Source organism: Streptomyces sp. NRRL F-525 (genome assembly GCF_000716605.1).
In the GTDB taxonomy this organism is placed as follows: Bacteria; Actinomycetota; Actinomycetes; order Streptomycetales; family Streptomycetaceae; genus Streptomyces.
In genome coordinates this window covers 55,326-111,249 of sequence record NZ_JNXE01000030.1, presented here as the reverse complement: position 1 = coordinate 111,249, position 55,924 = coordinate 55,326, and the positions used below count along the sequence as shown (strand labels likewise).

At 69.2% G+C, this 55,924-nt stretch carries 52 protein-coding genes, 3 tRNA genes and 2 pseudogenes (2 of these 57 only partly in view); 27 read left to right on the top strand and 30 right to left on the bottom strand.

What is annotated here, in order from left to right:
- The 3 genes from OO69_RS33975 to OO69_RS33965 all read left to right on the top strand — a co-directional run.
- Positions 1–1,037, top strand: the 3' portion of a protein-coding gene (locus OO69_RS33975; protein WP_033284722.1) for a GAF domain-containing protein. Its footprint begins 691 nt before the window's first position; 1,037 of the gene's 1,728 nt are visible here — the last part of the coding sequence; its start codon lies beyond the left edge, outside the window; its stop codon occupies positions 1,035–1,037.
- Positions 1,038–1,135: 98 nt separating this feature from the next.
- Entirely contained in the window at positions 1,136–2,029 is an 894-nt protein-coding gene (locus OO69_RS33970) for a universal stress protein (protein WP_234444599.1), read from the top strand.
- 194 nt (positions 2,030–2,223) lie between these two features.
- Entirely contained in the window at positions 2,224–4,335 is a 2,112-nt protein-coding gene (locus tag OO69_RS33965; protein ID WP_033284721.1) for a LamG domain-containing protein, read from the top strand.
- 645 nt (positions 4,336–4,980) lie between these two features.
- Here the strand turns inward: OO69_RS33965 and OO69_RS33960 are convergent.
- Positions 4,981–5,643 (bottom strand): hypothetical protein, encoded by a 663-nt coding sequence (locus tag OO69_RS33960; protein ID WP_234444598.1) that lies wholly within the window; start codon positions 5,641–5,643, stop codon positions 4,981–4,983.
- A 367-nt stretch (positions 5,644–6,010) separates the two neighbouring features.
- Here OO69_RS33960 and OO69_RS53975 point away from each other — a divergent pair, with 367 nt between their 5' ends.
- A complete protein-coding gene (locus OO69_RS53975) occupies positions 6,011–6,700 on the top strand; it encodes a transposase family protein (protein ID WP_199811084.1) in 690 nt (229 codons plus the stop codon).
- 17 nt (positions 6,701–6,717) lie between these two features.
- On the opposite strand, the gene OO69_RS33950 is transcribed toward OO69_RS53975, so the two are convergent.
- Complete coding sequence (locus OO69_RS33950) at positions 6,718–7,386, bottom strand: hypothetical protein (RefSeq protein ID WP_033284718.1); 669 nt, start codon at positions 7,384–7,386, stop codon at positions 6,718–6,720.
- Positions 7,387–7,494: 108 nt separating this feature from the next.
- A complete protein-coding gene (locus tag OO69_RS33945; protein WP_033284717.1) occupies positions 7,495–8,181 on the bottom strand; it encodes a hypothetical protein in 687 nt (228 codons plus the stop codon).
- A gap of 129 nt (positions 8,182–8,310) precedes the next feature.
- On the opposite strand from OO69_RS33945, the pseudogene OO69_RS53970 reads away from it, so the two are divergent.
- Both OO69_RS53970 and OO69_RS33935 read left to right on the top strand, forming a co-directional pair.
- Positions 8,311–8,762: pseudogene (locus tag OO69_RS53970) on the top strand (polymorphic toxin-type HINT domain-containing protein); the annotation flags it as partial.
- Between the two features lie 345 nt (positions 8,763–9,107).
- A complete protein-coding gene (locus OO69_RS33935) occupies positions 9,108–9,614 on the top strand; it encodes a hypothetical protein (RefSeq protein ID WP_158713453.1) in 507 nt (168 codons plus the stop codon).
- Between the two features lie 116 nt (positions 9,615–9,730).
- Here the strand turns inward: OO69_RS33935 and OO69_RS50595 are convergent.
- The 4 genes and pseudogenes from OO69_RS50595 to OO69_RS33910 all read right to left on the bottom strand — a co-directional run.
- A pseudogene (locus tag OO69_RS50595) lies at positions 9,731–10,427 on the bottom strand (site-specific integrase); the annotation flags it as partial.
- A gap of 460 nt (positions 10,428–10,887) precedes the next feature.
- Positions 10,888–10,961, bottom strand: a tRNA-Ile gene (locus OO69_RS33920).
- Between the two features lie 178 nt (positions 10,962–11,139).
- Positions 11,140–11,212 (bottom strand) — tRNA-Asn (locus OO69_RS33915).
- Positions 11,213–11,218: 6 nt separating this feature from the next.
- A tRNA-Asn gene (locus OO69_RS33910) sits at positions 11,219–11,291 on the bottom strand.
- A gap of 157 nt (positions 11,292–11,448) precedes the next feature.
- On the opposite strand from OO69_RS33910, the gene OO69_RS33905 reads away from it, so the two are divergent.
- From OO69_RS33905 to OO69_RS33890, 4 genes are all read left to right on the top strand, one after another.
- Entirely contained in the window at positions 11,449–11,754 is a 306-nt protein-coding gene (locus tag OO69_RS33905) for a hypothetical protein (RefSeq protein WP_033284747.1), read from the top strand.
- 173 nt (positions 11,755–11,927) lie between these two features.
- Positions 11,928–13,385 (top strand): xylulokinase, encoded by a 1,458-nt coding sequence (locus OO69_RS33900; RefSeq protein ID WP_033284712.1) that lies wholly within the window; start codon positions 11,928–11,930, stop codon positions 13,383–13,385.
- Between the two features lie 163 nt (positions 13,386–13,548).
- Positions 13,549–15,282 carry an ABC transporter ATP-binding protein gene (locus tag OO69_RS33895; protein ID WP_033284711.1) on the top strand — a complete coding sequence of 578 codons (1,734 nt, stop codon included), beginning with the start codon at positions 13,549–13,551 and terminating at the stop codon, positions 15,280–15,282.
- A complete protein-coding gene (locus OO69_RS33890; protein ID WP_033284710.1) occupies positions 15,282–17,210 on the top strand; it encodes an ABC transporter ATP-binding protein in 1,929 nt (642 codons plus the stop codon). The genes OO69_RS33895 and OO69_RS33890 overlap by 1 nt, the downstream gene beginning before the upstream one ends.
- A 373-nt stretch (positions 17,211–17,583) precedes the next feature.
- On the opposite strand, the gene OO69_RS33885 is transcribed toward OO69_RS33890, so the two are convergent.
- The 5 genes from OO69_RS33885 to OO69_RS33865 all read right to left on the bottom strand — a co-directional run bounded on the left by OO69_RS33885 (position 17,584) and on the right by OO69_RS33865 (position 24,506).
- A complete protein-coding gene (locus OO69_RS33885; protein ID WP_033284709.1) occupies positions 17,584–18,894 on the bottom strand; it encodes an RNA polymerase sigma factor in 1,311 nt (436 codons plus the stop codon).
- A gap of 81 nt (positions 18,895–18,975) precedes the next feature.
- Positions 18,976–20,880, bottom strand: coding sequence for a DNA primase (dnaG, locus tag OO69_RS33880; protein WP_033284708.1), 1,905 nt, complete (start codon positions 20,878–20,880; stop codon positions 18,976–18,978).
- A gap of 38 nt (positions 20,881–20,918) precedes the next feature.
- Entirely contained in the window at positions 20,919–22,193 is a 1,275-nt protein-coding gene (locus tag OO69_RS33875) for an NAD(P)/FAD-dependent oxidoreductase (RefSeq protein ID WP_033284707.1), read from the bottom strand.
- Between the two features lie 93 nt (positions 22,194–22,286).
- Complete coding sequence (locus OO69_RS33870; RefSeq protein ID WP_033284706.1) at positions 22,287–23,630, bottom strand: deoxyguanosinetriphosphate triphosphohydrolase; 1,344 nt, start codon at positions 23,628–23,630, stop codon at positions 22,287–22,289.
- Between the two features lie 48 nt (positions 23,631–23,678).
- Complete coding sequence (locus OO69_RS33865; RefSeq protein ID WP_051801365.1) at positions 23,679–24,506, bottom strand: sirohydrochlorin chelatase; 828 nt, start codon at positions 24,504–24,506, stop codon at positions 23,679–23,681.
- A 163-nt stretch (positions 24,507–24,669) separates the two neighbouring features.
- Between OO69_RS33865 and OO69_RS33860 the strand changes: the two genes are divergently transcribed.
- Positions 24,670–25,356, top strand: coding sequence for a SanA/YdcF family protein (locus tag OO69_RS33860; RefSeq protein WP_033284705.1), 687 nt, complete (start codon positions 24,670–24,672; stop codon positions 25,354–25,356).
- A 7-nt stretch (positions 25,357–25,363) separates the two neighbouring features.
- On the opposite strand, the gene OO69_RS33855 is transcribed toward OO69_RS33860, so the two are convergent.
- The gene (locus OO69_RS33855) at positions 25,364–25,780 is read right to left on the bottom strand and encodes a gamma-glutamylcyclotransferase family protein (protein ID WP_033284704.1); all 417 of its coding nucleotides are present in this window, start codon (positions 25,778–25,780) and stop codon (positions 25,364–25,366) included.
- Between the two features lie 123 nt (positions 25,781–25,903).
- Here OO69_RS33855 and OO69_RS33850 point away from each other — a divergent pair, with 123 nt between their 5' ends.
- Positions 25,904–27,547 carry a M4 family metallopeptidase gene (locus tag OO69_RS33850; RefSeq protein WP_033284703.1) on the top strand — a complete coding sequence of 548 codons (1,644 nt, stop codon included), beginning with the start codon at positions 25,904–25,906 and terminating at the stop codon, positions 27,545–27,547.
- Positions 27,548–27,651: 104 nt separating this feature from the next.
- Complete coding sequence (locus OO69_RS33845; protein WP_033284702.1) at positions 27,652–28,557, top strand: aminoglycoside phosphotransferase family protein; 906 nt, start codon at positions 27,652–27,654, stop codon at positions 28,555–28,557.
- A gap of 7 nt (positions 28,558–28,564) precedes the next feature.
- Here the strand turns inward: OO69_RS33845 and OO69_RS33840 are convergent, their stop codons facing one another.
- Positions 28,565–28,861 (bottom strand): hypothetical protein, encoded by a 297-nt coding sequence (locus OO69_RS33840; protein WP_033284701.1) that lies wholly within the window; start codon positions 28,859–28,861, stop codon positions 28,565–28,567.
- A complete protein-coding gene (locus OO69_RS33835) occupies positions 28,861–29,040 on the bottom strand; it encodes a hypothetical protein (RefSeq protein ID WP_033284700.1) in 180 nt (59 codons plus the stop codon). The genes OO69_RS33840 and OO69_RS33835 overlap by 1 nt, the downstream gene beginning before the upstream one ends.
- Before the next feature lie 137 nt (positions 29,041–29,177).
- Between OO69_RS33835 and OO69_RS33830 the strand changes: the two genes are divergently transcribed.
- On the top strand, positions 29,178–29,678 hold the full coding sequence (locus OO69_RS33830; RefSeq protein ID WP_033284699.1) for a GNAT family N-acetyltransferase: 501 nt from the start codon (positions 29,178–29,180) through the stop codon (positions 29,676–29,678).
- On the opposite strand, the gene OO69_RS33825 is transcribed toward OO69_RS33830, so the two are convergent.
- Entirely contained in the window at positions 29,631–30,089 is a 459-nt protein-coding gene (locus OO69_RS33825; protein WP_051801362.1) for an ATP-binding protein, read from the bottom strand. The genes OO69_RS33830 and OO69_RS33825 overlap by 48 nt on opposite strands.
- 197 nt (positions 30,090–30,286) lie before the next feature.
- On the opposite strand from OO69_RS33825, the gene OO69_RS33820 reads away from it, so the two are divergent.
- Together OO69_RS33820 and OO69_RS50590 are read left to right on the top strand one after the other, a co-directional pair.
- A complete protein-coding gene (locus tag OO69_RS33820) occupies positions 30,287–31,171 on the top strand; it encodes a helix-turn-helix domain-containing protein (RefSeq protein WP_033284698.1) in 885 nt (294 codons plus the stop codon).
- A gap of 3 nt (positions 31,172–31,174) precedes the next feature.
- Positions 31,175–31,372: a DUF397 domain-containing protein gene (locus tag OO69_RS50590; protein ID WP_078652675.1), complete on the top strand. Its 198-nt coding sequence runs from the start codon at positions 31,175–31,177 to the stop codon at positions 31,370–31,372.
- 47 nt (positions 31,373–31,419) lie between these two features.
- Here the strand turns inward: OO69_RS50590 and OO69_RS33815 are convergent, their stop codons facing one another.
- Positions 31,420–31,677, bottom strand: a complete 258-nt coding sequence (locus OO69_RS33815; RefSeq protein WP_158713452.1) for a hypothetical protein — start codon at positions 31,675–31,677, stop codon at positions 31,420–31,422.
- A 203-nt stretch (positions 31,678–31,880) separates the two neighbouring features.
- Here OO69_RS33815 and OO69_RS33810 point away from each other — a divergent pair, with 203 nt between their 5' ends.
- Positions 31,881–32,351, top strand: a complete 471-nt coding sequence (locus OO69_RS33810; protein ID WP_033284696.1) for a sigma factor-like helix-turn-helix DNA-binding protein — start codon at positions 31,881–31,883, stop codon at positions 32,349–32,351.
- Positions 32,341–32,949 carry a hypothetical protein gene (locus tag OO69_RS33805; protein ID WP_033284695.1) on the top strand — a complete coding sequence of 203 codons (609 nt, stop codon included), beginning with the start codon at positions 32,341–32,343 and terminating at the stop codon, positions 32,947–32,949. The genes OO69_RS33810 and OO69_RS33805 overlap by 11 nt, the downstream gene beginning before the upstream one ends.
- Before the next feature lie 83 nt (positions 32,950–33,032).
- On the opposite strand, the gene OO69_RS33800 is transcribed toward OO69_RS33805, so the two are convergent.
- Positions 33,033–34,559, bottom strand: a complete 1,527-nt coding sequence (locus OO69_RS33800; protein WP_033284694.1) for an MFS transporter — start codon at positions 34,557–34,559, stop codon at positions 33,033–33,035.
- 149 nt (positions 34,560–34,708) lie between these two features.
- Here OO69_RS33800 and OO69_RS33795 point away from each other — a divergent pair, with 149 nt between their 5' ends.
- Positions 34,709–35,440 (top strand): TetR/AcrR family transcriptional regulator, encoded by a 732-nt coding sequence (locus OO69_RS33795; RefSeq protein WP_033284693.1) that lies wholly within the window; start codon positions 34,709–34,711, stop codon positions 35,438–35,440.
- Here OO69_RS33795 and OO69_RS33790 read toward each other — a convergent pair.
- The 5 genes from OO69_RS33790 to OO69_RS33775 all read right to left on the bottom strand — a co-directional run bounded on the left by OO69_RS33790 (position 35,437) and on the right by OO69_RS33775 (position 40,339).
- Entirely contained in the window at positions 35,437–36,069 is a 633-nt protein-coding gene (locus OO69_RS33790) for a hypothetical protein (protein WP_033284692.1), read from the bottom strand. The two genes, OO69_RS33795 and OO69_RS33790, sit on opposite strands and share 4 nt — an antisense overlap.
- Complete coding sequence (locus OO69_RS33785; RefSeq protein WP_158713451.1) at positions 36,063–37,631, bottom strand: hypothetical protein; 1,569 nt, start codon at positions 37,629–37,631, stop codon at positions 36,063–36,065. The genes OO69_RS33790 and OO69_RS33785 overlap by 7 nt, the downstream gene beginning before the upstream one ends.
- A 14-nt stretch (positions 37,632–37,645) precedes the next feature.
- On the bottom strand, positions 37,646–38,539 hold the full coding sequence (locus OO69_RS53165; RefSeq protein ID WP_234444595.1) for a hypothetical protein: 894 nt from the start codon (positions 38,537–38,539) through the stop codon (positions 37,646–37,648).
- Between the two features lie 57 nt (positions 38,540–38,596).
- Positions 38,597–39,109, bottom strand: coding sequence for a hypothetical protein (locus OO69_RS53160; protein WP_234444594.1), 513 nt, complete (start codon positions 39,107–39,109; stop codon positions 38,597–38,599).
- Between the two features lie 99 nt (positions 39,110–39,208).
- Complete coding sequence (locus OO69_RS33775; protein WP_033284690.1) at positions 39,209–40,339, bottom strand: hemopexin repeat-containing protein; 1,131 nt, start codon at positions 40,337–40,339, stop codon at positions 39,209–39,211.
- 183 nt (positions 40,340–40,522) lie between these two features.
- On the opposite strand from OO69_RS33775, the gene OO69_RS33770 reads away from it, so the two are divergent.
- Complete coding sequence (locus OO69_RS33770; RefSeq protein ID WP_033284689.1) at positions 40,523–40,789, top strand: hypothetical protein; 267 nt, start codon at positions 40,523–40,525, stop codon at positions 40,787–40,789.
- A gap of 74 nt (positions 40,790–40,863) precedes the next feature.
- Here the strand turns inward: OO69_RS33770 and OO69_RS33765 are convergent, their stop codons facing one another.
- Complete coding sequence (locus OO69_RS33765; RefSeq protein WP_033284688.1) at positions 40,864–41,457, bottom strand: NADPH-dependent FMN reductase; 594 nt, start codon at positions 41,455–41,457, stop codon at positions 40,864–40,866.
- A 297-nt stretch (positions 41,458–41,754) separates the two neighbouring features.
- Here OO69_RS33765 and OO69_RS33760 point away from each other — a divergent pair, with 297 nt between their 5' ends.
- Positions 41,755–42,273, top strand: coding sequence for a hypothetical protein (locus tag OO69_RS33760; RefSeq protein WP_033284687.1), 519 nt, complete (start codon positions 41,755–41,757; stop codon positions 42,271–42,273).
- A 113-nt stretch (positions 42,274–42,386) separates the two neighbouring features.
- Positions 42,387–43,004 (top strand): class F sortase, encoded by a 618-nt coding sequence (locus OO69_RS33755; RefSeq protein ID WP_033284686.1) that lies wholly within the window; start codon positions 42,387–42,389, stop codon positions 43,002–43,004.
- Between the two features lie 83 nt (positions 43,005–43,087).
- Here OO69_RS33755 and OO69_RS33750 read toward each other — a convergent pair whose 3' ends face one another.
- The 4 genes from OO69_RS33750 to OO69_RS33730 form a co-directional block, all read right to left on the bottom strand.
- Positions 43,088–44,605 (bottom strand): hypothetical protein, encoded by a 1,518-nt coding sequence (locus OO69_RS33750; RefSeq protein WP_033284685.1) that lies wholly within the window; start codon positions 44,603–44,605, stop codon positions 43,088–43,090.
- Between the two features lie 321 nt (positions 44,606–44,926).
- Positions 44,927–45,574, bottom strand: coding sequence for a LuxR C-terminal-related transcriptional regulator (locus OO69_RS33740; RefSeq protein WP_033284683.1), 648 nt, complete (start codon positions 45,572–45,574; stop codon positions 44,927–44,929).
- 25 nt (positions 45,575–45,599) lie between these two features.
- Positions 45,600–46,895 carry a sensor histidine kinase gene (locus tag OO69_RS33735; protein ID WP_033284682.1) on the bottom strand — a complete coding sequence of 432 codons (1,296 nt, stop codon included), beginning with the start codon at positions 46,893–46,895 and terminating at the stop codon, positions 45,600–45,602.
- A 9-nt stretch (positions 46,896–46,904) separates the two neighbouring features.
- Positions 46,905–47,420 (bottom strand): hypothetical protein, encoded by a 516-nt coding sequence (locus tag OO69_RS33730; RefSeq protein WP_033284681.1) that lies wholly within the window; start codon positions 47,418–47,420, stop codon positions 46,905–46,907.
- Positions 47,421–47,706: 286 nt separating this feature from the next.
- On the opposite strand from OO69_RS33730, the gene nirB reads away from it, so the two are divergent.
- Positions 47,707–50,322: a nitrite reductase large subunit NirB gene (gene nirB, locus OO69_RS33725; protein ID WP_033284680.1), complete on the top strand. Its 2,616-nt coding sequence runs from the start codon at positions 47,707–47,709 to the stop codon at positions 50,320–50,322.
- Positions 50,319–50,669, top strand: coding sequence for a nitrite reductase small subunit NirD (gene nirD / locus OO69_RS33720; RefSeq protein WP_033284679.1), 351 nt, complete (start codon positions 50,319–50,321; stop codon positions 50,667–50,669). Before nirB ends, nirD begins: the two co-directional genes overlap by 4 nt.
- A gap of 25 nt (positions 50,670–50,694) precedes the next feature.
- Here the strand turns inward: nirD and OO69_RS33715 are convergent, their stop codons facing one another.
- Together OO69_RS33715 and OO69_RS33710 are read right to left on the bottom strand one after the other, a co-directional pair.
- Positions 50,695–52,011, bottom strand: coding sequence for an MFS transporter (locus tag OO69_RS33715; RefSeq protein WP_033284678.1), 1,317 nt, complete (start codon positions 52,009–52,011; stop codon positions 50,695–50,697).
- Between the two features lie 71 nt (positions 52,012–52,082).
- Positions 52,083–53,483: a M20 family metallopeptidase gene (locus OO69_RS33710; RefSeq protein WP_033284677.1), complete on the bottom strand. Its 1,401-nt coding sequence runs from the start codon at positions 53,481–53,483 to the stop codon at positions 52,083–52,085.
- A gap of 153 nt (positions 53,484–53,636) precedes the next feature.
- Here OO69_RS33710 and OO69_RS33705 point away from each other — a divergent pair, with 153 nt between their 5' ends.
- From OO69_RS33705 to OO69_RS33695, 3 genes are all read left to right on the top strand, one after another.
- Positions 53,637–54,557 (top strand): LysR family transcriptional regulator, encoded by a 921-nt coding sequence (locus OO69_RS33705; RefSeq protein WP_033284676.1) that lies wholly within the window; start codon positions 53,637–53,639, stop codon positions 54,555–54,557.
- Between the two features lie 127 nt (positions 54,558–54,684).
- Positions 54,685–55,824, top strand: a complete 1,140-nt coding sequence (locus tag OO69_RS33700) for an LLM class flavin-dependent oxidoreductase (protein WP_033284675.1) — start codon at positions 54,685–54,687, stop codon at positions 55,822–55,824.
- Between the two features lie 70 nt (positions 55,825–55,894).
- Positions 55,895–55,924, top strand: the 5' end (the start) of a protein-coding gene (locus OO69_RS33695; protein WP_033284674.1) for a TetR/AcrR family transcriptional regulator. 555 nt of this gene lie beyond the right edge of the window; only the first 30 of its 585 coding nucleotides appear in the window; it begins with the start codon at positions 55,895–55,897; the stop codon falls past the right edge of the window.

The window sequence follows — 55,924 nt, the reverse complement described above, 5'->3', positions numbered from 1 at the left end:
TGATCGCCGAGCGGGCCGGGGAGATCACGGGCTCCGCGCTGACGGCGGTCGCGCTGCCGATGGAGGACACCGGGTCGCTCGTCGTGGAGATCGCCGTCGGGCTGGACGCCGAAGCACACCAGGGGCTCGTCCTGTCCATGGACCGCAGCCTGATGGGGCTGGCCTTCGCCGCCGCGGCCCCGGTCACCAGCGCGGACGTCGGGCAGGACGGCCGTATCTCCCTGGACCCACCGCGCTTCGGCGGACTCGGCCCGGCCGTGGCCGTGCCCATCGGCACCGGTGAGGCGGGGGTGCGCGGCGTGGTCCTGCTGGTGCGGGACGCCGGGCGGCAGCCCTTCTCCGCGATGGAGACCGAGACCCTGCAGACCTTCGCCGCCCAGGCCGCCATCGCGATGGAACTGGCCGAACGCCGTCGGGACGCCGAGCGGATCGCGGTGCTCCAGGACCGCGACCGCATCGCCCGCGACCTGCACGACCTCGCCATCCAACGGCTGTTCGCCACCGGCATGACCCTCCAGAGCGCGGGCCGCTTCATCGAGCACCCCGAGGCCGCCGAACGCGTCGCACGCGCGGTGGACGACCTCGACGAGACGATCAAGATCATCAGGTCCACGATCTTCGGACTCCGCTCACGCGAGGGCACCGGCGGGGACGGCCTACGGGCGCGCGTGGTGCGGATCGTGGGCGAGGCGGCACCGGTGCTGGGCTTCGCGCCCAGCGTGCGGATGGAAGGGCTGGTGGAGACCCGGGGGCCGCGCGAGATCGCCGACCACCTGATCGCCGTACTCTCCGAGTCCCTCACCAACATCGCCCGGCACGCTCACGCCGGCCGTGGCGATGTCTCCCTCACCGCCGACTCCCACCAGGTCCGGCTGACGGTCAGGGACAACGGCGTCGGGATCCCGGCCGACGGCCGCCGCAGCGGGCTGCGGAACATGGCGGAACGGGCCCAGCAGCTCGGCGGGGAGCTGGAGTTGAGCAGTCCGTCCGACGGCGGGACCACGCTGGTGTGGTGGGTACCGGTGCCGACGGAGTAGCGGACCGCCCCCGCCGCGCCCGAAGCAGGGCCGGACGGCGTGCGCCGGGGACCCACCCGGCCCTGTCGGGCCCGCGGCGCCGAGGGAGAACCTGAGGCATGGAAAGCACAGTGCGCGCCGCCGAGCGGCGCACCCAGGTTCTGAAGTCCGCGCGAGGGCAAGGGGGATCCGTCATGAGCGGCCCGGTCGTGGTGGGAGTCGACGGCTCGCAGTCGGGCATGGCCGCGGTGGAGGCCGCCGCGCAGGAGGCCGACCGGATCGGAGCGGAACTCCGGTTGACGCACGCCTTCGCGTGGTCGTCGGACCAGGTCTCACCTGGCGTTCCGCCCTGGGACCGGGGCGGGTCCGGAGCACGCCGTGTGGTGAAGGGCGCGATGGCCGAGGCCAGGCGATGGGCCCTCCGCGCCGCGCCCGACGTCCGTGTCACGCAGGAGGTCCTCCTGGGTTCCCCCGTGGCGGTACTGGAGTCCGGATCCCGTGACGCGTGCCTCGTCGTGGTCGGCAACCACCCGACGGGCAGGGCCGGTTCTCTGCGGTCCGACTCGGTCGCCGGGCAGTTGGCGGCCCACGGGCGTTCCCCGGTGCTGGTGGTACGCGGCAGGCCCGACCCCAGCGGTCCCGTCGTGCTGGTGGGCGGCCACGGCCAGGAGGTCCCCGCCGCGGTGGAGTTCGCCTACGCGCAGGCATCGGCCCGGGGCGCGGACCTGGTCGTGCTGGACAGCACGGCCGTCCGCGACGGCCGGGCGCGCAAAGGCTTCGCCGACACCCTGTCCGCGCAGAGGGAGAAGTACCCGGACGTCATCACGCACCACGCCCGCGTCCGAGGCGGACTCCGCAGGGCGGTCATGGAGACGAGCACCCGAGCCCAGCTCATCGTGATCGGCTCACGAAGCCACGGCCGCGTTCCCGCCGCGCTGCTGAGCCCGGTCGGCCGAGCGGCACGGCGGCACGCGGACTGCCCTGTTGCCGTGATCCCCGTGAACAAGGGGTGACCGAGTCCTTCGAGGATCTTGGCGGGCCTGCTTCGACGACACCGAAGTTCTGGAACAGGTCGGCCAGGAAACCCTTTCCGCGTTGTCAGTGGTCTCTGTTAGCTTCAGGCGCTCGTGTGATCCACGAGCATCAAGTACTCACAGGGGAGGGCCACTTGAGCAGGTTCACAAGGACAGGCAGACGCAGACGCACGGTGGTGGGGAGCTGTGCGGCGGCGCTGTTGGCCGCGGCTGCCGGGACGGCGTACGCGGTGGACAACCTGCCGCCGAATCAGCCGCTCGTCCAAGACCTCCAGTCGGGAGGCAAGCCATGCGCGACCGGTGACGACACGCCATACGTTTCGGCGCCGCCCAGGCTCAGTGCGGTGCTGTACGACCCGGAGGAGGACAACCAGCCCTCCGAATCCAGCCCGCTCAGTGGCGAGTTCGAAGCCTGGTGGACGGACGCGGCCGGAGTGAAACAGCAGCGGACCTACACCACCATCACTCTTTCCTCGGGGTCGCGCCAGTACTGGACGATGCCGAACGACATCCCGGCGAACACCGTCGTCTCCTGGCATGTCCGCGCGAACGACGGCAAGGCGACCTCCCCGTGGAGCGACGAGGGCGACGGCTCGGTCTGCTCGTTCGTGTACGACGACGTGAGCCCGGAGAAGGCGACGATCACCTCTCCCGAATACCCCAACCCGGAGGACGTGTTCTGGGTGGACGGCGTGGGCGTCTACGGCCACTTCACGATGGACTCGCCTTCCGACGACGTGGTGTCGTACACGTACGGCTTCCTGGGCGGCCCATACGGCACCGTCTCCGCGGAGCGGCCGGGCGCGGCCGTGACCATTCCGTACCTGCCGCTCTCCGAGGGACCCAAGGCGCTGACGGTCCGCGCGATCGACCGGTCGGGCCGAAGCAGCGGGGAGTCGCGTTACGCCTTCAACGTGCAGGCCGGCCGTGCCCCCGTCGCCCGCTGGAAGCTGGACGACCCGGCGGGCTCCGGCTCGGCCGCCGCCGAGACCGGCACGCCGGCCCGCGCCGGGACCGGCGTGACCTTCGGCGGCCCGGTGCCCACCGGCACCACAGCCACCGCCACGGTCGCCCTCGACGGCAGCGACCAAGGCTTCCTCACCCCGGACGCCCCGGCGACCGACCTCCGTAAATCCTTCGCGGTGAGCGCCTGGGTACGGCCCGCGGAAACCGGCCGGGACATGACCGTCCTCAGCCAGGATGCCGACGGGGCACCCGGCTTCGACCTCGGGCTGCGCCACCAGGACTCCGGGACCGCCTGGTCGTTCGCGGTCGGCGGCGCGCAGGTGTCCGGCGGCGCCCCCGAGACCGGCGAGTGGGCCCATCTGCTGGGGCTGTACGACGCCGAGACCGGAAAGGCGCGGCTGTACGTCAACGGCCAGGAGACCGGGACCGCGGCCGACGCGACTCCCGCCGAGGCGGCCGGCGCCTTCCAGATCGGGCGTGCCCTCGGGACTGCCGGCTACGGGGACCAGTGGCACGGCGACATCGGTGACGTACAGGTTCACGACCGGGTCGTGGTGCCGGACGAGGTGGCCGAACTGGCTTACCGCAAGCCGAAGTTGCTCGGCCACTGGTCGCTGGAGAACGCGACGGACGGTGCGAGCCCCGAACAGTCGGGCGGCGCACCGCTGCGGCTCGGCACGGGTGCTTCGATCTACCAGGGCTCCGACGATTCCTGCATCCCGGACATCGACCCGGACTGCACCTACGTGCCGCCGCCGCTCGTCGGTGACGGGCATCTGCGGCTGGACGGCGAGAGCGGGTACGCCGCCGCCGACGGGCCCGTCGTGGACACCGGGGACAGCTTCACGCTCGGCGTCGTCGTACGCCTCGCGGACTCCGAGCCCGCCCACCCGATGACCGTGCTCTCCCAGGCCGGCGAGCACACCGACGCCTTCAAGGTGCGCTACGAGCCGTCCACGTACACCTGGCAACTGGTGATGCCGGAGAAGGACGAGGCCGGAGCCCCCGAGAAGGTGGTGTCCCAGATCGTGAGCCCGGACGGAGGCGAGGGCCAGGGCCATCGCCTCGCGGTGGTCTACGACGACGCCACCGACACGATCAAGCTCTACCTGGACGGCTACACCAACGCCCAGGCGACCGCGAGCCTCCCCGACGGCTGGCACAGCACCGGTGCCCTCCAGATCGGCAGAGCCAGGTCCGGTGACGGCTGGGGCGAGTACCTGCATGGCGACGTGGACGAGGTACAGGCCTACTCCGGCGCGCTGCGGGACCGCGACATCATCGGCCTCGGGACGGGTATGGACCCTTGCCTGTGCTGATCCCTGATCCCTGATCCCTGATCCCTGATCCCTGATCCCTGATTTCCCCAACGGTCCGCCGGAACCCGGGTTCTGGCGGACCGTCCTGCTCCGGTCGACCGCCGGTACCTGAGAGCAGGGCCCCCAACAGGCGCCGGAAGGCAGCCTGATGAGCCTGAGTCCCCTGATCCGGCCCCGCGTCCACTACACGTCCACTGGATCTTGGTCTGAACAGCCGAACGGCTGTCACCACGTTCGAGTGACGTCACCCGTTCCGACGTTTCCACAGGTGGAAACGGTTCTCCTGGGAGAGGCGAAGGTGGGGCGGGTGGGACTCGAACCTATCCGGGTGAGGCTTCTCACCTGCAGGTTTGCCAAAGTGCCCGATTTATACCCTCGGTTCGGTCCCGTTGAGCCCTGCTCGATCCGGCTCAATCGAGAGTCGTGCAGCGTTCGCTGCACCAACCCACCACACTCAGGTGAAGGCCAGCAGCCTTTCAAGACCTACCGTACGGTTCCCCACGACGACAGCTCCTGCTTAGGCGAGCATCGAATCGTGCGGCCGGCTTCTCTCCACCAGAGCGGCGGGAATCATGGTCACCTTCAGTGAGTTTTTCAGCCCGGCGGGGCTGTCCGGCAAGCAAGGACTCAAGACCTCTACGGAGGTCACTCGTCCGCTAGCTGGACGACGATGTCGCTCGCCAGCGGGGCCCATCCCTCACCAAGGGGGGCCAGCGCATCGGCGGGAGCGGGCGTTCCGAGCGGCGCACTGTATACCCGTCCGGTGTGTTCCCACGACGTCGAGGTCAGCACGACTTCTTGATCGAACAGCTCAGGCTGGAGCGCGAGGACTTCGGCGGACTGCAGAGCCCGGACATAGTTGAGCAGTTCGATCGCGCTGATCATCACCCAGGCGACCAGGGGCACTGCGGCGCGGAACCGTTCGGACAGGCCGAATGGGTCAGTCTCCCTGAGCCGTTCCACGTCGTGGTGAACGACATCACCGTAGATCCATGCCATCGCCAACGTCTGGTCGTCCAGACCTGCGACCTGACCAGTGCCAGCGTTGCCGATCATGACCTGGTAGCCACTCTCACGCGTGGTGGTGGACCCAGTCCTCCCTCTCCACTCAGTCCGGGCTTCCCTCACCCAGATCGACTCGTCCGGCAAGGACCGGCAGAAGTACCCCATGCCTGCCAGAGCCTTGAGGTATGAACAGGCGTCAGTCTCCAGCAGGAGGGGCCTGACCCTCGCAGCAGCCGATTCGACCAGCTCTTCAGCCGGAAAGTCCTGCCGAAAAGTCGCCTCACCGTCGTCCTGGACGGTCACCGAATAGGGCGCCCCAGCGAGAGTGACCAGAGCGTCCCAGTCGGCCGCGAGGGAGTGCGCCTCCACTCGGCGAGCGCGCAGTACGAACGCCTCAAGGTTGGCTCGGTGCCGTCTCGGTACATCTGCGTCCGACGGCCCACCCGCTGTCATGGGCCACTCCAGCCGTGTCAATCGTGTGATCCAGCGCTTCACGCTGGAAGCAAGCATGACGTGCCCCGGACACGAACAGCAACGCGTTTCAGTACAAGCCAAAGGAACGCAGGGTGGTTGCAAGTTCCAGGATCGCGTAGATCGTCCTCGTGAGGCGGGAGTTGACGCGGCAACAGCACAGGCACGGGACCGGTGATCATCAGGGTGTTTACGCCAGTTGATCACATCGAGGTCCCGCGCCTGCCGTTCCATCCTTCCCGATCCCTGCCGTCCTCGTGAAACCGGGCCCCCTCCGCCCTCACGGCACCGGCCGCCTGCAGGGGCTCAACTCCAGCGCGTACCCGACCCGTGGTCGCGTCGCGGGCGGTGGTGTCCGCTGATCGGCCTGCTGCTGATCTGTGCCTGCGCAGTCGTCTCCGGCGCCCGGACCGTCACCGAGATCACCGAATGGGGACAACGTGCCACCACCGTGCTAGAACAGCTCGGCATCCGGCACCATCTGCCCGGACGTCGCCGCGCCCCGTCCCATGCCACCCTCACCCGGAACCTGGCTGCCCTCGACGGCAATGTCCTGGACGCCGTGATCGGCGCCTACCTGGCCGAACGCAACCACGCCGACGTCGCCACCACCGGCCCCACTGCGGCTGCCGGCGATCGCGGTGGACGGCAAGGCGCTGTCCGGCTCCGGGCACCGGCACCTGCTGTCAGCCGTCACCCCGGCCCAGCGGGCGGTGGGGGCCAAGACCAACGAGACGGCCGCCTTCCGCACGGCCGCCTTCCGCCCGCTGCTTCAACCCCTCGACCTGGCCGGCACCGTGGTCACCTTCCACACACTGCACTACAACGCGGTGATCAAGGGAAACCAGCCGGCTGCGTCAACCGAGGGCTCGCCTCCACCGGGGCGTAGGGCTCCGAGCGTCCGAGTCACCAGCCTTGCTGGGGTTCGCCCAGCGAAAGTCCGCAGTCGCGGCGCCAGTTCTCGCCTTCGGTCGTCCAGGCGATGCGGTTGCCGAGGGAAATCCAGACGCCGAACTCGCCGGGCGACGGCACGGCGATCTGCCGCGTCCAGACACTGTTCAGGCAGAGTTGCACACCGCAGTCCTTGGACTCGGACAGTCCGCGCCAGCCGCAGTCCCAGTCCACGTTCAGAGACAGCGGTCCGAGAACGGAAACCATGTCATCCAGTTCCTCCTCGGTGCAGTCGGGGTCAGGCTCGCTGTAGGGATCGCCGAAGGGCGAGGTCGAATCCAGAGTGAGAGTCAGCTTCTCGGGCAGCGGCCAGAGGTCGATCAGGTCGGGGCGGAGTATCGCGTAGCCGGCGAACGAGGAGTTCGGCTCTTCGTTGTCGAACGTGACGACGGTGCGGCGCCGCAGTTCGTCCAGGCAGGGTCCGACGCCGGGTTCTGCCTGGTTCCCGTAGATGCGGGCGGTGTCGAAGGCGGAGAGGGCGTAGGCGTATTGCTCGGCTGTGGTCACCGGCTCCATTCGGGGCGTGGGGCAGGAGGTCCAGTCGGCCAGTTCGCGCGAGATCCCCCGCGCCCGTGCCAGCGCATTCTGCGCGTCAGGGAAGGACTCGCGCAGTTGGTAAAGCATCGAGGACAAGAAAGGCGCCTTTCGGACAGTGGCGGGGCGGACGCGCCCTCGCGGTACGCGTCCGCCCCGCCCCGGATTACGGTCTGAGGTCATTCAGCGCTGGGCGGTTCAGTAGGAGTACCCGTTCGGCGAATGGTAGGTGTGGTCCTCGACATAGCCTTCGTCGGCATTGTCGCCCAGGTCGAAGGTCCCCAGACTGTTGCCGCTTTCGCTGAAGACCCGCAGACGGTACCCGCTGATCGACTTCACTCCGCCCCTGCGAGCACTCCGGTAGCTCTTGACCCAGCTCTTGACCTCCGGAGGATCGGCCAGGTCGGGGACCTGGATGAAGATCTCGTTGACCTCCGTGCCGCCTTTCCAGTCCTGCCGCCAGCGCAACTGCTTGACGGCACTGTCAAGTTGCCCGTCGAACTTCCCCTCGTCGGCCTCTCCGATGGTCTTGACCTCGCCGTAGCCGACGATGTCACCCTGCTGGTCGAGATATTCGAGGTCAGCGTTCTTGACCTTGTCTTTCCCCTTGGCTCCTGGCTTGCTCGATAGCTCGTTCTCCTTGGGCATCACCCGGGCACGAGTCCCCTCCGGAGCGCCGTCCAACGCGCGGTAGGCATTGTCCAGGGTGAGCTGCGGCTCACCGTCCTCGCCTTTGTGTTCCTGCCGCAGAGACTGCGCATCCCTGTCCCGGTCCGAACCCTCGGAGGACGAGCCGTCGGACCCACCCCCGTCGTCGCCTCCTCCGCCGCCATCACCGTTCTGCACGGCGAAGGCGATGTTGGGCGCTGCGACGGCGGTGGCCACCGTGGCGGAGCCTGAGACGGCAAGTGCGGAGCCAGCGACAAAGCCGCGGCCGTCGCCCGTGGAAAATTCTTCGGCGAGGTCATCAGTACGACCGCGCTGGCCTATCTGGGCGGGGCTGCTGGAGCCGAAAGGCCCTGCAACAGCTTCATTCCCGGCACCCAGGTCCTGATGGCGGACGGCACGACCAAGCCCATCGAGGACGTGAAGACCAGGGACAAGGTCCTCACCACGGACCCCAAAACCGGCCGAACCGAAGTCAAAACGGTAACTGCCGAGATCATCGGCAACGGTCTGAAGAACCTGGTCAGAATCACCCTTTCCATCGAAGTCGACGGCAAAAGAAGACAGCCTCGGTCACCGCCACAGCCGGACATCCCTTCTGGGTACCCGAACTCGGCGACTGGGTCAACGCAGCCCAGCTCATCGACGGCGAACGACTCAGCACTTCCGCCCGCGCCGTCATCCAAATCACCAACGTCGACCAATGGACCCAGCCAGCCACTGTTTACAACCTCACCGTGGCCGACATCCACACGTACTATGTACTCGCTGGTCAGACGCCGGTCCTGGTTCCCAACAGCAATGGGTGTGTGAACTGGGCGTCTAACAGCGTGAAAACGTGGGGTCACACATTCAAGACTCATGGCGCTGGGGCGAAGAACACGAAGGCTCTGACTGATCATGCTCGCAGCACTGGGAACCAGCAAGGTCAATGGTTGGACAACGACGCTGCTGCAGATTTCCTCAAGGGGCTCCATGTCGAAGGGGCCGGTCCTAGGTCGGTGCAGATCCCGGAGGGAATGGGGCAGGTGATCATGCCGGATGGGAGCATTGTCCAGGCGCGCGCAGCTACCGTCGTACCAAGTCCAAATGGTCTGCACAAGACGGGATTTCCGATCATTGGCCCGAACTAGGAGGCTGGAGAGATGAGCTTCTCTGTGTCGTTCAATCTGGCCGTGCCGTCAGGTGCTCCAACTCCTGATTCAGCGAGTATGGAGCCGGGTGGAGAGTATGAAACTCTCGTCATGGAGGCGTGTAGCGCCCTCTCCGATGCCGGAGGCGGAATATTCCGCATTGGCGGCTTCGGGAATAATGAGTGGCCGCTCGATGTCGCGTATGACTTGTCTGCCTTCATGGAGCAACTCCCGTCGCTTCTGGCGAGTGTGCGTGAACGCCGCGAAGTCGAGGTGGATCTTTACTCGCAAGGCATCGAGAGGACTTTGACCTTCCGCCCAAGCGGAGATCTCGTGATGATTCACTGTGATTCGCGAACCAATTGGGTTCCAGACCCGGAGCGCGAGAGTATTGCGCAGAGTGAGCTAGTCGCGATGCTCTCAAAATTGTCCCGGGACTTTGCTGGAGGGCTGAAGGCGATCAATTCCGAGCTGTCGGAGGTCGCACCATTCGAACGTTGGCTGGAGGGTGAGGTGTAGCCTCACTGCCTGATCCTGCAACCCTCGCGCTGGATAGCAACAGCAAAGTTGAAGCCCCGTCAGGTATGTCCTGGCGGGGCTTCTGGGGTGGTTGACGGCAGTAGTTGACGGCAACGTCAGCGGACGGCGGCTCCGAGGAGGGGTGGTTCGTCACTGTCGTCGGGCTTGCCGGAGATCTCAGCGGGGTTGCGGAGCGCGTTACCAAGAAGGTCGATGGCGTCGCGTTGGAGGCGGAGCCGGACGTGGGCGTAGACGGTGGCGATGACGCCGATGTGGGCGTGACCCAACAGCTCCTTGATCACGACGAGGTCGACGCCCTGTTCCAGGAGTAGCGTCGCCGTCGAGTGGCGGAGGTCGTGGAAGCGGATGCGTCGGAGCCCGGCTCGGTCGAGGAAGGTGCGGAAGCGGCGGGTGAGGTTGGCCGGGTCGAGGGGCCGTCCGGTCGGTGTGGTGAAGACGAGGCCGCTCTCTCCAGGTTGCCCCTGCGGTCTCTCGCTCCTTGTCCTGTCGCTCGTTGTGCCCCTTGAGGGAGTGGAGACACTCGGCGGGAAGGGCGATACGGCGTTCGGACGCGCGGGTCTTGGTGGGTAGGTGGGTGAGGCCGCTGGTGCGGGTGCGCTGGAGGGAGTGGCGGATGGTGGCGGTGCCGCTGTTGAGGTCGAGATCTTCCCAGTGAAGGCCGAGGAGTTCGCCTTTGCGGAGGCTGGTGCGCACGGCGAGTTCGTACAACGCGTGGAGCCGGTCGGCCCGGGCAGCGTCGAGGAACTGACAGGCCTCAGCCGCCGTGAGGGGCCGGAAGCGCTTGGGCCGGGGTGGGGTCATTGAGCGCGGCCGCCACCGGATGCAGGTGCCCCAGCCGTGTGGGGACAGGCACAAGAACCTACTCTTCCTTCGGCCGCTGACTCCGTGCGTCGGGGTGCGGGCCCTCTGTAAGGATCGGCTCCAGCCCCGGCCCGCCGTACGGGACCTTCTCGATACGGTAGGAACCTACGATCCCGCAAGGCATCCACCGAGCGCCATTCGCCCGACGCCAAGTTCCAGCACCACAGCGACTGCCCCAGTTGGTGACAAGTCACTCACCAGCCGTGGGACCGCGCCACGACACTCCCACACCACACCGAGGGAAAACCCGCAGGTCACAGCCACGCAAGCATCTTCTTGCCCGTACACGAAGCAGGATTCGCTGCACCACGCGCAGCGTTCGCTGCACGCCACACACCCTAGGAAAACCACGTTCTCGCAGGTCAGAAGGTTTCTGCCCGCGTAGCGAAGGTGGGGCGGGTGGGACTCGAACCCACGGCCGACGGATTATGAGTCCGCTGCTCTAACCGGCTGAGCTACCGCCCCATTACGGCGCGTCGCGCACATTTGTACGCGCCGTCTGCCGCAGCATAGCCGCTCATACGATCTCCTGCTTCGGATGGTCGACTTCGCACGACCATGAGGACTGCGGCCTGCCGCGAGCGGTTCCGGGGGACATGAAAAAGGACCCCAACGGGGTCCTCATCACTGCTTCCTCACTGCGCTCTCCCGACTGGACTCGAACCAGTAACCTGCCGGTTAACAGCCGGCTGCTCTGCCAATTGAGCTACGGAAGACCGAAGCTCCCCCGACTGGACTCGAACCAGTAACCTGCCGGTTAACAGCCGGCTGCTCTGCCAATTGAGCTACAGGGGAATGCCTCGTTGCATCGAACGTACCTCCCTGGGTATTCGCCAGGGGGCGTGTGCTCGCTGCGACACATACATTAGCGCAAGCAGGGGGGTGCTCCGCCAATCGGTTCCCCCGGCCCCGGTGCCGCGCCGGAGATCTACGCAAGGGAAGGATGGCCGTCATGCGCTACAAGCTCACGTTCGTCGTCGGACTGGCTCTGGGTTACGTGCTGGGCACGCGGGCCGGACGCGAGCGCTACGAGCAGCTGAAGAAGTCGGCACGTCAGGTCGCGCAGAACCCCGCCGTCCGCAACACCGCCGAGACGGCGGCGCAGCAGGGCCGCCAGTACGCGGGCAAGGCGTACCACGCGGTCAGCGAGAAGGTCGGCGACCGCATGCCCGACTCCGTCGCGGACCGGGTCCGCTCGCTCCGCGACCGCAACACCAACGGCACGAGCGGGGACGACTGGGGGACGAGCAATACGTAACGGCGCATGTCTCCAGTAGGGCGAGTGCACGCCCTGAGGGGCGCGGGGCTGTGTTCATTTGCGGCTCCGCCGCGCGGTGCGACCAGCCACAACGGACCCGCACCCGCCCCACGGCACGCACCCCTGCGGCTCGACGGCCAAACCCGGCGGAGCGATGCGGCAGAATTTCCGCCATGGGGATAGTCGCCGGGTTGGACAGTTCGCCCGATTTCACTCGTATCGTCGTCTGCGACACGGACACGGGGTCCGTGCTCAGGCAGGGATATGCGCCGCATCCGGTCGAATCCGAGACCGAGGGCGGCGGGCGGCCCTCCGATGTCGATCCACAGGCCTGGCTGTTGTCGCTGGGCGAGGCGGCCGGCGGGGGGCTGCTCGAAGGCGTGCAGGCCATCGGTGTGTCCGCGCAGCAGAACGCGCTCGTGCCGCTGGACTCGCAGGGCAACACCGTGCGGCCCGCGATGGTCGGCGGTGACAAGCGGGCGCAGGTCGCGGCGGCCGATCTGATCGACGCGCTCGGCGGGCGCGAGGCGTGGGCGCAGGCGGTGGGTTCCGTACCGCAGGCCGCGCAGCCCGTCACCAAGCTCCGCTGGCTGAACAGGACCGAGCCCGACAACGCCCGGCGTACCGCCGCGCTGCTGCAGGCTCATGACTGGCTCGTGTGGCAGTTGCTCGGGCGGCCGGTGCGGAGGACGACCGACCGGGGTGGGGCTTCCGGGACGGGTTATTGGTCCGCCGCCAGCGGCGGTTACCGGCCCGATCTCGTCGAACTCGCCCTCGGCCACCAGGCCATGCTCCCCGAGGTGATCGGACCCTCCGACGCGGCCGGTACGACCCCGGAGGGGCTGCTGATCTCCGCCGGTACCGGCGAGACCATGGCCGCCGCCTTCGGGCTCGGGATCGGATTCGGGGACGCGGTCGTGTCGCTCGGGGCCTCCGGGTCCGTGATGGCCGTGCACCACGAGGCGCTCGTCGACCAGAGCGGGATGATCACCTCGCTCGCCGACGCGACCGGGATGCATCTGCCGGTCGTCACCACACTCAACGCCGTACGGACCCTGCGGGGCGCCGCCGAGCTGCTCGGGCTGCCCGATCTGGAGAGTCTGTCCGAGCTGGCGATGAAGTCGACGCCCGGGGCGCACGGGCTGGTGTTCCTGCCGTATCTGGAGGGTGAGCGGACGCCCAATCTGCCGCACACCGCCGGGACGTTGGCCGGGCTGCGGCGGGAGTCGATGAAGGCGGAGCATCTGGCGCGGGCCGCCTTCGAGGGCATGCTGTGCGGGCTCGCCGACGCGCTGGACGTGCTGCGCGGACGCGGTGTGGCCGTACGACGGCTCTTCCTGCTCGGGTCGGCCGCCGAGCTGCCCGCCGTGCAGGCCGCGGCGCCCGCGCTCTTCGGGACCCAGATCGTCGTACCGCAGCCCGCCGACTACGCCGCGCTCGGCGCCGCCCGGCAGGCCGCGTGGGCGCTCGGTGTCTCGCAGGGCACCCTCGACCCGCGCAACCCGCCGCCCTGGCAGGGTCCGGTCGCCCAGGTCTTCGAGCCCGGTGACGAACTGGCCGTAGGACAGGCCGTGCGGCAGCAGTACGTGTCCGTACGGGAACAGACCCATCCGGGCGCGTTCCGCTCGTAGGTACGCACCAACGTCGGCCCGAATAAGGCACTCAAGGGTGCATAAGGGGCCGTAGCGCACTGCTGTTGGCTTAATCGGTTGAGGTAACGCGGGTGGAGTGTTCCACGATAGGGGCGAGGGGCACACCGCCCGCCCTCCACCCGCCGACTCCGAGAGACCCAGCGTGCTCATACGACTTCTGCGGACCTATCTCAGGCCCTACAGGAAACCCATCCTCCTGCTGGTGCTGCTGCAGTTTCTGCAGACCTGCGCCACCCTCTACCTGCCCACCCTGAACGCACACATCATCGACAACGGTGTGGTGAAGGGGGACACCGGCTACATCCTGTCGTTCGGCGCCCTGATGATCGGGATCTCGCTGGTCCAGGTCGTGTGCAACACGGGTGCCGTCTACTACGGCGCGCGCACCGCGGCGGCCGTCGGACGGGACATCCGGGGTGCCATCTTCGACCGGGTGCAGTCGTTCTCGGCCCGCGAGGTCGGCCAGTTCGGCGCGCCCTCGCTGATCACCCGGACGACCAACGACGTCCAGCAGGTCCAGATGCTGGCCCTGATGACGTTCACCCTGCTGGTGTCGGCGCCGATCATGTGCGTCGGCGGGATCATCCTGGCGCTCGGTCTGGACGTGCCGCTGTCCGGGGTGCTGATCGCGGTGGTGCCGACGCTGACGATCTGCGTGACGATCATCGTGCGGCGGCTGCGGCCGCTGTTCCGGTCGATGCAGGTGCGCCTCGACGCGGTGAACCGGGTGCTGCGCGAGCAGATCACCGGCAACCGTGTCATTCGTGCCTTCGTGCGGGACGAGTACGAGAAGGACCGGTTCCGTAAGGCCAACTCCGACCTCACCGAGATGCAGCTGAAGACCGGCAACCTGCTCGCGCTGATGTTCCCCGTGGTCATGACGACCGTGAACCTGTCGTCGATCGCCGTCGTGTGGTTCGGCGCGCACCGGATCGCCAGCGGCGGGATGCAGATCGGTGATCTGACCGCGTTCCTCGCCTATCTGATGCAGATCGTGATGTCCGTGATGATGGCCACCTTCATGTTCATGATGGTGCCGCGCGCGGAGGTCTGTGCCGAGCGCATCGAGGAGGTCCTCGACACGGAGAGCAGTGTCGTGCCGCCGGTGGCTCCCGTCTTCGAGCTGCGCCGGCACGGGCACCTCGAGGTCCGCGGGGTCGGCTTCTGCTACCCGGGCGCCGAGGAACCCGTACTGAAGTCCATCGACCTGGTGGCCCGCCCGGGCGAGACGACGGCCGTGATCGGCTCGACCGGCAGCGGAAAGTCCACCCTTCTGAGTCTGGTCCCGCGCCTGGTTGACGCGACCGACGGCGAGGTTCTCGTCGACGGTGTCGACGTGTCGACCATCGACCCGGTGCTGCTCGCCAAGACGGTCGGCCTGGTCCCGCAGAAGCCGTACCTCTTCGCGGGCACGGTCGCGACCAACCTTCGCTACGGCAATCCCGACGCGACCGACGAGGAGCTGTGGCACGCGCTGGAGGTGGCGCAGGCCAAGGGCTTCGTCGAGGGGCTGGAGAACGGGCTGGACTCCCCCATCGCACAGGGCGGCACGAACGTCTCCGGCGGTCAGCGGCAGCGGCTCGCGATCGCCCGGACGCTGGTGCAGCGGCCGGAGATCTACCTCTTCGACGACTCCTTCTCCGCCCTCGACTACGCGACCGACGCGGCGCTGCGGGCGGCGCTCTCGCAGGAGACCGCCGAGGCGACCGTGGTGATCGTGGCGCAGCGGGTGGCGACGATCAGGGACGCGGACCGGATCGTCGTACTCGACGAAGGTCGGGTCGTGGGGACGGGCCGCCATCACGAACTGATGGCGGACAACGAGACGTACCGGGAGATCGTTCTCTCCCAGCTCACGGAAGCGGAGGCTGCCTGATGGCCGGGCCCATGGGGCGGATGATGGCCGGGACGGGCCCCGACGCCCGTTCGATGGACTTCAAGGTGTCCGGCAAGCGGCTGATCGGCCAGTTCAGGCCGGAGCGGCTGACCATCGGCATCCTGCTGATGTGCGTGGTGGTGAGCGTCGGGCTGAACGTGGTCGGGCCGAAGATCCTCGGCAACGCCACCGACCTCGTCTTCGCGGGCATCATCGGGCGGCAGATGCCCGCCGGGACGACCAAGGCGCAGGCCCTCCAGGCGATGCGCGATCGCGGCCAGGGTTCGGTCGCGGACATGCTCAAGAGCACGGACTTCACACCGGGCAAGGGCATCGACTTCACCTCGGTGGGTCATGTGCTGCTGCTCGCGCTGGGCACGTTCATGGTGGCCGGGCTGCTGATGGCGGTGGCGACCCGGATGGTCAACCGGGCGGTCAACCGGACCATGTTCCGGCTGCGCGAGAGCGTGCAGACGAAGATGTCGCGCCTCCCGCTGTCGTACTTCGACAAGCGCCAGCGCGGTGAGGTCCTCTCCCGCGCGACCAACGACATCGACAACATCGGCCAGACGCTGCAACAGTCGATGGGCCAGCTGATCAACTCGCTGCTCACGATCATCGGTGTCCTCGCGATGATGTTCTGGGTGTCCTGGCTGCTGGCGCTCGTCGCGCTGGTGACCGTGCCGCTGTCGTTCCTCGTCGCGACGCGCATCGGCAAGCGCTCGCAGCCGCACTTCGTGCAGCAGTGGCGCTCGACGGGCAAGCTCAACGCGCACGTCGAGGAGATGTACACCGGGCACACCCTGGTGAAGGTGTTCGGCCGCCAGGACGAGTCGGCGCAGCTGTTCGCGGAGCAGAACGACGCGCTGTACGAGGCGGGCTTCAAGGCGCAGTTCAACAGCGGGGTCATGCAGCCGCTGATGATGTTCGTGTCGAACCTCAACTACGTGCTGGTGGCGGTAGTCGGCGGCCTACGGGTCGCGTCGGGCTCGCTCTCGATCGGTGACGTACAGGCCTTCGTGCAGTACTCGCGCCAGTTCTCGATGCCGCTGACGCAGGTGGCGTCGATGGCGAACCTGGTGCAGTCGGGCGTCGCCTCGGCGGAGCGGATCTTCGAACTCCTCGACGCGGAGGAGCAGGCGCCTGACCCGATGCCGGCCGAACGCCCCGCCGAACTCCGCGGCCTGGTCGCCCTGGAGCACGTCTCCTTCCGCTACGACCCCGACAAGCCGCTCATCGAGGACCTCTCGCTGACGGTGGAACCGGGTCACACGGTCGCGATCGTCGGCCCGACGGGTGCGGGCAAGACGACTCTCGTGAACCTCCTCATGCGGTTCTACGAGGTCTCCGGCGGGCGTATCACCCTGGACGGCGTCGACATCGCGCGGATGTCCCGGGACGAACTCCGGTCCGGGATCGGCATGGTGCTCCAGGACACGTGGCTGTTCGGCGGTTCCATCGCGGACAACATCGCCTACGGCGCCTCCCGCGAGGTCACCCGGGGCGAGATCGAGGAGGCGGCGCGGGCGGCGCACGCCGACCGGTTCGTCCGTACGCTGCCCGACGGCTACGACACGGTGATCGACGACGAGGGTACGGGCGTCAGCGCGGGTGAGAAGCAGCTCATCACCATCGCGCGGGCGTTCCTGTCCGACCCGACGATCCTGGTCCTGGACGAGGCGACGTCGTCGGTTGACACCCGTACGGAGGTGTTGATCCAGAAGGCCATGGCCAAACTCGCCCATGGCCGCACCTCGTTCGTGATCGCGCACCGGCTCTCCACGATCCGGGACGCGGACACGATCCTGGTCATGGAGAACGGTTCGATCGTCGAACAGGGCGCGCACGCGGATCTGTTGGCGGCGGACGGGGCGTATGCGCGGCTGTACAAGGCGCAGTTCGCGCAGGCGGTGGCGGAAGTGGACTAGCACCGAGGAGGACGGGCCGTCGTTCGTCTGACGGCCCGTCGTGGCTGGTCGCGCAGTTCCCCGCGCCCCTAAAAGCCCCTCGGCTGAGGTCCTTTGCAGGAGCGCGGCGAGCCCCTGAAAGCACCGGGCAGGCCCGGGTTTTCAGGGACACGGGGGCTCTGAAAAAACAGGGCACGCCCGGCGTTTCCAGGGACGCGGGGGCTCTGGAAGAACAGGGCAAGCCCGGCGTTTTCAGGGGCACGGGGGCTCTGCGAGAACAGGCCAAGCCCGGCGTTTCCAGGGACGCGGGGCCTCTGGAAGAACAGGCCAAGCCCGGCGTTTTTAGGGGCGCGGGGAACTGCGCGACCAGCCCCCACCGGGCCCGCACCCGGCATCAGTCCAGATAACCCCTCAGCTGATCCGCAAAAGCGTGATCCCGCAGTTTGTTCAGCGTCTTCGACTCGATCTGCCGTATCCGCTCCCGCGTCACGCCGAAGATCCGCCCGATCTCCTCCAACGTGCGCGGGCGGCCGTCCGCCAGGCCATACCTCAGCTGTACGACCTTCCGCTCCCGCTCCCCCAGCGTCGACAGCACAGCCTCAAGGTGCTGCCTCAGCAACAGGAACGCCGCCGACTCCACGGGACTCGTCGCGTCGCCGTCCTCGATCAGGTCACCGAGCGCAACGTCGTCCTCCTCCCCCACCGGCGCGTGCAACGACACCGGCTCCTGGGCAAGGCGCAGCACCTCGCTGACGCGCTCGGGCGCGAGGTCGAGATGGTCGGCCACCTCCTCCGGCGTCGGCTCGTAGCCGCGCTCCTGGAGCATCCGGCGCTGAACCCGGACGACCCGGTTGATGAGTTCGACGACATGCACCGGGACGCGAATCGTGCGGGCCTGGTCGGCGAGGGCGCGGGACATGGCCTGGCGGATCCACCAGGTCGCGTACGTCGAGAACTTGTACCCGCGGGCGTAGTCGAATTTCTCAACTGCCCTGATCAGCCCGAGGTTTCCCTCCTGGACGAGGTCGAGCATGGTCAGCCCGCGCCCCACGTACCTCTTCGCGACGGACACGACCAGCCGCAGGTTCGCCTCGATGAGGCGGCGCTTGGCCATGCGGCCCATGACGACCAACTTGTCCAGGTCGAGGGCGAGTTGGCTGTCCAGATCGGTCGCGCCGCCGAGCTTCTCCTCGGCGAACAGACCGGCCTCGACACGGCGGGCGAGATCGACCTCCTCGGCCGCGGTGAGTAGCGGAATGCGGCCGATCTCGCGCAGGTACTGCCGGAACAGGTCCGAGGAGGGCGCGCCGTTGTCGGCGGCGACCCGGCCGCGGGGCCGTGCCTCGGGCTCGGGGGCCTCGGCGGTCTCCACCGCTTCGGCCGTCGGTTCTTCGAGCTCGGGCGGGCTCTCCGGGTCCGCGGTCTCGGGGTGGTGCGCGGCACGGCTCTGCGGAGGGACGGTCGCGAGGACATCGGTCTCCGCTTCCGCTTCCGCGCCGTCCGTCGTGCTGGTCTCGGTCTGGTCGAGGGTCTGGGTCTGCACGGGGGCGACCTCCAGGATGATCGCTGCCAGGGGGTACGGCAGCGGTACTTCAGGGGCGGAGACGACGGCCTCGCCGCTGTCCGTCCCGTACTCGATGAGCGGAACCGCGGGGGTGAAGGACCCGCTGGGGACGGATCGGCCGCGCTCCGAGGACTCAGGCACCGGAACCCAGTGTGGAGTACGACACATCGCCGCCACGAGGGGCGTGCGGTGACTTTTTGAGTCCGTTCCGTGACTACGTGCTCAGAGCGCTGTGGCGCCGTGCACCTTAAGGGCCTGGTCGTACTGCTGAAGCACCCAAAGTTCGTTCTTCGCCGCAGCCAACTGAGCAGGATCGCCGCCTGCTTCCAATCGCCTGACAGTGATCTGGACCTCCTGAATACGGCGATCCACGGCTCTTCGGCGGACGGTGACGAGCTGCTCGCCCGCGTAGTTCTCGTCGACCGTGCGGCGCATGATCGCCTCGACGGCCAGCTCGGTGACCATCGCGCGGACCGCGTCGTCCGGTGCCGCCTCGCGGACCCGGACCAGATAGTCCTGCGCGTCCTGAAGGCCGTACTCGGCGCCGCCCGCCTCGATGATCGCCTCGCGTACGGCGGCGTAGGGCGGGGCGGTGAACTCGTCCACGCCGTACGCGTCGAAGGCCGGGGAGACCAAGTCGGGGCGCTGGAGGGCGAGTTTGAGCAGTTCGCGCTCGGTGGCGAAGACCGGGTTGCGCAGGGTGAGGGCGGGGCCGCCGGTGGGGGTGCGGGGGGTGGTGTCGTACGGCTGCTGGGCGGCGCCCCTCGCCGGTGCCGGGCCCTTGCCGCCGCGGTCGCGGGCCCAACGGGCCAGCTGGGCAACGCGCTTGACCACGAACTGGGTGTCGAGGATGCCGAGCATGCCGGCGAGCTGGACGGCGACCTCGTGCTGGGCGCCGCTGTTCTTGATGCGGGCGACGATCGGGGCGGCCTCGTCCAGGGCGGCGGCGCGGCCCGCGGGGGTGTCGAGGTCGTAGCGGACGACGATCTGGCGGAGCGCGAACTCGAAGAGCGGGGTGCGGGGTTCGGCCAGGTCGGCGACCGCCTGGTCGCCCTTGGCGAGGCGCAGCTCGCAGGGGTCCATGTTGTCCGGGGCAATCGCGATGTACGTCTCGGCGGCGAACTTCTGGTCGTCCTCGAAGGCGCGCAGGGCCGCTTTCTGGCCGGCCGCGTCGCCGTCGAAGGTGAAGATCACGCGCGCGCTTCCGTTGTCCATCAGCAGCCGGCGGAGGATCTTGATGTGGTCGGTGCCGAAGGCCGTGCCGCAGGTGGCGATCGCCGTCGTCACCCCTGCCAGGTGGCAGGCCATGACGTCCGTGTAGCCCTCGACGACGACCGCGCGGCTGGACTTGGCGATGTCCTTCTTGGCGAGGTCGATGCCGTAGAGGACCTGCGACTTCTTGTAGATCGCGGTGTCGGGCGTGTTGAGGTACTTCGGGCCGTTGTCCGACTCGTAGAGCTTCCTCGCGCCGAAGCCGACGACCTCGCCGCCGATGTCGCGGATCGGCCACATCAGGCGGCCGCGGAAGCGGTCGATGGGGCCGCGGCGGCCCTCCTGGGCGAGGCCGGAGAGGAGGATCTCCTTGTCGGTGAAGCCCTTGCCGCGGAGGAAGCGGGTGAGGTGGTCCCAGCCCTGCGGGCTGTAGCCGACGGAGAAGTGCTCGGCGGCGGACTGGTCGAAGCCGCGCTCGGCGAGGAACTTGCGGCCGGTCTCCGCCTCGGGGCTGACGGCGAGCTGCTCCACGTAGTAGTCGGCGGCGACCTTGTGGGCCTCGACCAGGCGGATGCGCTCGCCGCGCTGGTGGGCGGGGTTGTACCCGCCCTCCTCGTACCGCAGGGTGATGCCGGCCTGGGCGGCCAGCCGCTCGACCGACTCGGAGAACGTGAGGTGGTCGACCTTCATCACGAACGTGATGGTGTCGCCGCCCTCCTGGCAGCCGAAGCAGTGGAAGAGACCCTTGCTGGGGCTGACCTGGAAGGACGGCGACTTCTCGTCGTGGAAGGGGCAGAGACCCTTGAGGTTGCCTCCGCCCGCGTTCCGCAGCTGGAGGTACTCGGACACCACGGCGTCGATCGGGACCGCGTCCCGAACCGCCTTCACGTCCTCGTCGTTGATCCGTCCTGCCACGCGTGAATTCTACGGGGCCGGACTGACAGCAGTGACGACTAGGAGCTCTTGGCGCCCAGGCTGTCCAGCGGAACGTGTGGGTCCGCGAGGGCCTCGGTGTCCACCTGGGCCCGGGAGCGGATGAGCTGCTGGATGGGCTCTGTGACGTCCCACACATTCACGTTCATCCCGGCCAGCACGCGGCCCTCCTTCAGCCAGAAGGCGATGAACTCCCGCTTGCCCGCGTCTCCCCGGATCACCACTTCGTCGTAGGAGCCCGGGGGCGCCCAGCCGGAGTACTCCATACCCAAGTCGTACTGGTCGGAGAAGAAATAGGGCACGCGGTCGTAGGTGACGTCCTTGCCGAGCATCGCGCGGGCCGCCGCCGGGCCGCCGTTGAGGGCGTTCGCCCAGTGCTCCACCCGGAGGCGGGTGTCGAACAGGGCGTGGTGGAAGGCGGCCACGTCGCCGGCCGCGTAGATGTCGGGGTCGGAGGTGCGCAGCCGTTCGTCGACCGCGATGCCCCCGCCGTGCGCGCGGTCGGCCAGCTCCAGGCCCGCCGCCTCGGCGAGCGCGGTGCGCGGGGCCGCGCCGATCGCCGCGAGGACGTCGTGCGCGGGGTGCTCCTCGCCGTCGTCGGTACGGGCGGCCAGCACCATGCCGTCCTGGCCGACGATCTCGGTGAGCCGGGCGCCGAAGTGGAACCGCACGCCGTGCTCGGCGTGCAGGTCGGCGAAGAGCTGGCCCAGTTCGGGTCCGAGGACGCCGTGCAGCGGCGTCTGGGACGGTTCCACGACGGTGACCTCGGCGCCGTACTCCCGGGCCGCCGCGGCGACCTCCAGGCCGATCCAGCCGCCGCCGGCGATCACCAGATGGCCGTTGTCCCGGCCGAGCGACGCCAGCACGTTCTTCAGGCGCTCGGCGTGCGAGAGGCGGCGCAGGTGGTGGACGCCCGCTAGGTCCGTGCCCGGGATGTCGAGGCGGCGGGGCTCGGAGCCGGTGGCGATGAGCAACTTGTCGTAGCGGACCAGGGTGCCGTCGTCCCCGAAGCGCACCGTCTTCGCCGTACGGTCGATGGCGTCGACGGTCTGGCCGAGGTGCAGCTCGATGTCGTTCTGCGCGTACCAGGCGGGTTCGTGCACGAAGACGCTGTCGCGCTCCTCCTTACCGAGGAGGTAGCCCTTGGACAGCGGCGGGCGCTCGTACGGGTGGTCGCGTTCGTCGCAGATCAGTATCACGCGGCCGGTGAAGCCCTCCGCTCGGAGCGTCTCGGCCGCCTTGGCGCCGGCCAGGCCTCCTCCGATGATGACGAACGTCTGATCCGCGTCGACCACTTGATGCCTCCTCGTAAGGGTGCCGCCATATGCGAGCGTCCCGCACGCAGTGTGATGCGGGAAGGGGGTGTGGCCCGATCAGGCCACGGAGGGTCACATTCGGGCTTGTTTCGCGTCACTGTGCCCCAGCGACGTGAGATGCGCGTGAAGAGAACGCGCCGACGCGTCCGTCAGCGAGGCGATCTGATCCACGATCACCCGCTTGCGGGCGCGGTCGTCGGCCGCCTCCTCGAACTGCGCGCGGAACTGCGGCTCCAGCCCGTCGGGCGCGCGCGTGGTGAGCACCTCGGCGAGTTCGGCGACGACGATCCGCTCGTCGGCGCGGATGCGCTCCTGCTCCGCGCGCTGCATCACGTACCGGTCGGCGACCGCCTTGAGGACCGCGCACTCCAGCCGTGCCTCGTGCGGTACGACGAGTTCGGCGTCGTAGCGGGTGAGGCGGCCGGTGCCGTACGCCGCGCGCGTGGCGGTCTCGGCGGCCAGGCAGAAGCGGCCGATGAGCTGGCTGGTGGCGTCCTTGAGGCGGGCCTGCGCCACGGCCGAGCCGTCGTAGCCGTGCGGCCACCACTCCTGGTCCTGGAGCCGGTCCAGCGCCTCGGCGAGTTCGTCGGGGGCCGTGTCCGCGGGGACGTAGCGGCCGATGGCGACCTTGAAGATCTCCTGGCGTTCCGGTTCGGCGTGCAGGCAGTTGGGGTCGATGTGGCCCGCGTGCAGGCCGTCCTCGACGTCGTGCACCGAGTACGCCACGTCGTCAGACCAGTCCATCACCTGGGCCTCGAAGCACGTGCGCGTGCCGGGGGCGCCCTTGCGGACCCAGTCGAAGACGGGTCTGTCGTCCTCGTAGACGCCGAACTTCGGGGACGTGGGGTCGGTGGGGTGCGCTCCTCGCGGCCAGGGGTACTTGGTGGCGGCGTCGAGGGCGGCGCGGGTGAGGTTGAGGCCGACGCTCACCATCTCGCCTGTCGTGTCGCTTCTTACGAAGCGCTTCGGTTCGATGCGGGTGAGGAGTCTCAGGGATTGCGCGTTGCCCTCGAAGCCGCCGCAGTCGTCGGCGAATTCGTTGAGTGCCTGTTCGCCGTTGTGGCCGAAGGGGGGGTGCCCCAGGTCGTGGGAGAGGCAGGCGGCTTCGACGAGGTCGGGGTCGCAGCCGAGGGCTGCGCCCAGCTCTCGGCCTACCTGGGCGCACTCCAGGGAGTGGGTCAGGCGGGTGCGGGGGCTGGCGTCCCAGGCCTGGCTTCGGGTTCCTGGGGTGACCACCTGGGTTTTGCCCGCGAGGCGGCGCAGGGCGGCGGAGTGGAGGATTCGGGCGCGGTCGCGTTGGAAGGCGGTGCGGCCGGGGCGTTTGTCGGGCTCCGGTGCCCAGCGGGCGACTGACGTCGGGTCGTAGGGGTGGGGGGCTGCTGTGCGTGTACCTGCGGTGCCTGCTGTGCCTTCCATGCTTCGACAGTAAGCGGCGGTAGTGACAATTCGGGAGTTGCGGGGCGCCTATGCGTTTGCCGGGGTGCGGTTCGGTTGCGTCTGCGGGCTCGTTGTGGCTGGTCGCGCAGTTCCCCGCGCCCCTGGGTGGGGTGCCCCTGGCCAGGTGCCAAGCGTCTGGTCGTAGCGGTGGAGGATCAGCCTTGCCATCCCGGGGTGGGCTCCCAAGGGGGCCGACGCGATCCAGGGGGCCGTCTCCGCGCACTGGGTCGCGAAGCGGCCCGGGGCCGTGAAGCAGGAGGCGATCGCCACCCTGTGGTGGCCTTGGGCCGTGAGGGTGTGGATCGCCTCGGGGACCGTGGGGGTCGCTGCGGAGGCGTAGGCCGGGATCACGGGGACGCCCAGGCGGGCGGCCAGGAGGTGGGCCGTGCGGAGGGTGTCCAGCTTCGACTCCGGATCCCGGGAGCCCGCTGCGGCCAGGACCACCGCGCTCGCCCCACGGGGCCCTGTGTGCCAACCCGCCTCCACCAGGCGGTCGTAGAGGGTCTCCACCAGGAGGGGGTGCGGGCCCAAAGGGGGTGCCACGCGCGTGTGTGCCTGTGCGTTGGCCGCCAGCTCCGGGATGTCCCGCTTCACGTGGTAGCCGCGGGTCAGGAGGAGGGGGACCAAGACCGCTTCCGGGGTGGGGAGTTGGGTGAGGGTGTCCGGGAGGCGGGGCTCGTTCAGTTCGATGTGGCCCAGGTGGACGGGGACGTCGGGGCGCAGGGCGCGGACGCGGGACTGGAGGGCTCGTACGGTGTCCAGGGCTCTTGGGTCGCGGCTGCCGTGGGCCACCAGGACCAGGGCAGGCGTACTGCCGAAGGTGGGCTCCTCGCGAGGTGGAATCGACGCCGTCATGGAGTGATCGTGGCAGGGGGAGGTTGCCACCCCGTTGCGCTGGAGACATGGGTCTTTTCCAGGGGTTCACGGTGGGGTGCCGGGGGGTGTGAGAACCGGAGCGGGTCGCGGCGCGTCTGTGACTGTCGGAACCGAACGCGGAGGGGCCCCCTTGATACGTCTGATGCGCCGCCTGAGGCCCCGTCGGCCGCGACTGCCACGCACGCGTGCGGGATGGCGGCAGCTCGTGCAGGTGGTGGCCGCCGGGTGTGTCCTCGCGCTGCTTCCGGCGACCTGGCTGTGGGTCGTGACGGCGGACCGGCTCGGGAGCGTTCAGGACGCGCCGCGCACCGATGTCGCCGTGGTGTTCGGTGCCGGGCTGTGGGACGGCGAGCCGTCGCCGTATCTCGCGCACCGGCTGGACGCGGCGGCGACGCTGTACCGGGAGGGGCGGGTGAAGGTCGTCCTGGTGACCGGTGACAACAGCCGCAAGGACTACGACGAGCCGGACGCGATGCGCGTCTACCTGGCGAAGCACGGGGTGCCACGCTCGCGCGTGGTGACCGACTACGCCGGTTTCGACACCTGGGACTCCTGCGTCCGCGCCAAGAAGATCTTCGGCGTCGACAAGGCCGTCCTCATCAGCCAGAACTTCCACATCCGGCGGGCGGTCGCGCTGTGCGACGCGGCGGGGGTCGACTCGTACGGCGTCGGTGTCGACGAATCGCACAACGTGACCTGGTACTACGGCGGCTCCCGCGAGGTGTTCGCGGCGGGCAAGGCGGCGCTGGACCTGGTGTTCCATCCCGATCCGCACTTCCTCGGGCCGAAGGAGAAGGGCGTCACGCGGGCGCTGGCCTCCGGCAACTGACGCCTCTTCAGCGGCGGTTGAGCCAGTCGCCGCCCTCGATCAGCTTGCCGTGGGTGCGGAGGCGGGCGGTGACGGTGGGGGCGGCGAGGTACACCCAGGCACGGACGGACGTGCCGTCGGCGTCGCGGGTCACCCGGCGTTCGACGCGTTCGTAGAGGCTGGCCGGGTCGCCGGGGGCGTAGTCCTCAAGTCGGTCCAGTTCCCGGAGGAGTTGGGGGTGGGACTCGGGGCGTGCGGTGACGAGTTCGCCGACGATCACCGAGCCGGCGGCCTCGACGGCGTACGGGTAGCCGGGGCCGTCGTAGAGGGCGGCGCCGTGGAGTCGGGCCCGTTCCTCGGAGGCCGTGCGGCCGCGCAGGAAGAGGTCGTGGTTGGGCTCGCCGGGGCGGAGGGTGCCGTAGACGAAGAAGGGGAGGGGTGTCACTCGGTCTCCTTCAGCCCGGAAGTCTGTGCATGCGCTATGGACATGACATGTCATGGGCCCTTTAAATCTCATTCAACATCAACGCAGCCCCCACGCCCCCCACTTGCGTTCTTGAGGAGACCCATGAGTCGGACACGGCACATTCGAGGTTCCCGTCTCGCCACGGCCGGTGTCGCCGCCGGCGCCGCGACCCTGCTGGCCGCCACCCTCGCCCCCACCGCCCACGCGGCCGACCGGCCGTCCCGGACCACCGCGATCGCGAACGCCGCGTCGGCGCTGGTCGCCCATGCCGCGGGCCTGGGTCTTACGGCCGCGGAGGACACGTCGGTTCGTGACGTGATCGTCGACGCGGACGGCACCCAGCATGTCCGCTACGACCGGACGTACCGTCAACTCCCGGTCCTCGGAGGTGACTTCGTCGTCCACCTGGCCCCGAACGGCAGTTACCGGAGCGCCGACCGCGCGACCCGGAGTTCCATATCCCTGTCGTCCGTGGCACCGAAGGTGGCCGCTCCGAAGGCGGCGGACCTGGCGGTGAACGCGCTGCGGGCGGCGAATCTCGGTGAGGTGCTGAAAGGGGTAACGTCCAAGCCCCAGCTGATAGTTGACGCCCTGCACGGCGCGCCGAAGCTCGCCTGGCGGACGAACGTGGTCGCCAAGGACTCGCTCGGAAACCCGGTCGCCCGCACGGTGCTGACCGACGCCCGTACCGGCGCCCAGATCGACGCCTGGGACAGCGTGGAGACGGCGACGGGTGACGGGCAGTCGCTGTACAGCGGGACGGTGCCGCTGGAGACGACGCTGTCGGGGTCGACGTATCAGCTCAAGGACGCGACGCGCGGCGGGACTTACACCGGTGACGCGGCGAACAAGACCGACCTGTGCATCCTCGGCATCTGCATCAGCCGCGCCCCGTCCACGGTGTTCACGGACGCCGACAACCACTGGGGAACGGGGGCGAGTTCGGACCGCTCGACGGCGGCGGTGGACGCGCAGTACGGCACGGACGAGACCTGGGACTACTACAAGAACGTCCACGGCCGGAACGGCATCGCGGGCGACGGCAAGGGTTCGTACAACCGCGTCCACTACGGCAACAGCTACAACAACGCCTTCTGGGACGACAGTTGCTTCTGCATGACGTACGGCGACGGTGACGGGACACAGCTCGGTCCGCTGGTGGCGCTGGATGTCGCCGGGCACGAGATGACGCACGGCGTGACGTCCAAGACGGCCGCGCTGACGTACTCGGGCGAGTCCGGCGGGCTCAACGAAGCCACCTCGGACATCATGGGCACGCTGGTGGAGTGGTACGCCAACAACTCCTCCGATCTCGGTGACTACTTGATCGGCGAGAAGATCGTCCGGTCGGGATTCGGCAAGGCGGCGCTGCGGTTCATGGACCAGCCGTCCAAGGACGGGAATTCCGCGGACTGCTGGAGTTCGTCGGTGGGGAATCTCGACGTGCACTACTCCTCGGGCGTCGCCAACCACTTCGCGTATCTCCTCGCGGAGGGCAGCGGCGCGAAGACCATCAACGGCGTCAGCTACAACTCGCCCACGTGCAACGGCTCTTCGGTGAGCGGAATCGGCCGGGACAAGCTCGGGGCCATCTGGTACCGGGCGTTGACGGTCTACATGACGTCCTCGACGAACTACGCGGGGGCGCGGACGGCGACGCTCAACGCGGCGAAGGACCTTTACGGGGTGGGGAGTTCGGAGTACGCCGCGGTGGCGGCGGCGTGGAGTGCGGTGAGCGTGGGGTGAGTTGAGGCTGGGGCCCGGGGTCGGCTGTTCGGCGGGGTTATGCCGTGGCGACGGCGGGGCGGCGCTGGCTAGGCTCCGGTGCCGCCTCACAGACCCGGAGACCCATGTCCGCCAGCGCCAGGATGCACGCTGACGAACTCGACATCGACGCGGAGCTGGTGCGTCGGCTGGTCACCGAACAGTTCCCGGAATGGGCGGGGTTGGCCGTCACGCGGGTCGCCTCGGCCGGGACCGACAACGCGATGTGCCTGCTGGGCGAGGACATGGTCGTACGGCTGCCCCGACTACCGGGCGGGGCACGGCAGATCGAGACGGAACAGCGCTGGTTGCCGCGTCTGGCACCGCACTTGCCGCTGTCCGTACCGGTGCCGCTGGCGATGGGTGAGCCGGGGCAGGGGTACGGGCTGCGGTGGGGTGTGTACGGCTGGCTGGACGGGGGCGACGCGTACGATTCGCCGCTGGCCGAACCCGCCGACGCGGCAGCCGAGTTGGGGCGTTTCGTCGCCGCGTTGCGGCAGGTGGACGCGGTGGGCGGTCCGGTGTCCTTCCGGGGCGGCCCGCTCGGTCCGCAGGACGCGGACGTCCGCAAGGCGATCGAGGACCTGGGCGCCGACGGCACCCACGACCCGGCCCTAGCGACTGCGGCCTGGGAGCACACCCTCGCCCTCCCCCAGTGGGAGGCCGCCCCCGTCTGGCTCCACGGCGACCTCCTCCCCGGCAACCTGCTCACCACGGCCGGCCGCCTCACCGCGGTCATCGACTTCGGCGGCCTCGGGGTCGGCGACCCCGCGGCGGACGCGCTGCCCGCGTGGGCCCTGTTCTCCGCCGGAACGCGTGAAGTGTTCCGCGAGACGGGCGAGTTCGAGGATGAGGTCTGGGCCCGGGGGCGGGGGTGGGCCTTGTGCTTCGGACTGGTGGCGGAGCACTACTACCGGGGCGGGCGGAATCCCGTGTTGGCGAGGGTGGGGCATCGGGCCGTGCGGGAAGTGCTGGAGGAATTCGGGGCCTGATCCGCGTTCACTCCACTGGTACCGGGTGCCGTTTCCGCCACGCGATGCGCGGTTTCTCCAGGAGGCCCGCGGCTTCGGCGACCGCTCGAACAACGGAGGTGAATACGGCCGTTTCGAAGAATTCCGCGATATGGAATTTCGAGAAAAATGACCCGCTGCCGAACACCACTCCGACGGCGCAACAGTAGAGGGCCGCCCACAGCCCACGCCATCGGTTCATCGGGTAGATGACCAGCGGGATCACCGGCCATGCGTAAGCGGCGCACAGGAATACGAACGTCAGCGTGGCGATGAGGATCTCCACTACAGCGCACCGAACTCATGCATGCCGACAATCACGAAGAAGGCAGTGGGCAGGAATATGAGGGGCACCGCGAACAGTAACCCCGTTTTCCAGGAGTTCTTATCCGCGATTTTCACGCACAGCAGTGCGCACAGTGTCACATAGAAGAACAGCGGGATGACTATGTATCCGGCGCCCATACGTTTCCTCCGTAGCCGCACCCGAGGGGCCGATCCCCTTCGGGAACACTCGCCGGGCATGCGTTGACCCGTCGTCAGGACGTCAGATTATCGAGGCGCGACGATCGACATGACAGATCACGACAGATACTGGCGTCATGACTGATCAGCGCGAGGTCTCCATCGTTCGTCGGCCCGGCCGGACCCTCTCCGCCGAGGACGGGCTGGGCGCGTTGCTGGCGGCCTACCACCTGCGGACGGAGACCGAGAAGGGGAAGCCCGTCGCCGACGTGGACGCGCTGCCGGGCCGGTACCGGGCGGAGATCTCGGACCCGCGGACCGCGTTCGTCGACGATGTCGTGCTGGTGGCAGTGAGCGGGGACGCCGCCGTGGGCTGCCTGGTGGTTACCGCTCCCGTCGACGGGCGGTCGGAGATCAAGAGGCTCTGGGCGGAACCGGCGTTCCGGGGCCGGGGCGTTGCCTCGGCTCTGCTCGGTGACGCGCTCGCGCAGGCTGCGGAAAGCGGCGCGGGCGCCGTGCGGTTGTCGGTGTGGAGTTGGCGGACCGGGGCGATCGCGTTGTACGAACGGCTCGGCTTCACGGTCACCGAGTCATGGGACGAGCGGGATCAACTGGTCTGCATGGAGCGGGTCTTGTGAGTCCCGCCGTACGACGTCCAACTCGCACCACACCGACTTGCCCACGGTGAGCTCGCGCACGCCCCAACGGTCCGCGATCTGACCGACGATCAGCAGGCCACGCCCGAACATGTCGTCCTCGGTGGGCTCGCGGAGGCTCGGCCGTAACTCGCCCCTCGGGTCGGACACCGCGATGCGTACGGCGCGTTCGGTGAGGGTGAGTTCGACGCGGAAGAGTCGGTCGCGCAGGCACCCGTGCAGTACGGCGTTGCCGCCCAGCTCCGAGACCAACAGGGCGGTGTCCGCGGCGAGTTCGAGGTGACCCCACTCGGTGAGCAGCCGGTGGGCTCGGCGGCGGGCGAGGGTGACGCTCTTGGGGAGCGGGGTGCAGTCGAGGCGGTCGTGATGGAGGGGGGCTTCGGGGGCGACCATGTCGCTCACCTCCGGGCAGGGGCGAGCTGCGCCATGCATCAACTGGCGCCGCTCTGCGATCGGTTCGTGACCGACGGTAGAGGCGGCTCGGCATTTCACGCAAGTAACTCTCGGAGGAATTCCCCCGAAGGGTGTTTGCGATGCCGCGTGGCACCGCGCCAGACTGATCACACGCACACGTCTGAGGGGGTACCTACGTGACATCGCCGACGCAGGGCCACAGCACATCGACCGTCCTGGGACGCCGACTCGGCGGTGAACTCACCAAGTTGCGCACGGCGGCCGGCCTCAACCAGACCCAGGCGGGCAAGGCACTCACCGCATCCACGACCAAGGTCGCGAAGATGGAGGGCGGTTGGGTTCCCATGCGCGACCCCGACCTCCGGGCGCTGTGCGAGTTGTACGGCGTTCGCGATCCCAGCGTTGTCGGCGGGCTTCTCGAACTGGCCAGGATCGACCGCGAGCGCCGCAAGGCCAAAGGCTGGTGGGACGACTTCGACATCCCAGGCGTCATGCAGGAGTACGTCGCGCTGGAGAGCGCGGCGACGGCCATCAAGGCGTGGCAACCCGCGTTCATCCCCGGACTCCTCCAAACACCCGAGTACGTAAGGGCGTTGAGGACTGAACCGCCGGCCACGGTGACCATCAGAGGCTCCCAGGCCGACGAAAAGTTCATCGCGGCGCGGCTCACCCGACAAGGCCGCCTGTCCGACGACCCTCCGTTGTCGCTCCGAACGGTGATCTACGAGGCGACCCTCCGCAACTTTCCCGGCGGCGCGGCCACAGCCATCAGCCAACTCGACGGGCTGATCAAGGCGGCCGATCAGTCGAACATCAGCCTCCGGGTCTTCCCGTTCGACGCCGGTACACACCCAGGTCTGACCGGTTCGTTCAACATCATGTCGTTTGCCGAGCCCGGCGCCATGGATGTCGTCTACGTGGAGGCGCCGTTCGTCGAGCGCTGGGTGGAGGGCGGCGAATTCGCAGCCGCCTACGATGAGTTGTTCGAGACGATCACCGAACGCTCCCTCAGCGAACGGGAATCCATTTCCTTCCTCCACGAGCTGCGCAAGAGACTGTGAACCATGCCCACATTCGAGTACCGCAAGTCCAGCTACAGCAACGACAAGTCCGAGTGTGTCGAGGTAGCCACCAACATCCCCACCACCGTTTCCATACGCGACTCCAAGAACCCCAACGGCCCCTCCCTCCAGCTCCACCCCACCACCTGGAGAGCCTTCCAATCCTCCCTCCCCGCAGCCACCCACATCGAAAAAGTGTGACACTTCCCGCAAAAGTGTCACACTTTCTCAGAACGACACGCGGCTGATCAGCCCTTCGGCGCGTGAGCCATCGCGATCGTCTTCATCTTGAGGATGCGCACCGCTTCGGGGTCCGTCACCGGCCGGGAAACCTGCCCCTTGGCCGCGTCGGCGACCGCCTCGGCCTTCTGCTTCTGTGTGCGCGCGGAGTGGTCCGTCGTGGAGTGCGAGGTCGCCGTGGCCGCGTGGACCTGCGACCCCGCCGCCACCGTCAGACCGCCGAGCGCCAACGCGCTGACCGCTGCGGTCCTGAACGTCGTTCCCATCCTGCCCGGCTTACGGGGTGCTGCATGGCGCATGAGAGTTCCTCTGCTGTCGGTGCGACTTGGACAGGTGGACTACGCAGCACGGGGGCCCGGACGCGACACCCGGATGCGGTGACCCAGATCACGGAGAGTCGCTGTAGCGGAGGATCAGCGCCCGTTCGTACTTCCCCCATAGAGGACCCCTGGCCGTTCTGTGGACGGAAATGAATGGCGGACGAGTGGCGAGAGGCGCGGCGGAAGAGGAGTTCGATGAGTTCTACGCACTGGCCTACCCCAGGCTCGTTCGGCAGCTCTGCGCGATGACCGGCGATCTGCCGGAGGCTCAGGATGTCGTGCAGGAGGCGTGGATCCGCACCACGGCCTGGCGGCTCGCCGTATCCGGCTTCCGGCGGGTGCGGCGCGGTGTGCAGCTCATGCAGCGTCATCACGAACAGCGCTCCGTCGAAGGCCCGTCCCCCGAACGTGTCGCTCTCGTCGACGCACTTCGCACGCTTCCGCAGAAGCACAGAAGTGTCGTTGTGCTCCACCACTTGTGCGATCTCAGCGTCGAGCAGATAAGCGCCGAGACGGGCTGGCCGGCCGGGAGCATCAGGGTGTGGCTGGTCCGTGGGCGCCTGTCGCTCGCCCGTCATTTCTCCTCCCTGCCGGACCAGGAGGTGGACCATGTCGGATGAGTCGGATGAGTACCAGCGTCCTGTCTGGCTCGCCGAGAGCATCGCCCAGTTGGAGAGCGTTCGGGTCGACCGGCCGCTGTCCGCACCGGGGTTGCGTCGCAGAAGCGTCCGACGCCGTCAACGCCGTACCCGTTCCGCCGCCGTCGCGGCGATTGCCGTGACAGCGATCGGTGCGGGCGCCTTCTGGAATTCCGTGGGCACGGACCGATCGGCGGAGAATCCCTCCCACCACGAGGAGGACTCCAGAACATCGGCGGCCCAGGAGAAACTGCTGACTTACTATTCGGCTCTGCCGGATGCCCTTGCCGCACGGGACGCGACGTCGAAGTCGAAGCTGTGGAAGCTGATGACCGCACATTTCACGCAGCCGGCGCTGAAGCGGGAAGTCGTTCTCGAAGGCAACGGAGCCGACGACCTGGCGGCCACGTGTGGGCAGGTGGAAGCCACCACCGTCTTCACCGTCGGCGCCGCCCGCAGCGCCGGGGCCCACACCGTCCGCGTACGCGTGACGAGCGACAGCCCGGCGGAATCGATCGAGGTCGACTTCGATCTGCGCACCATGAGAATCTCGAACTGGTCCTGCCCCGACGGGTCTTGAGACCTCTGCCGGGAGTCCACACGACGGCGACACGACAAGGCCGCCGCCCTCAAGGGCAGCGGCCTTGCATCCCCGTTCCCGACTCAGGCGGCCAACTCCCTCTCCTCCAGAACTTCCTGATCCTCAGTCACCGAATCCCGCATCACCACCGCCGCCAGCACTCCCGCCGCCACGACCCCAACCGCGCTGACCATGAAGGTCGTTGACATGGCGTGCGTGAACGCCTCCCGGGCCGCCCGGACCAACCCCGCGTCCCCGTGCGCCGCCGCCAGCGCCCCGCCGATCGAGTGGCGGGCCTCGTCGGACGTACCGGAGGGCATCTCGTCGGCGAAGCCGCTCGACAGGAGGGAGCCGAGGATCGCGATACCCAGGGCCGTACCCGCCTGCTGGATGGTGTCGTTGAGGGCCGAGCCGACGCCCGCCTTGTCCTCGGGGATCGTGCCCATCAGCGCGCCCACCGCCGCCGGCATCGCGAGGCCCGCGCCCAGGCCGAGGAGGCCCAGCGCCACCGCCGGGACGGTGAAGCCGGTGGCGGCCGTGACCGTCGTAAGCAGGACGAAGGAGGAGGCCATCACCAGCATGCCCGCCAGGATCAGATACCGATGGCCGTACCTCGCCGTGAACTTGGCGCCCGCCGCGTTGCCGACCAGCGCGGTGACCGCCAGCGGCACGAAGGCCAGGCCCGCCTTCACCGGTGAGTAGCCGAGGACGAACTGCAGGTACTGGGTGAGGACCAGGAGCAGGCCGCCGTTGCCTATCTGGACCAGGGTCAGGGAGAGCGAACCGCCGCTGAAATTACGGTGCTTGAAGAGGACCAGGGGGACCATCGGGGTCGGGGTCACGTTCTCCCAGACCACGAATCCGGCCAGCCCCGCCACCGCCACCGCGAGGGTGACCAGGCCCCGGCCCGCGAACGCACCGTGCTGCGGGATCTCGATGATCCACCAGATCAGGGCCGTCATACCGACCGCCGACAGCACCGCGCCCAGCGGATCCGGCTTCTGCCAGGGGTTTTTGGACTCCGGCATCAGCGTCACACCGGCCACCAACGCGAGCGCTACGACCGGCACGTTGAGGAAGAAGATGGAGTGCCACGAGAAGTGGTCGATCAGGACGCCACCGAGCACCGGGCTGCCGACCAGCGCCAGCATCGACACCGAACCCCAGGCCGCCATCGCCTTCCCGCGTTCCTCCGCGTCGAAGACCGTGATGAGGATCGAGAGCGTCGACGGCATGATCAGCGCACCGCCCACCCCCATCGCCACGCGCACGGCGATCACCTCACCGGGGTTCGTGCAGAACGTCGCCGCCAGCGAAGCCGCCCCGAACAGCACAAGACCGATCAGCATCACCTTCCGGCGGCCGAAGCGGTCGCCGAGGCTGCCGGAGGTCAGCAGCAGGCCGGCGAAGACCAGGATGTAGGAGTCGAGGATCCACTGGGTGTCCTGGGCGCTCGCCCCGAGGCTCTCGGTCATCGACGGCACCGCCACGGTCAGCGCCATGCTGTCGACCACCAGCACCAGCGAACTGAGGCACAGCACGACGAGGATCCACCAGCGCCGGGGGTTCCGGGTTTCGGTAAGTGCTTCCGGGTGACTGCGACTGCCCATGACTGCTTCCTCTGCTTCCCTCGTCGGCCTGCGTACACCGTTCCTTTGATGCGAACACTGTACGCACGGCGGAACAGTGTGCGCAATCCCTGAACTCTGTACGCTGGATGCGAACGACGTACGCACGGCCCGCACGAAGGAGACCCGTCATGGCCGCCAGGACCACGCCGAACCCCATCCCCTCCGTGTGGGCCCGCGAGCAGCGCGCGGCCGACCAGCCAGCGCTCAGCAGGGACGCGATCGTGCGCGAGGCGATCGCGATGCTGGACGCCGACGGCATCGAGGCGCTGAGCATGCGCAAGCTCGGCGCCCGCCTCAACGCCGGCGCGACCTCCCTCTACCGGCATGTCGCGACCAAGGACGAGCTGATGGAACTGGCCGTCGACGAGGTCGCCGCCGAGATCCACGTCCCGGCCGCGGACACCGCCGACTGGCGCGCCGCCGTCACCGAGGCCGCCGCCTCCTTCCGTACGACCGCGCTACGGCACCGCTGGCTGTCCTCGGTGCTCGGGCAGGCCGGGCTCGCCTACCTCGGCCCGAACCTCATGTCCTTCACCGAACGGCTCGCCGCGCTGTTCACGACCGTCGGATTCCCCGAGCCGAGCGGCGCGATCGACGCGGTGCTGTCGTACACGATCGGGATGAGCACGACCGAGGCCGCCTGGCTCACCACGGTCGCGCGGTCCGGCGAGACCGAGGCCGAGTTCATCGCCCGCCTGATGCCGGCCGCCCAGCAGGCCGCCGCCGGTCACGCCCATCTCGCCGGTTCCTACGCCGAGTCGACCGTCACGAGCACCGATCCGGTGACCCTGCGCGACAGTAAATTCGCCTACGGCCTCGATGTCGTCCTGGACGGGCTGTCGCTACGGCTTGCCCGTTAAGCCCCTTCCGCCAGGTCGGCCGTCTCCAGGTAAACCTCCGCCAGCACCTGCAACTCCGTTTCCCCAGTGGTGAGTTGCTCGCCCGGGTGCAGGCGTCCGGCCAGGTCGTTCGGGCGGTTCGGGATCGTCACCAGGTGCGCTGCCGTCTCCGCCGCGGCGCCCAACGCCAGCCACTCCCCCGCGAGTTGAGCGGTCAGCACCTGGTCGAAGTCCGGGGGGCGGGTGAGGGCGTGGGCCAAGTAGAGCTGTTCGCGGCCGAAGAGGACGTAGCGGAGGGGCGCCGGTTCACCAGTGGGCTCGGTCGGGTGGCCGACATACAGCCGCTCCTCGATCCTCACCCTCACCTCCCCCAGCAACTCGCCGTCCCTACCGAAGCGGCCGAAGTAGAGGTCGGCGGGGAAGGTCGCGCCCGGCTCAAGGTCCTTGAGGAGGAGGGTGGGTGGGCTGATCGTGAACAGGGCCGACGTGCCGTAGCGCTTGCGGGCCGTGCGGTAGGTGTCCGTGTCCAGGGTCACCCGCAGGACCGCCTGGAAGTCGTACGGCGCGGTGAACGTGGGCATGTGGACGGCGTACACCGTGTCCGTGCCGAGCAACACGAGGCCGTGCACGGCGAGTTCGGGGGTCACCATGTCAGTGCCGGGTCAGGGTCGGGACTCTTCGGGAGTTGCCGGCACACGAACCCGGCGAGGAACACGTCGTCCGGTGCGGTGACGCTGCTCTGCATCGCGGAGGTCGCCTGCTGGTAGGCCACCCAGCGGAGTTGGAGGTCGTAGCCGTACTGGACCACCTGCACCTTGGCGAAGCGGCCCTCCGTCGTGCGTACGGCGAACACGTCCCCGGTGACCAGTTGGTTGCTCGCGTTCGGGTTGCCGGTGAGGGGGGTGCTGCCGTAGGTGAGGGTCGAGAGGCGGTGGCCGTCGAAGGCGTCGTAGTCGACCTGGCCGAGGTTGACGATTCCGGCGTGGGAGCTGGGCACCAACTGGGCGGTGGTCTCCGTCATCCACTCCCACCACAGGTCGGCGGTGTTCATGTCGCCGCCCGCGATGCCGTTGTCGAGGTCGAGGGTCCAGGTGCCGTGAAGGGTGGTCTCGCCGGGGGTCTCGGTGTAACCGACGGCCTGGCGGATCAGCTCGATGTTGCGGGCCAGGGCGACCGATTCGACGTACGCCGGGCAGCGGCCGTGCGGTGGGGTGGCGCCGTCGCTCAGCGGGGCGACGCCTGACGAGAGGCGCCAGGCGCGGGAGCCGAAGAGTTCCATCGGCGGGTCCAGCCAGGGGCGGATCACGGACACCACGCGGTATTCAAAGGCGAGGGAGAAGACCGTGTCGTCGGTGGCCCGGTCGCCGAACGCCGACCGGAGCTCCGCCGGTGCCTGGGCGGCCAGGGTGCGGAGCATGTCGTCCGAGAGCACGACTCTCGACCAGGGGTCGTCCAGCGCGCCGTCCGGTGAGTAGTAAGTGGGCGCGAAACGCGTGCCGTTGGGGGCGGTCGTGTACTGGTCGGGGAGGTTCGGGTTGAAGGTGTCGCGGTGCCGTTTCCAGATGCTGGAGGGGGCCTTCGAGGCGAGTTCGGAGGTCTCGCGCAGGGCGTCCTCCACCTCGGCCTTGTGGCCCGCGGTCTGCCAGGCGTCCATGGCGTCGTCCCTGGCCTGGCGGAGCCGGGGTTCGTCGACGTGGGTCCAGTGGTCGCGGACGGTCTGGTCGGTCGACATCGTCGCCGTCTGTTCCGCCTGGTGGTAGTCCGTGTCGGCCTGGAGCCACGCCTGGCGGGCCGTGCGGTAGTCGCGCAGGGCGGCCGAGGGGACGAAGACTCCGTCGGCGCCGGTGTCGTAGAGGTACGCGACCGCCTTGTCGTAGCGCTGGTGTTCCTCGAGGGTGAGGGTGGAGCCGGCCAGGTCGGCGCCGAGTACCTCGCCGTAGATTCCCCACAGGTGGACGGTCGACGGGGGCGCCCAAGTGGGTTGCGTGGGGACCCTGTTGACGAGTTCGCAGAACTCGGACCAGACCGTGGCCCGGGGCGCGTCCAACGCGCCGCCGAAGCGGAACATGCTGTCCTGGTAGACGATCGGCGTCACGGGGACGCTCACCAGGTGCTCGGGGTCGGTGAGCAGGTTCCGGAAGTACGCGCCCAGGCCGAACATGGCCGCCGCGTCCACCGGGGACGCGGCCCACACCGCTGCGGTCTCGTTCATAACCGGCCGCCGCCCTAGACGAGTTGGTCGGGGTCGAGGCCGTCGAGCAGGTTCGGTGTCTTGTCCAGGAGGTGGTTGACGAAGCCGATGATCTGCATGCCGGGGACGGTGATGGTGGCGCCGTCGTTCTCGGAGTGGAAGTGCTGGTCCGACTCGGAGTGGCTGTAGCTGCCCTTCACGGTGAACGGGCCCCAGCCGACACTCGCGTTGACCGACACGGAGCTCTGGTGGGTCTGCAACGCCTGGGCCAGCGAGGCGGAGTGGATGGTGAGGTTCCTGATGAACAGGGCCTGGAGCGGATAGCCGATGAAGCGGCCCTGGGGCGGGTCGCCGCCGTCGGACGGCATCTGGTCGTAGTTCCAGCCCTGCCCCTGGCGCAGGTCCCAGCCGCGGTTCTCCAGGAACTCCGGGTAGAACCACGGCCGTACGACCTGGACCTGGGCCATCTCGAAGGACATCGAGAAGTCGTCGACCTGGTAGTTCTCGCTGTAGTCCTGGGAGTTGGAGGTGACGCCCGAACTCGCGCTCCACAGGCCGAAGTTCAGACCGCCGCCCGCCGACCAGGACGTCGTCTCGTAGTGGCTGTGGGAGTCCACCATCTGGTGGTACATCGAGTACGCGGTCCAGCCGTTCGAGGTCGCGAAGTCACCGGGGACGACCGTCGTGTAGTAGAAGGACTGGCCCGGGCCCAGCGCGTTGGTGTTCGCCTCCTCGTAGAAGCGCTCCAGGTTGCGCTTCCACAGGAGCATCGACTTCTCGGTGGTCTGGTCGATGTAGGCGTTGATCTCCTCGACCTCGTTGCGGTACCCGCTCGACGTCCAGTCGTCCATCGCGGCCGCGACCTGCATCGAGTACAGCTGCGCGTTGGCCGCCCAGTCCGCGACCGCCTGCTTGCCGGACTCGCCCACGGCCGCCTGCGCGGCGATGCGCTTGTTGTTGTACGACAGCGCGGCGGTGACGTACGCCTACATGCACGCCTTGTAGGCCTTGAGCATGGGGCTGTCCTCGGTGACCTGCTTCTCCTGCTCGGTGACGATGTCCTTCACCGTGCGCGTCACCCTCAACAGGCCCCGGAACCGGTCCAGTTTGGCCTTCTGGTCGTCGGTGAGCTGGTCGTCGACGACCTTGGAGAACTTGAGGATCTGGCCGTAGATCTCGCTCAGCCGGGCACCGCTCGCGTTGCGCCACACCCCGTCCTGGCGGCCCGAGGAGTACCCCGAGGTCACGTCCGGGATGAAGTCGATGAGCGAGGAGAAGTTGTACGCCTGCTGGAGCAGGAGCTTGTCCTCCGCCGCGGTCGCTCCGGTGCCGATGCCCTGCGCGGCGAACGCGAAGTCCGCCTCCTGGTACGGCAGTCCGGGCATGCACCAGGTGATGAAGCTGGACTTGGCCGGCGGGACGCTGCCGTCGCCGCCGGTGAGCACGTTGTACATCTGGTCGCGGAACGTCCGCCCCAGATCCCCCAGTTGGTATCCCATGGCCCCGTCCTGCCCGGGTCATATACCGCTCATACGGTGACTTCTGACTGTTCACCCGGATAAGTGAACCCCGTGCGAGGGGGGCGACTTCGACGAGGCTCAGGTGGCGGCCTCGATGTTCCGCATCACGGACGCGAGGGAGTCGTAGTAGTTCGTCGCCGTCGCGTACCCCGCGTCCGCGACCGCCCGCGCGAAGGCGTACGGATCGTCGGTGTGCTCGAACGCGGGCGCGTAACGGGCGTTGTTCCGGAGGTAGTTGCCATGGGCCGTGAAGGACTCCTCGGGGGTCGCGTAGACGCGGAACCAGTCGCGGACGACGTACAGGTACTTGCCGTCCGGGCGCTGCGTCACCGAGATGACCTCGGGGAACTGCACGTCGGGGCGGTCCAACACCTCCTGGGTCCGCAGCAGTTGACGGCTCCCGGGCGGGTCGGTCGCCTTCGCCTTGATGCCGAAGAAGTTGTTGCCGGGGGCTGCCGTGCCCCAGCCGGACTCCAGCGCCGCCTGGCCGAGCGTGACGAGTGCGGGGACGCCGGTCGCCGTCTCGCTGGCGGTGGCGAACTCGCCGTAGGAGAGCTTGAATTGGGCGGCCTTGCTCGAACTCGGGGGCGTGGTGGCCGCGTTGGACCAGATCGCGTCGTAGGGGCCGGTGAGGCCTGACCACTGGTCGGCGGTGGTGAGCGGGTAGCCGTCCTCCTGTTTCTTGGTGTGCCAGTCGATGGCCACGTACTCGGTGCCCTTGAAGAGGTACGCCCGGCCGTTGCCGGGGTTGAGCGCGCCGTCGATGCCGTCGCCGATCCAGTCGGCGGTGACGCCGCTCCAGCCGTCGGCGATCGGCTTGGGGTAACCGGGGTCCTGGCGGTCGGCGGCGATGTCGTAGCGGACGTACTGCGGGCCGCTGAAGAAGTAGAGCTTTCCGTCGGACCAGTTCATGACCGCGTCGACGGTGTCGAAGGAGAGGCCGGACCAGTTGTCGCGGGTCGGGAGCGGGTAGCCGTCGTCGACGGTCTGGGTGGCGAACGGGATGCGGACGTACTCCGTGCCCCGGAAGACGTAGAGATGCTCCTGGCCGAGGTCGACCGCCGCGTCGATGCCCTCCTCCCAGCCGGGCGGCAACCCGCCCCAGGCCGCGCCCAGTTGCCAGTCCTGCGCCGGGTCGGCCGCGTCCGCGTCGAGGTCGTACGTGGACACGGTGGCCCCGACGGTGAAGTACGCCTTGTCCACACTCATGCCGGGATGCATGCTCCGGCGGTGCGGTTCTTATGGCGCGGTTCGGGGTCCCGTTCGAGTGAATCATCGGGTGATCCACGTGGCGTCATGGAGGTGGCACGACGTTTCCAGTGATCGTTTAGGGGTTGTCCGGCCCGACGTGCCCGTTTTCCGGCGCGTCATCCAGAGATCATTGGAGTAGTCATGCGTATGCGTTCCGCCCTGACCACGTCCGTCCTCGCCGTCGGCATCCTGCTCGGTGGCGCGGGTGCCGCCCTCGCCCACGGCGACGGCCCGTTCCCCCACGACGACGGCGCGCTCGTCCAGGGCACCGGCTCGCAGGGCTCCGGGCACGTCGACAACACGATGTTCGCCGGTGTCATCGACCACGTCGGCCCCGTCTACTCCTCGACCACCAAGACGGACCACGACTGGGACCGTGGCACGTTCGAGGGCGTCTTCGGTTTCTGACACCTCCGCGTGGTGGTGTGAAGGGGGCGGCCGACTTTTGTCGGCCGCCCCTTTTTTCGTTGGATCCTTTCTCCTCAGGCCAACGGCCGCACCCGGCGCGCGTCCTTCAACGCCCTTCCCCACCACACCAGTTGGTCCAGCATCGCCTTCGCCGCCGCGTCCGGGGCCGACGGGTCCTTGAGGCGGCCGTCGTCGTCGAAGGACGCGCCCGCGTTGTGGAAGGAGACGGTGTCGCGGACCGTCACGGCGTGGAGTTCGGCGAAGACCTGGCGCAGGTGCTCCACCGCGCGCAGGCCGCCCGCGAGGCCGCCGTAGGAGACGAGGGCGACGGGCTTGGCGCGCCACTCGGTGAAGTGCCAGTCGATCAGGTTCTTGAGGCCGGCCGGGTAGGAGTGGTTGTACTCAGGGGTGAGGACGACGAAGGCGTCGGCGGAGGACAGTTTCGGGGTAATGCCGGCGAGTGCGGCGGTGGCCTCCGGGGTCGGCGCGAGGGTCGTGGGCAGGTGGCCGGTGTCGGCCACGTCGACGACCTGGAGGGTGAGGTCGGGGTGGTCGCGGACGTGGGTGAGGAGCCAGTCGGCGACGACCGGGCCGAAGCGGCCGTGGCGGTTGCTGCCGATGACGACGGTCACGGTGAGCGACTGCGTGGGGGTGATGTCGGTGTCCATGCGGGCAGCGTCGTACCTTAACCATTCTTGAGGTCAAGGGCTGCCGACCTCGGCCTCGCCGGCGGCGCCCGGTCACCCGTTCACACGCGCGGCTTGCGCTCTTCGGGTTCTTCTCCGGGACGGGTTTCGCCGTAGCCCGTCGTACCGCTATGACCTGCTGAAACAGCGTCGAGAAGGCGTGTCGGAGGCTCTTTCTGACACCCATTCACCGCAATTCTGACGCTCGCTCAGGAAGCGGGCTCGGCCCGGTGCCACTTACCTCGGAAGGGCAGCCAACCACAGCTCGGAGGAGCACCGATGCGTCGTACCGCCCGTCTGCTGACCGGCACCGCGCTCGCCGTAGCCGCCGCGGGTCTCGCGACCGCGCCGGCCTACGGCGGCGAGACCGGCAGTCTGGAGGTGTTCCCGTCGAACGCCGTGCCGGGCGGCGACGTCACGGTCAACACGGCGGCGTGCGGCGACGACGGTACGGCCGCCGGTGATGCCAGCGCGGTGGGCGCCGGCACGTTCACGCTGGCGCCGAGCGCGCACGAGGGCGACGCCATCGGGCAGTTCAAGGTGCCGCCGAGTGCGCAGCCGGGGACGTACGAGATCGTCGCGAAGTGCACGGACGGGCGGCAGGTCAGCGGCGATCTGATGGTGACGCTGGCCTCGATGCGGCAGCAGGTGCAGCCGCGGGGCAGTGTGAAGACGGGGGTCGGTGGCGCCTTGGGCCCCGACCCCGTGCAGACCGCGGCCGGCGTGGCGGCTCTCGCCGTCGCCGCCGCGGGCGGTACCTGGCTCCTGCATCGCCGGGCGAGAGGCGACAGGTTCTGACGGACACCCTCCGCTGTCCGTCCGCCGGTACCGCACGTCCCGTCCCCCTCCGGGTCCGACGCCCCTCGTGGCTCGGAGGGGGCGCGGGGCCAGTTACTGGAGAGGGGTGCGTTATGCGTCTCGGCAACACCGCGATAGGGGCCGTCACCGTGGTCGCGCTGTGCACCGGCGCGTGGCTGTTGACCAGCGGTTCCGATACGAACGCTCCGCCGCAGCCGTCCGCCGCCGAGGGCCGGCCCGACCCGGTCGCCGGGCGCACCGCGGCGCGTGCCCTGCCGCCGTCGCCTCCGGACCGCATCCGTATCCCGGCCATCCATGTGAACGCCCCGCTGATGGGCCTCAAGCTGACGAGCGCCGGCAGCCTGGACGTGCCCCCGGCCGCGAAGAAGAACCTCGCCGGGTGGTACGAGGCCGGGACCACCCCGGGTGAGACCGGTACGGCGGTCGTCGCGGGGCATGTCGACAACGCCGACGGGCCTGCCGTCTTCTACGACCTCGGTGCCCTGAAGAAGGGCAACACGATCGAGTTGGACCGGTTGGACGGGAGCGTCGCGCTGTTCACGGTGGACGCGGTCGAGGTGTATCAGGCGAGCCGGTTTCCGGATCAGAAGGTGTACGGGGCTGCGCGGCGGCCCGAGTTGAGGGTGATCACGTGTGGGGGCGGGTATTCGCGGGCGACGGGGTATCAGGGGAATGTCGTCGTGTTCGCGCACCTGAGTGGGAGTCGGTAGGGGCTTCCAGGGAAGGGCCGTGCGTCGTCTGCAAGTCCGCTGTGGCTGGTCGCGCCCACGCGGCGGAGCCGCGGGTGGAACTCTCACTGCGGGCACACCAGATCGGACAGCACGGCAAGCGGCAGGGACGGGTTGGCTGCTGCTGCCTCCACTACCTGCCAGTCCGCGTCGGCGAGCAGCTCTACGACGACCGGTGGCGGGAGTGATGGATGGCGGGCGGCCACGGGTCTTGCCTGTCTGTCCGCGAGGCAGACGAGCAGGGCCGAGGCCGTTGCTCCGCGATGCCGGGCCACCTCACGGAACACCTTCTGCACCGTCGGACTGTGCCGGACCAGTTCCTCCAGCAGTGCCGGGGGTGCGTCCGGGTTGGTCGCCACCTTGGCCAGAACGCGGACGCCGTGCCGGTCGACCATGGCGCGCAACTGCGCTTCGGTGAGGCCGGGATGCGGAGCGAGGGCCTTGACCACCTTCGCGTCGGGGTCGTCGGCCAGACGGTCGCGTATCGCGGGTGGCACATTTCGTAGGTGGGCCACGAGCATGCGGGCAGCCGGGTCCGATGACTCGGCCAGTTCTTCCACCTCGGCGGGAGAAGCGGTGGCGATACGGGGCAGAAGGGTGTTGCCGATCTTGGCAGTTCGGGCCAGCCGGGTGAGCACGTCGAGCGGCACGCGGGGATGGTGCGCGAGCCTGCGGCGCACGTCGGGGTCGCGGTCACCGGCCAGCACACGGATCAGGGCATCGTCGATCACGGGATTCTCGGCAAGGTCGGCGCGCACACCGGGAACGGGGTCCGAGGCGAGCCGCGCACACGCCTGCCGGGGCAGGTCCCGGCGGGCGGCGAGCGCCCAGCGCAACAGCATCGACGGATGGTCCACGAAACCGACGACGGCTTCGACGGGGGTGGCGGGGTTACGCAGTGCCGCCTCCCGCATGCCATGGACGGTGGACTCGTGGGAGCCGTCGCAGTAGGCGCCCGGCGGTAGATCGCAGTCGAGCCGTGGGCACTGCCGATCGTGAACGAAGGGGGTCTCCTCGCGGTCACAGACGAGGCAGTGTCGCGCCGCAGGCAGCCCTTCTCCGGTCAGCAACGCCGCCAGTACGGCGGGGGGTGTCGCCTCGTTGCCCGCCACCGCGCGGCGTACCTCGGCGTGCGGATGCGCGGCGAGGCTCGCGGCCACGTCCGGGGTGGTCCACAACGCGAGTTCGGCGACGACACGTACGTCCGGGTCCGCCGCGAGCGTGTCCACCACGTCGGACGGGAGGCCGGGGCAGGCGGCCAGCTTCTCCCGGCGCTCACGGACCCGGTCCGCCGCGAGGAGGCGCGCCCACTCCGGGCGGCCGACACCGTGGTCGAGCAGGGCGAGGGCGGCATCCGGCCAGACAGAGGGATCGACGTCGGCGGCGGTCAGCCGGCCCTCGTGCGCGAGCCGCACCGCGCTCGCGTCGACGCGCTCGGCCAACGCGACCGCCTGTGCGCGGCTGAGGTCCGCGCGACAGGCGAGGTCCATGGCGATGTCGTCGTCCGCGATGGATATCAGCCGGTCGACCAGCTCGGACGACAGGGCTGGATTGGCGGCGAGCCCGCACAGGATGTGATGCACAGAGGCATCCTGCCCGGAGCGTGAATGATGAGTTCGGGATTTTCTGATGGTCTGCGGGAGCTGGCCGCTCCGTTGTCGCCGTCGTTCAACTCCCGTCCGCAGGGCGGCGGGACCGCTCCGTGTGACGAGCGGGCTGTGGCGTCGGATCCACCGGACGGTCCTGGACGAACTCGACGCGCGGGGCGAGTTGGACCGGGCCGAACCCGGTCGATCGCACGACGGTGAGCGCGAGGACCAGGAACGTGCCGGTGCCGGGGTGCCCGCGAGGACGGGGAGGCAGAGGACTGCGACCGTTGAGGGGGTGGTGAGCCTCGGCGGGCCTCAGCGGGCCGTTTCCAGGTAGCGGAGTACCGCCAGCACCCGGCGGTTTCCCGTCTCCGAAGGCGGCAGGTCGAGCTTCGCGAAGATGTTGGCCACGTGTTTCTCCACGGCTCGTTCCGAGACCGTGAACGCGGTGGCGATCGCGTGGTTCGTGCGGCCCTCCGCCATCAGCGCCAGGACCTCGCGTTCGCGCGGGGTGAGGGTGTCGAGGGCGGTGGATCGGCGGGCGGCGCCGAAGAGTTGGGCCACCACCTCGGGGTCGAGTGCGGTGCCGCCGGCCGCGACGCGTTCCAGCGCTCCGACGAACTCCCTGATGTCCACGACCCGTTCCTTGAGCAGGTACCCGAACCCGGCCGGGTTGCCGAGGAGTTGGGCCGCGTGGGTCGTCTCGACGTACTGAGAGAAGAGCAGGACGCCGGTCGCGGGGTGCCGGTCGCGTAGTTGTACGGCCGCTCGTACGCCCTCGTCCGTCTGGGTGGGCGGGAGGCGGATGTCCACGACGGCTACGTCGGGTGCGTGGGCCGCGACGGCGGTCAGCAGGGACTCCGCGTCGCCCACCGCCGCGACCACCTCCACGTCCCGGAGTTGGAGCAACTGGACCAGGCCGTCGCGCAGCAGGGCCGAGTCCTCGGCGATGACGACGCGCATACGGCTCCGTTCAGGTCGTGTCGGGTCAGATGTGGGGCAGTTCGACCGTGACCACCGTAGGGCCTCCGGGCGGGCTGTCGCAGGTCAGTGTGCCGTCGACCGTGCGGACGCGGGCCAGGAGGCCGGTCAGGCCGGAGCCCGCGCCGATCAGCGCGCCGCCCTGTCCGTCGTCGGTGACGAGGAGGCGGAGGAGGCCGTCGCGGGCGGTGACGTCGACGGTGGCTGCCGTGGCGTGGGCGTGTTTCGTGGCGTTGGCGAGGAGTTCGGCCGCGCAGAAGTAGGCGATGGTCTCGACGGCCGGGGTGGGGCGGGTGCCGATGTCGGTGGTGAGGGTGACGGGGAGGGCGCTGTCGGCGGCGAGGGTGGTGAGGGCGGCGTGCAGTCCCTCGTCGAGTACGGGCGGATGGATGCCCTTGACCAGGTGGCGCAGGTCGGTGATGGCCTGGGTCGCGTTGCCCTGGGCCGTGTCCACGACGGTGAGGACGCGGTCGGGTTCGGCGCCTGCGGTGACCAGTTCGCGGATCAGGGTGAGGTGCATGGCCAGGGCGACGAGGCGGGCCTGGGTTCCGTCGTGCAGGTCTCGTTCGATACGGCGAAGGGTCTGCGCGGCGTCGTCGACGGCTCGGGCGCGGGTCTCCTCCAGGGTCCGGATCCGGCGGGTCGCGGCGTCGGGGCCGAGCAGCACGGTCAGCAGGGCGCGGTGCGGGCCGAGGGCGTAGCGAAGGAGGAGCGGGGCGACTGCCAGCAACAGCAGCCCGGCCGCGAACGGGATCAACCAGCGTGGCCAGGAGTCGAGTTGGTGGCCGAAGAACTCCAGTGACACGTGGCGGTCCGCGGAGCCGTCGGTGCCGTGAACCGTGTTGTAGTTCCAGCGCTTGAGCAGCGGGTGGAGGGTGAGCAGGACGCCGTAGACGTATCCGATGACGACGGCGGCGTACGCGAAGACGGCGGTGAACGGCGTCAGCAGCGCGCAGCCGACGGCGCGCCAGCCGGACCGGTCGAGCAGCACTCCGCGCCGCCACCCCAGGATCCCGCTGCCGCCCGGCGCTCCCGGCTCCTCGATGTCCAGGCCCAACAGCCGCCGGGCGAGACCGCGTTGCAGCGCGCCCAGCGCCAGCGCGCCGCGCACGGTCGCCGCCAGCAGCCACAGGCCGAGCGTGGTCACCGACAGCGCCCCGCCGAACGCCAGCCCGACGAGCGTGAGGAAGAAGCCGACGAGGGCGAGCGGGAGGGCCAGCACGCCGTAGAGGACGGCGGCCAGGGCGGGGCGGCCGAAGGTGGCGGTGGCGAGGGAGCGGAGACGGGAGCGGAGGCTCGGCATGGGATCAACCTAGGAGAGGAGCGCCCTGGCGACACGGACCTGCACGGCGGTCAGGCCTCGCACCACCCACGGCATCAGGAGGAGGAAGCCGATGCCGCCGATCACCGCGTGGAAGGCCCACGCTCCGGCGAAGGTCGGGCCGCCCCAGGCGCCGGAGTAGTCGTCGCCCGCGCGGAGCGGCCAGCCGAGGTTCATGGGGACGATCGCCCAGCCGTAGAGCGTAATGAACGCGGTGACCAGGTTGAGCGGGGTGGCGAGGAGGGCGTGGGGCAGGCCGCCGGCGCGCGCTGTGCCCGAGATCTCCGTGTCCAGGAAGCGGTGGGCGAGCCCGCGCTGCCAGCGGGCCGTGGGGGCGCCGAGGAGGGCGAGCGGGATGCAGGCCAGGCCCAGCGGGAGGGCGAGGAGCGCGTAGGCGGTGCGGCGCCAGGTGGTGGCGGTGAACGGGGCGCGGACGAGGTTCCGGGCGTGGGCGGAGGTCGGGTCCGGGGCGGGCGGTCGGGTGGGCAGATCGCGGGTGGTGGTCATGGTGCATCCCCCTGCACATGGGTCGGCGACGTGGAGTCGGTGTACGGGTGTCGGCGCAGCCCGTGTGAGCTGCTGTGAACCGATGCCTCCAGCCTTCCGCCGCCGCACGGCGCACACGATGGTGCCTGCACGGGACCCGGGGGTTCGGTTAACCGAACCTCACACCGCTCCCCCGGCGCGCGCCCCGAACCCTCACACCCCCCGCGCGCTCCCGCTGAGGGCAGCGTTCCTCGCGGGAAACAGGTGGGATGCGGTCGGGTAACACCGGCGTCGCAGGCTCCTGGGCATGACCTCGAATCCGCGTGTGGTGCCCACCATCGTGCTCGTCGGCCACGGCATGGTCGGTCAGCGCTTCCTCGAAGCGCTCGCCGAGCGCGGCCTGACGGCGACGCACCGCGTGGTCGTGCTGTGCGAGGAACCGCGTCCTGCCTACGACCGCGTCCAGCTCACCTCGTACTTCTCGGGCCGCACACCCGAGGAACTCTCGCTCACGGACGCGGAGTTCATCGCGGACCACGGGATCGAGCTGTACGTCGGCGACCCGGCGGAGACGATCGACCGGGCGGCGAGAACCGTAACCGCCCGCTCCGGCCTGGCAGTTGAGTACGACACGCTCGTCCTCGCCACCGGCTCGTATCCGTTCGTGCCGCCCGTTCCGGGCAAGGACGCCGAGGGCTGTTTCGTCTATCGCACGATCGAGGACCTGCTCGCGATCGAGGAGTACGCCGGGTCGCGGGCGACGACGGGTGCCGTGGTGGGGGGTGGGCTGCTCGGGCTGGAAGCCGCTGGTGCGCTCAAGGGGCTCGGACTGACCACGCACATCGTGGAGTTCGCGCCCCGGCTGATGCCGGTGCAGGTCGACGCGGGCGGTGGCGCGGCCCTGCTGCGCACCATCGAGGACATGGGCCTGACGGTCCACACGGGGACCGGTACGCAGGAGATCCTCGCCGACGCGGACGGCGCCGTCACCGGCATGAAGCTGTCCGACGGTTCCCAACTCGCCACGGACATGGTGGTGTTCAGCGCCGGTGTCCGCCCCCGCGACCAACTCGCCCGCACCTCGGGCCTGTCGGTCGGTGAGCGCGGCGGCATCACGGTCGACGAGCAGTGCCGTACGGTCACCGACCCGCACGTGTTCGCGATCGGCGAGTGCGCGCTGGCGGCGGACGGCCGGGTGTACGGGTTGGTGGCGCCCGGTTACGAGCAGGCGGAGACCGCCGCCGCGACCATCGCCCAGGACGAATCCGCCTTCACCGGCGCCGACTTGTCGACCAAGCTGAAGCTGCTCGGCGTGGACGTGGCGTCCTTCGGCGACGCGCACGGCGCGACCGCGGACTGCCTCGACGTCGTCTACTCCGACGCGCGGGCGGGGACGTACAAGAAGCTGGTGATCGGCCGGGGCGGCGAGCTGCTGGGCGGCATCCTGGTCGGCGACGCGGACGCGTACGGCACCCTGCGCGCGTTCACCGGGTCCGTACCGCCGGTCTCCCCCGAGCAGTTGGTGCTGCCGGCCGGTTCCGGGGGCGCCGTCCAGCTCGGTCCCTCCGCGCTGCCCGACGCGGCCGTCATCTGCTCCTGCCACAACGTCAGCAAGGGCGCGATCCGCGGCGCGGTGACGGACCACTCCTGCGCGAGCGTGCCGGAGGTGAAGAAGTGCACCAAGGCCGGTACGGGCTGCGGGAGTTGCGTCAAGGTGCTCGGCCAGCTGGTCACCGCCGAGCTGGAGGCGAACGGCGTCGAGGTCGACAAGGGCCTGTGCGGCTGCTTCGCGCAGACCCGCGAGGAGTTGTACGAGATCGCCCTCGCACTGCGTGTCAACTCCTACCAGGACATGCTGGATCGCTATGGCCGCGAGGGCGCCCGGGGCGGCGACGGCTGCGAGATCTGCAAGCCGACGGTGGCGTCGATCATCGCATCCCTCGCTCCGACGATCGGCGCGAGCGGTTATGTCCTCGACGGCGAACAGGCGGCCCTGCAGGACAGCAACGACCACTTCCTCGCCAACTTGCAGAAGAACGGCTCCTATTCGGTCGTGCCGCGCATCCCCGGCGGCGAGATCACCCCCGAGAAACTCATCGTGATCGGCGAGGTGGCCCGCGACTTCGGCCTCTACACGAAGATCACCGGCGGTCAGCGCATCGACCTGTTCGGCGCACGGGTGGAGCAACTCCCGCTGATCTGGGCCAGGTTGGTGGACGCCGGTTTCGAGTCGGGCCACGCGTACGGAAAGGCCCTGCGGACGGTCAAGTCCTGTGTGGGGCAGACCTGGTGCCGTTACGGCGTGCAGGACTCGGTCCGGATGGCGATCGACCTGGAGCTGCGCTATCGGGGGCTGCGCTCCCCGCACAAGCTCAAGTCGGCCGTCTCCGGCTGCGCCCGCGAGTGCGCCGAGGCCCAGTCGAAGGACTTCGGGATCATCGCCACCGCCAACGGCTGGAACCTGTACGTCGGCGGCAACGGCGGCGCGACTCCGCGTCACGCGGACCTCCTTGCCAAGGACCTGTCCGATGCCGAACTGGTGCGCCTGATCGACCGGTTCCTCATGTTCTACATCCGTACGGCCGACCGCTTGGAGCGTACGAGCGTGTGGCTGGAGCGGATTCCGGGCGGCTTGGACCACGTACGGGACGTGGTCGTGGCGGACTCGCTCGGTATCTGCGGGGAGTTGGAGTCGCTGATGGCCGCGCATGTCGCCGGGTATCGCGACGAGTGGGCCACGACCATCAACGACCCGGAGAAACTGGCCCGGTTCGTGTCCTTCGTGAACGCGCCGGACACCCCCGACCCGGTCGTCGGCTTCGTCCCCGAGCGCGACCAGATCAAGCCCGACCTGCCGTTGCTGACCATCGGCATGCGGCCCCAGCAGCCCGCCGACGTCCTGGAAGGAAGCGCCCAGCGATGACCCTGGCTCCCGAGACGACCGACCTGAAGGTCCAACTCCGGCTGGCGGAAGGCTGGTTCACGGTCTGCGACCTCGACCGCCTCACCCCCGGCCGCGGAGTGGCGGCCCTGCTGCCCGACGGCTCCCAGGTCGCCCTCTTCCGCGACCGCTCCGGCAGCCTCTACGGCATCGACAACCGCGACCCGTTCAGCGGCGCGGCGGTGCTCTCCCGCGGGCTTACCGGCACCCACCAGGGCCGCCCGTTCGTCGCGTCACCGCTGCTCAAGCAGCGGTTCGACCTGATCTCCGGGGAGTGTCTGGACGACGCGTCGGTGCGGGTGGCGACGTACGAGGTGCGGGCGCGGTGACACACCGGACGTACGCCGCCGTTCCTCACCGGATGCGGTGCGTGCGCAGCGCGGTCGTCAGGGCCGCGGTGCTCAACACGGCCGTGGCCAACAGGTAGTAGCCCGGTGCCACCGGCGAGCCGGTCGCCTCGATCAGGGCCGCGGCGATCGTCGGGGTGAAGCCGCCGAAGAGCGCGACCGTCGTGTTGTAGCTGAAGGACAGGCCCGTCGCGCGGGCCCGGGCCGGGAAGACGTCGGCCATCACCGACGGCAGCGTGCCGAAGTACACCGCCTTGAGCAGGGCGAGGACTGTGGTGCACAGCGCGAACGTGAGGAACGACGGCGAGGCGTTGAGCCACAGGAAGAGCGGGACGACGCTCACGCCGATCAGCACCGCGGTCGGGATCATGAAACGCAGCCTGCCGTGGCGGTCGCCCAGCAGCCCCACGAGCGGGGTGACGAAGGTCAGGACGGCCCCGGCGATGAACAGCGCGGTGAACGACAGCGAGGCGTCCAGGCCCAGTTGACCGATGCCGTACGTCGGCAGGTACTGCAGCATGAAGTTCAGCGCCGTCGAGACGATCAGCGCACCGCCGGCGATCAGCAGCCCGCCCCAGTGGTCGCGGAAGACCGACACGATCGGCGAGGGCTTCGGGGCCGCCGACTCCAACTCCGCTGCCAGCACCGGGGATTCGTCCATGTAGCGCCGTACGAAGTAGCCCACGGGACCGATCAGCAGCCCGAAGGCGAACGGCACGCGCCACCCCCACGACGTCATCTGCGCATCCGACAGCACCGCCGTGAGAACCGCCGCGAAGCCTGCCGCCATGAGGGTCGACAACCCCTGACTGGCGAACTGGAAGCTGCCGAGGAAACTCTTGCGCCGCTCGTCCTGCTCGACCAGGAACGACGTCGCCGCCCCGAACTCGCCCCCGGCGGCGAACCCTTGGATCAGCCGCGCGAGCACGATCCCCAGGGTCGACGCGATGCCGAGGGTCGAGTACCCGGGCATCACCGCGAGCAGCAGCGTGCCGAGCACCATGAGCCGGATCGACAACACCAGTGCTTTCTTACGGCCGTTGCGGTCCGCGTACGCCCCGAGCAGCAGCCCGCCGAGCGGCCGGATCAGATACGTCACGCCGAACACGGCGTAGGCCTGCACCAGTTGGACGCCGGGGTTGCCGCCGGGGAAGAACGTGCGGCCGATGTAGGAGGCCATCAGCGCGTAGAGGGCGAGGTCGAAGAATTCGAGCGCGTTGCCGATGCTGGCCACCGCGATGGCACGGCGGGCGGTGGGGCGATTCGGCGCGCGGGTGTCGTCGGGGTGGGTGGACTGGATGGGCTGGGGGGACGGAGCGGTCATCGGGGGTCCTTCCGGCGGGTGTTGGGGAGGGGTGTGCCGGACGGGGTGCGGGTGCCGAGACTCGGGGGCTATCAGTGCTGTACGGGGAGCGGGCGGTCCGCCGATGGACGGCCGAGCGCGTGGAAGAGGCCGGCCGCCAGGACGAGGCCCTCGCGGGCGATCGGCGCCAACAGGTGCTCGTCGGGGGCGTGTTGGAGGCAACCGGGGTAGGAGTGGGGCAGCCAGAGGGTCGGCAGGCCGAGGACGTCGGTGAAGACGGCGTTGGGCAGGGAGCCGCCGATGTTGGGCAGCACGGCGATCGGGCCGCCCGTGACCTCTTCGAGCGTGGTCCTGGTCCAGCGCACCCACGGGTCGTCGAGCGGGGTGCGGCTCGCGGCGAAGCTCCCGAGCACTCGGACGTCGACCATCGGGTACCCGTGCTCGGCCAGATGCCGGGCGACGGCCTCGGCGGCCTTGTCTGCGTCGGTGCCTACGACGTAACGGAGTTGGAGGACCGCGCGGGCGCTGCCCGGGATCGCGTTGACCGGCCGGTCGGCGTCGGCCGCGCCGAGGGCGAGGACTTCGAGGGTGTTCCAGGCGTAGAGCCGTTCGGCGGCGGACAGTTGGGGCTCGCCCCAGCCCTCGTCCGGTACCGGGTCGCCGGGCGAGGCGGCGACGGTGACCCCGGCGAGTGCCTCGCGGACCTCCTGCGGGATCGGGGGCGGCAGCAACTCCGGTACGCGGATACGGCCGTGGCCGTCGACCAGGGTCGCGACGGCACCGGCGAGGGTGGTCGCGGGGTTCCGCAGCAGGCCGCCCCAGTTGCCGGAGTGGTAGGCGTCCGGCCGTAGATCGGCGGTGAGTTGGAGCCCTAGGCCGCCGCGCGCGCCGAGGAACAGTGTCGGGGTCGTGGCGTCCAGGCGTGGCCCGTCCGAGGCGACGAGCACGTCGGCGCGCAGCAACTCCCGGTGTTGGGCGGCGAATTCGGCGAGCCCGGGCGAGCCGATCTCCTCGCCGGACTCCAGTAGGAAGGTCAGGTTGAAGCCCAACGAGCCCTGGTCGGCGAGGAGTAGGCGCAGCGCGGCCAGATTGACCAGATGCTGGCCCTTGTTGTCGGCGGAGCCGCGCCCGTACCAGCGGTCGCCCTCGGCGGTCAGCGTCCACGGGTCGCGGCCCTCGCTCCACCGGCCGGCCTGGCCCTCGACGACGTCGGCGTGGCCGTAGACGAGCACGGTCGGGAGGTCGGGGGACTCGACGCGGGTGCCGATCAGGAAGGGACCGGCCGCCGGATCGGGGTTGTCGTAGCGGGCGACCTCGCAGCCGAGGGCGGTCAGGGCGGGGGTCAGGAACTCGTCGAGGTATGCCTCAATGGCAAGGCGGCCCTCCGGTCGGGAACTCTCCGTGGCGTACGCGACCATGGTGGCCAGCTCGGTGAAGAAGGCACCCGAGTCGACGAACTCCTCGGCTTTACGGGCCAGTTTCTCAGGGATCACGGGAAGATTTCTCCAGGGAGGGCGGCGGTGGGGCGGGCGGTGCGCTCTCGTCGTTCCAGCAGAGTAGGGCGGAATCGGGCGGGCGACCATTGCCGTTTGTGACGTGAAGCGTTCTACTTTCGGCAACGCAGTACATGACCATCAAGGGACCCCATGCAGCTTCTGCCGGTGAATCTCGCCTACTTCCTGGAGGTCGCCCGCACCGGATCGGTGACCGAGGCGGCGCACGCCCTGAATGTCGCGCCCTCGGCGATCAGCAGGCAGATCGCCAAGCTGGAGTCCGGCATCGGGGTCCCGCTGTTCGCCCGGCATCCGCGCGGGATGGCCCTGACCGAGGCCGGCTCGCGGCTGCTGGCCCACGCCCGGCGCACGGAGACCGAATCGACCACGCTGGTCGAGGAGTTGAGGACGGGGCGGGGTGCGGAGGCGCGCAGTGTCGCGGTCGCCTGTTCGGAGGGGTTCGCGCGACGGCTGGTCCCGCGGGCGATCGCCGGCTTCCGGCGCGAACACCCCGACGTGGCCTTCCGCGTGGACGTGGTCGCCCGCCAGGAGGCGACCCGCCGCGTGGTCGAGGGGCTAGCCGACGTCGCCGTCACCTACACGATGGGCCCGCAGCACGACGTCCGCGTCGAGTGCGCGGTCGTGGTCCCGGTGACGGCGATCGTCCCGCTCGGCCACGTACTCGCCGGGCGGGATCGCATCAGCCTCGCCGACCTGTGCGCGTACCCGCTCGCGCTGGCCTCGCCGGGCACCAGTCAGCGTGAACTCGTCGACATCGGGGCGCAGTTGGAGGGGATCACAGTCCGTCCGGCGCTGGTCTGCGACAGCCTCGCTCCGCAGTACGAGTTCGTGCGGGCGGGAGGCGGCCTCGCCCTCGTCGGCGATCTCGGTGATCTCGGCGACACAGAGCAGAGCGCCGCGACCGAGGGCGTGACGTACGTCCCCGTCGACCACCCGGTGTTCCGGCAGCGCGAGGCGCAGGTGCAGACGGCGACGGGGCGGCGGCCGTCCTGGTCGGCGACACAGTTCACCGAGTTGCTGGTGGCGTCACTGCGGCGGGACCGGTCGCCTTGAGCCGCGACCTGCACATGAGCCTCACAGCGGAACATCACGGCCGTAACACACTTCCCTGACAATCTGATCCGGCCGCGTGGGAGCGCTTCCCATCACAAGTCGGCTGAAGAGAAGGGCAGTTCAGTACGTGAAGCTCGACATGTTCAGCGAGATCCAGGACCCCAGGCCGTGGGCGACCGAGGACCACGAACACCGGCGGATCACGGAGGCGGTCGAACAGGCCGTGCTCGCCGACGAGTTCGGGTACGACTGCTGGTGGCAGGTGGAGCACCACGGCGCGGCGGAGTTCAGCCTCAGCTCGGCGCCGGAGTTGCTGCTGGCGGCGCTGTCGCAGCGCACGTCCCGGATACGGCTCGGCCACGCGGCGGTGTTGGCACCGGCCGAGATCAACCACCCGCGCCGGGTTGCCGAACGGGCCGCCTGGCTGGACCAGTTGAGCGGCGGCCGGGTGGAGCTGGGCCTGACGCGTTCCACGGCGCCGGAGTGGCGCATGTTCGGCGTGGACCCGGCGGGCGCCCGCGCCCAGACCCAGCGGGCCTTCGAGGAGATACCCCGGCTGTGGACGGGCGCCGGCGACCAGCCACTCGTACCGGCACCCCTCCAACACCCGCACCCGCCCCTGTGGCAGGCGGCGTCCAGCCCGGCGTCGTTCGAGGAGGCGGGCCGGCGCGGGGTGGGCGTCCTGGGCACGACCCTCTGGGAACCGCTGACCCGGGTGGCGCGGCTGGTCGAGCTGTACCGCGAGGCCGTAGCCAACTGTGAACAGCCGGCCGGTGCCTTCGTCAACGACCAGATCGCGTTCTTCACGTTCGTCCATTGCGCGGAGACCGATGAGGAGGCACTCCGATCGGGCGCCGCAGCGGCGGCGGCCTGGTACACGGCCCGGGCGCTCACCTTCTTCGAGGCGGCGGACGCGTTCGTCGAGACGATGACGATCCAGCAGGGCATCCTCGCCGACCCGGCCGGCGGCGGCCTGACCGGCGCGTTCCTGCGCGACGAGGTCGACACGGCCCCCAACGCGGCCCAACTGGCCATCGGCCGCATCCTCCAGGGCGAGACCGTCCCCGAGGACGAGTTGTTCGAGGCGCTGATGGCGCAGGATTCCCTGATCGTCGGCAGCCCCGACACGTGCCGCAAGAAGCTGCGGGCGTATGCGGACGCGGGCATCGACCGGTTGATGTGCTTCCAGCAGGTGGGGGCGATCCCGCATGAGCGGGTGATGGACAGCATCCGGCGGGTGGGCGAGCTGATCCCGGAGTTCGCTTGACCGGCGGGGCCCTGTGCACCTTGGTAGCAATTCTTGACTGATCGTTCTAGACGGACCTAGGCTGCTGGACATGGCCAGGACCAAGGAGTTCGATCCCGAG

What these genes read in the sequence shown, in the direction of transcription:
- OO69_RS33825 (WP_051801362.1), bottom strand. Translation starts at nt 30,089, where the DNA reads ATGGTCGCCCCCGAAGCCCCCCTCCATCACGACCGCCTCGACTGCACC.
- OO69_RS33715 (WP_033284678.1), bottom strand. Translation starts at nt 52,011, where the DNA reads ATGACCGCTCCGTCCCCCCAGCCCATCCAGTCCACCCACCCCGACGAC.
- OO69_RS33800 (WP_033284694.1), bottom strand. Translation starts at nt 34,559, where the DNA reads ATGGGCAGTCGCAGTCACCCGGAAGCACTTACCGAAACCCGGAACCCC.
- OO69_RS33950 (WP_033284718.1), bottom strand. Translation starts at nt 7,386, where the DNA reads ATGCTTTACCAACTGCGCGAGTCCTTCCCTGACGCGCAGAATGCGCTG.
- OO69_RS33845 (WP_033284702.1), top strand. Translation starts at nt 27,652, where the DNA reads ATGTCCGCCAGCGCCAGGATGCACGCTGACGAACTCGACATCGACGCG.
- OO69_RS33865 (WP_051801365.1), bottom strand. Translation starts at nt 24,506, where the DNA reads ATGACGGCGTCGATTCCACCTCGCGAGGAGCCCACCTTCGGCAGTACG.
- OO69_RS33770 (WP_033284689.1), top strand. Translation starts at nt 40,523, where the DNA reads ATGCGTATGCGTTCCGCCCTGACCACGTCCGTCCTCGCCGTCGGCATC.
- OO69_RS33970 (WP_234444599.1), top strand. Translation starts at nt 1,136, where the DNA reads ATGGAAAGCACAGTGCGCGCCGCCGAGCGGCGCACCCAGGTTCTGAAG.
- OO69_RS33775 (WP_033284690.1), bottom strand. Translation starts at nt 40,339, where the DNA reads ATGAGTGTGGACAAGGCGTACTTCACCGTCGGGGCCACCGTGTCCACG.
- nirB (WP_033284680.1), top strand. Translation starts at nt 47,707, where the DNA reads ATGACCTCGAATCCGCGTGTGGTGCCCACCATCGTGCTCGTCGGCCAC.
- OO69_RS33735 (WP_033284682.1), bottom strand. Translation starts at nt 46,895, where the DNA reads ATGCCGAGCCTCCGCTCCCGTCTCCGCTCCCTCGCCACCGCCACCTTC.
- OO69_RS33765 (WP_033284688.1), bottom strand. Translation starts at nt 41,457, where the DNA reads ATGGACACCGACATCACCCCCACGCAGTCGCTCACCGTGACCGTCGTC.
- OO69_RS33730 (WP_033284681.1), bottom strand. Translation starts at nt 47,420, where the DNA reads ATGACCACCACCCGCGATCTGCCCACCCGACCGCCCGCCCCGGACCCG.
- OO69_RS33705 (WP_033284676.1), top strand. Translation starts at nt 53,637, where the DNA reads ATGCAGCTTCTGCCGGTGAATCTCGCCTACTTCCTGGAGGTCGCCCGC.
- OO69_RS33890 (WP_033284710.1), top strand. Translation starts at nt 15,282, where the DNA reads ATGGCCGGGCCCATGGGGCGGATGATGGCCGGGACGGGCCCCGACGCC.
- OO69_RS33795 (WP_033284693.1), top strand. Translation starts at nt 34,709, where the DNA reads ATGGCCGCCAGGACCACGCCGAACCCCATCCCCTCCGTGTGGGCCCGC.
- OO69_RS33935 (WP_158713453.1), top strand. Translation starts at nt 9,108, where the DNA reads ATGAGCTTCTCTGTGTCGTTCAATCTGGCCGTGCCGTCAGGTGCTCCA.
- OO69_RS33760 (WP_033284687.1), top strand. Translation starts at nt 41,755, where the DNA reads ATGCGTCGTACCGCCCGTCTGCTGACCGGCACCGCGCTCGCCGTAGCC.
- OO69_RS33860 (WP_033284705.1), top strand. Translation starts at nt 24,670, where the DNA reads ATGCGCCGCCTGAGGCCCCGTCGGCCGCGACTGCCACGCACGCGTGCG.
- OO69_RS50590 (WP_078652675.1), top strand. Translation starts at nt 31,175, where the DNA reads ATGCCCACATTCGAGTACCGCAAGTCCAGCTACAGCAACGACAAGTCC.
- OO69_RS33790 (WP_033284692.1), bottom strand. Translation starts at nt 36,069, where the DNA reads ATGGTGACCCCCGAACTCGCCGTGCACGGCCTCGTGTTGCTCGGCACG.
- OO69_RS33805 (WP_033284695.1), top strand. Translation starts at nt 32,341, where the DNA reads ATGTCGGATGAGTCGGATGAGTACCAGCGTCCTGTCTGGCTCGCCGAG.
- OO69_RS33870 (WP_033284706.1), bottom strand. Translation starts at nt 23,630, where the DNA reads ATGGAAGGCACAGCAGGCACCGCAGGTACACGCACAGCAGCCCCCCAC.
- OO69_RS53160 (WP_234444594.1), bottom strand. Translation starts at nt 39,109, where the DNA reads ATGGGATACCAACTGGGGGATCTGGGGCGGACGTTCCGCGACCAGATG.
- nirD (WP_033284679.1), top strand. Translation starts at nt 50,319, where the DNA reads ATGACCCTGGCTCCCGAGACGACCGACCTGAAGGTCCAACTCCGGCTG.
- OO69_RS33835 (WP_033284700.1), bottom strand. Translation starts at nt 29,040, where the DNA reads ATGGGCGCCGGATACATAGTCATCCCGCTGTTCTTCTATGTGACACTG.
- OO69_RS33755 (WP_033284686.1), top strand. Translation starts at nt 42,387, where the DNA reads ATGCGTCTCGGCAACACCGCGATAGGGGCCGTCACCGTGGTCGCGCTG.
- OO69_RS33785 (WP_158713451.1), bottom strand. Translation starts at nt 37,631, where the DNA reads ATGAACGAGACCGCAGCGGTGTGGGCCGCGTCCCCGGTGGACGCGGCG.
- OO69_RS33905 (WP_033284747.1), top strand. Translation starts at nt 11,449, where the DNA reads ATGCGCTACAAGCTCACGTTCGTCGTCGGACTGGCTCTGGGTTACGTG.
- OO69_RS33815 (WP_158713452.1), bottom strand. Translation starts at nt 31,677, where the DNA reads ATGGGAACGACGTTCAGGACCGCAGCGGTCAGCGCGTTGGCGCTCGGC.
- OO69_RS33740 (WP_033284683.1), bottom strand. Translation starts at nt 45,574, where the DNA reads ATGCGCGTCGTCATCGCCGAGGACTCGGCCCTGCTGCGCGACGGCCTG.
- OO69_RS33810 (WP_033284696.1), top strand. Translation starts at nt 31,881, where the DNA reads ATGAATGGCGGACGAGTGGCGAGAGGCGCGGCGGAAGAGGAGTTCGAT.
- OO69_RS33850 (WP_033284703.1), top strand. Translation starts at nt 25,904, where the DNA reads ATGAGTCGGACACGGCACATTCGAGGTTCCCGTCTCGCCACGGCCGGT.
- OO69_RS33900 (WP_033284712.1), top strand. Translation starts at nt 11,928, where the DNA reads ATGGGGATAGTCGCCGGGTTGGACAGTTCGCCCGATTTCACTCGTATC.
- OO69_RS33830 (WP_033284699.1), top strand. Translation starts at nt 29,178, where the DNA reads ATGACTGATCAGCGCGAGGTCTCCATCGTTCGTCGGCCCGGCCGGACC.